Below are 55,346 nucleotides of genomic sequence, written 5' to 3'. Positions count from 1 at the left end.
CCAAGGTCACCGTCGGCGATGACGGCACGGCCGAGGGTGCGATCGTCGGACGCTCGTCCTTCATGCAGGCACGAGCCCAGGCGGTAACGCCCGTGGCGGGCGATCTCTCCGCCCGGACCGCCTACGCGGACAGCGAGCGGACCGCGGTGGTGTCCCCTCTCGCTCTGGGGGAGTGGATGCCCGCGTTCCTCGCACAACTCGCCGTACCCGGCGCACAGTTCGTACGGGCTGCCCGGGCCGACGGCTCACCCCTGCAGTACCTGTTCGATCCGGAGCGGGAGTCGTTCGCCGAGTTCATCACGGAGGGCGAGAGCTGGACTGTCCGCCAGGGTGGCCCCGTGGCGCTCTGGGACGATGTCGAGCACGCCCTCGTCGCCTGGCAGGACGCCGGCTCCCCGGATATCGATGCTGTTCGGCTCCGCGTGACCAAGGCGTCACACCTGTACTGGATCGACGGGATCCCGTCGCTGCGCTGGGAACACCAGCTCGCCTGAATCACGAAGTAGGACGTGGAATGACCAACCTCTTCTACCGCGATCCGGCACTCTACGACGCGGTCCAGTCCGACAGCACCGGCGCCAAAATGTGTCGGGCACTGATCGAGCGGCACCAGCCGGACGCCCGGACCCTGGTCGATTTCGGCTGCGGCACCGGCCGCGACCTGGAGATCCTTGCCGAGCGTTTCAGGTGCACCGGCGTGGACCTCCAGCCCGGCATGGTCGACTACGCCCGCCGAAGCCGACCCGGGCTGGATATCCGCAGCGGCGACATGCGCTCCGTACGACTCGGCAGACGCATGGACGTGGTGACCTGTCTCGGCAACAGCCTCGCCTACGTGCACGACAACGACGGCGTCGGGCAGGCCTTCGCCACGTTCGCCGCCCATGCCCGGCCGGGAGCGCTGCTCGTGCTGTGCACCCCCGTCGCCCCGATCACCCGGGCCGAGCCGGTCACCGCCACGGTCGACACCCCGGTGGGTTCCGCGACCGTCACCATCCAGTACACCTGGGACCTGCGGACCCAGATCAACACCATGCACCGGCACTGGGTGCTCTCCTCTGGCGATGAGGCCCGAGACGAGATCCGCAGGCGCGTCCTCTTCCCTCAGGAACTCGAACGCTACGCGGAGTGTGCCGGCTTCGAGGTCCTGGCAATGGGCGACGGCGCTGGGACAGAGCTCACCGGCCCCACTGCATACACGGTCGCCCGCTCCGTTCGGCGATAGCTGCACGCCGTCAACCGTCTCGCCCCGTCGGCACGCGGGGCGAGACGGCGTACACGGCATGGCTCTACCGCCCTGACCCGCGGGCGCAGCCGTCAAGCCTCGCCCGGCCCGTACAGAGCCGCGATCTCCTTCGATCCCGGCCAGCCGCTGAACGCCGGGGACTGGGGCCAGCCCTCCGGGACGTCCTGCCATTCCTCCTGGCGGCCGTACGGGAGGAGGTCGATCAGGGGGAAGGTGTGCGTGAGCTGTTCCGTGCCTCGGCCGTTCGTGTGCCAGGTGCGGTAGACCGTGTCGCCGTCGCGGAGGAAGACGTTGACCGCGTAGCCGTCCTCCGGAGGGGCGCCCACATCGGTGCCGAAGGGGCTGTTCGCCGTGGAGTACCACGTCATCTTGTTGCCTACGCGGTGCTTGTACGGGAGGGCCTCGTCGATCGGGCCCTGCGTCACGATCACGAAGCGGGCGTCGTAGTGGTCCAGGAACTCCAGCCGTGTGAACTGCGAGGTGAATCCCGTGCAGCCGGCGCACTGCCATTCCTTGCCGGGGAACCACATGTGGTTGTAGACGATCAGCTGCTTCTTGCCCTCGAAGACGTCCGCCAGCCGGACGGGGCCGTCCTCGCCCTCGAGGGTGTAGTCCGGCATCGCCACCATCGGCAGGCGGCGGCGCTGCGCGGCGATGGCGTCGAGCTCGCGGGTCGCGGCCTTCTCGCGTACCCGCAGGGCGTCGAGTTCGCGCTGCCAGGTGTCCGTGTCGACGACGGGCGGAAGTGCGTTGGCGCTCATGGTCCCTCACTGATCCGGTGGGCGGTTTTCCGGTACGAAGGGGTTGACCCGGCCCGGCAGCGAAAGTAATCGGCGAGACCCCGCGGAGATCCGGCACCGCAACCGGTTGCTACCGTGCGCCCCATGATCAAGGTGAAGCCGGCCGGCCGAATAGCCCGCATCGCGGGCGCCAACCGGTCGGAACGCGTGCTGATCCTGGCCAGCTTCGTGAACCGCGTCGGCAACGGCCTCTTCAACGCGGCGTCCGCGCTCTACTTCACCCTCGTCGTGGGTCTGCCCGCCGCACAGGTGGGCGCCGCCCTCACCATCGCCGGGCTGACCGGCCTCCTCGCCGGGATTCCCGGCGGGCATCTCGCCGACCGGCGCGGGCCCCGTACCGTCATGGTGCTGGCCCTGGGGGTGCAGGCCGCGGCGATGTCGGCGCTCGTGTTCGTCGACGGCTGGGCCGCCCTCACCGTCGTCGCCACCGTCGACCAGCTCGCCGCTGCCGCCGGGGGCGCGGCGTGGGGAGCCCTCGTCGTACGGGTCGGTACCGACCGCCCCGCGTTGTTCCGGTCCAGGCTGCGCACGTACGTCAATCTGGGCGTCATCCTCGGCACCGTGGGCTCCGGCTTCGCGGTGGCGGCGAACACCCGTACCGCCTACCTCGTCCTCATCCTGGGCAACGCCGCCAGCTTCGCCCTCTGCGCCCTCGTGCTGTTTCTGCTCCCGAACTACGCGCCGGTGGAATCAGCAGCAAGAAGCCGACGCTGGGCCGCCCTCACCGACCGCCCGTTCGTCGCCTTCGCCGCGCTGTACGGCGCGATGGGGCTGCACTATCCGACGGTGTCCCTGCTCCTGCCGATCTGGATCTCCCAGCACACGGACGCGCCACGCTGGACGGTCGCCGCGGTGTTCGCGCTCAACGCCGCGGCGTGCGTCCTCCTGCAGACCAGGATCGGCTCGCGCATCGAGACCCTGCGCGACGGTGGCCGGGCGTTCCGTACGGCGGGGCTGCTCTTCCTGGTCAGCTGCCCGATGATCGCCCTGACCGCGCACGCCCCGGTGTGGGTGGCAGCCGGGCTGATCATCGCGGCGATCTTCGTGCACAGCCTCGGGGAGATCTGGGAGTCCTCCGCCGGATTCGCCCTCGGCTTCGGCCTCGCGCCGGATCACGCCCAGGGGCAGTACCAGGGACTTCTCGGCCTCGGCTTCAGCGCAGGCCAGGCACTGGCCCCGGCGCTCCTCACCACGGTGGTGCTCGGTCTGGGCTCGGCGGGCTGGTTGGTGCTCGGCGCGTTCCTCGCCGCCGTGGGCGCCACCGGCCCCGCGATCGAGCGGTGGGGGGCGCGGACCCGGCCCGCGGTGGAGGCAGAGGCATGACTCAGACAGAATTCGGACGGAGATGTCGCCCTGATACGCTCCGCCGCCTGCCCCGACAGAAGGACCCGCGCGTGGAAATCTGGATCAACCCCGCCTGCTCGAAGTGCAGCTCCGCCCTCTCCCTCCTGGACGCGGAGGGCGCCGAGTACACCGTGCGCTACTACCTCGAGCAGCCCCCCACCGCCGACGAGCTGACCAAGGTCCTCGCCCGCCTGGGCCTCGAGCCCTGGGACATCACCCGCCTCGGTGAGCCCGACGCCACCGACCTGGGCATCGGCACCTGGCCCCGCGACGCCGGCCACCGCGACCGGTGGCTTGAGGCCCTCGCCGGCCACCCGGCCCTGATCCAGCGCCCGATCATCACCGCCGACGACGGCACGGCGGTCGTCGGCCGTACGCCCGAGGCCGTACGGTCCGTCCTGCCCTGACCCCGGCCTACGGCTCCCTGCCGCCCATGTCGAGGCGGAACGGCGGATACTCGTCGGTCATCAGCGACGCGTACGCGGCGACGCGCAGCGCCCAGCGCTGCATCCCCAGCACGAAGTCGAACATCTCCCGCGGGTAGCGGCCGGTGAACAGCAGCATCACCGCCGCGAAGAGCACCATCACCCCGGCCAGCCCGCCGAAGCCGACGCGATAGCCGCCCACGAAGATCGCGACGATCACGTAGTGCGGGATGGCCAGCAGCCACCACTTCACCAGGACCAGACCGCGCGAGAGCCGCTCGGGGTACGCGACGTCCAGCCGCGCCGGGTAGTCCGGCACCTCGGCCAGGCTGAACGGCGGATAGCGGTCGGTGCCCAGCGCGCTGTAGCCGTAGTACCCGACGCGCCAGCTCCAGCGCAGCACGCCCAGGCTGAAGTCGAACAGCGCGCGGGGATAGCGCTCGGTGAACAGGATCGCGAAGAACGCGACCACGCTCACCAGCAGGAACGCGATCCACAGGAGGGCCAGCACCACGTAGTGCGGGATCAGCAGGATCCATTTCACCAGCCACAGCCAGCGCGACAGCGCCGGATCCGGTTCGGCCGCCCGTACACGCACGGTACGCATGCCGGCGGGAGGATTCGCGCTGACATCGGTCATGGCACATCGGCTCCTTCGTACGAGGCCATGGAACGCGGGTACCTGGATACGCGCGCGGCCACTTCCCAAGTTCTCGCATCCGGCGAATGACCACCATGCGTGTGGCGCCGGAGGGATACCGCGTACTCACCCGTTCGGACGCACCTCGCTGTCCGTCGCCGCCGTGGGCGGCAACGATGGTTCGAGTCCCGGTGGCGAGTGGTGAGGGGTACAGCCGATGAATCATTCCGACCTCCTCCCCCCGGACCGGCTCGAGCCCTGTGGCGCCCTCGTGCTCTTCGGGATATCCGGGGATCTCGCCGCGAAGATGCTGCTCCCCGCGCTCTACCACCTCACCGAGGCGGGGAAGCTGACCGTTCCGGTCATCGGGGTGGCCGCCGTCGACTGGGACGACGACGCGCTGCGGGCGCACGCCCGGGAGGCGGTCGAGGAGGCCGGCATCCAGGTCGACGACACGATGTTCGAGCGGCTGGCGCAGCGGCTGAGCATCGTGGCCGGGGACATCACCGACGACGAGACCTTCGTACGGCTGCGGGAGGCGGTGCGCGGGCTGGGCTTCGTGACGCACTACCTGGCCGTGCCGCCGTCGCTGTTCACCACCGTCGCCGCGGCGCTCGCGAGGGCCGGGCTGCACCGGGAGTCCCGGCTGGTGGTGGAGAAGCCCTTCGGCCATGACCTGGCGTCCGCCCAGCGGCTGCAGGACGAGCTGGGCGAGTACTTCGACGACGACCATCTGCTGCGGGTCGACCACTTCCTGGGCAACAGCGCGGTGGAGAGCCTGATGGTCGCCCGGTTCGCCAACACCCTGCTGACGCCGGTCTGGCACCGCTCGTACGTGTCGAACGTGCAGATCTCCCTCGTCGAGGACTTCGACGTCGCCGACCGGGGCTCGTTCTACGACGCGGTGGGCTGTCTGCGCGACGTGGTCCAGAACCACATGCTGCAGGTCCTGGCCTATCTGGCCATGGACCCGCCCAACGCGATGACCGCGCAGGCCCAGGCCCTGGAGGAGTGGCGGGTGCTGCACGCGATCCGCCCGATGGATCCGGACGCCACGGTGCGCGGGCAGTATGCGGGCTACCGGCGGGTCGCGGGAGTCTCGCCGCAGTCCACCACGGAGACGTACTTCGCGACGCGGCTGTTCGTCGACAACTGGCGGTGGGCGGACGTCCCGTTCTACATACGCAGCGGCAAGGCCATGGCTGTCACGGCCACCGAGGTGATCGTGGAGCTGCGCCGGCCGCCGCTGGACCTGTTCGCCGGTACGGAGCTGCCGCCGAACCTGATCCGCTTCCGGATCGACGGCGACACGGGGATCAGGGCGGATCTGATGGTGCGCGAGCCGGACGCGGGCACGCGGCCGGTGCAGCTGCCGATGGGCGTGGACTACGAGGAGGTCATGGGGCGTCAGGAGCTGCCGTACGAGCGGGTGCTGGCCGGTGCCGTCGACGGGGACCCCGGGTACTTCGCCTCGTACCCGACGATCCTGGAGTGCTGGCGCATCGTGCAGCCGGTGCTGGACGCCACCGGGCCGCCGCTGCGCTACCAGCGCGGCAGCTGGGGTCCGGAGGCGGCCGACTGGCTGCCGGGGCTGACGGGCTGGCACGATCCGGGGCCGCGGCTGTTCGACGACGTCCGGCCGACGGGGCGAGTCAGGCCCGGCCTGTCCGTCGTTCGAACACCTGGGGACGTGCCACGCGCAGCGCCGTCGTCACCGCGCCCAGCAGAACCGCGTCCTCTCCGACCTCGCTCGGTGCCACCCGCGGCCTGAACGGCGTGAGCCGGTGCACCGTCTCGCTGACGGGCGCCAGCAGCAGATCGGCGTTGCGGCCGATGCCACCGCCGAGGACCACCAGGTCGGGGTCGAGGACGGCGGTGACGGAGGCCACCACGAGGGCCAGCCGCTCCCCCTCCTGCCGGACGGCGGCGGCGGCCGGGGCGCGGCCCGCCCGCGCGGCGGCGAAGACGCGTCTGGCGGTGAGGGGGCCGGCCATGCCCAGGGCGCGGGCGGCGGTGACGACGGCGTCCGCGGAGACGGCGCTCTCCAGGATGCCGCGGCGGGGTGCGGCGCCGGACGCCGGCGGGCCGTCCAGGGGGAGGAAGCCGATCTCGCCGGCGGCCCCGTGCGCGCCGCCGAAGAGTTCGCCGCCGGCGACCACGCCCATGCCCAGGCCGGTGCCGATGAGTACGTAGACGAAGAGCCGGCTGCCGGCGCCCGCGCCGAAGGCGTACTCGCCGAGGGCGGCGAGGTTGGCGTCGTTGTGCACGCTGAGGGTGACGTCGAGGCGTTCGCGCATCCGGGCGACGAGGCCGGGGCGGCCCCAGCCGGGGAGGTTGACGGCGTAGCGGACCCGGCCGGTGTGCGGGTCGAAGACGCCGGGGGTGCCGACGGCGGCGTGCACCACCTGGGCGGGGTGCAGGCCGGCGGCGGCGACGCTGCGGCCGGCGGCCTCGATCGCGGCGTCGGCCACCGAGGTGGCGGAGCGGCCGCGGTTGCGCTGGTCGGTCCGGGCGATCACGGTGCCGGAGAGGTCGGCGACGGCGGTGCGCAGGCGGACGCGGCCGATGTCGACGCCGAGGACGTAGCCGGCCGCGGGGTCGGGTTCGTAGAGCACGGCGACGCGTCCGCGGCCGGGGGTGTGGGTGCCCGCCTCGCGGACCAGGCCGGCCGTCTCGAGGGCGGCGAGCGCGGAGGAGACGGTGGGTTTGGACAGCCCGCTGTCGCGGGCCAGTTGGGCGCGGGAGGCGGGGCCGGCGCGGCGCAGGCGCTCCAGGAGGAGCCACTCGTTGTTGCTGCGTAATCGGCGTCGGCTCCACGGCTGCTCGTCCACGGGAGGGTCACGCGGCCATGTGGCAGGCCGCCGAGTGGGCGGGGGCGAGTTCCGTGAGCCGTGGGGTGACCTGCGCGCAGGCGTCGACGGCCAGGGGGCAGCGGGCGCGGAACCGGCAGCCCGGGGCCGGGTCGATCAGCTGCGGCGGGTCGGTACGGGCGGCCTCGGCGCCGACGTCGAGGGGGGCGCGGGGGTCGGGGACGGCGGAGAGGAGGAGGCGGGTGTACGGGTGTCTGGCGTCGGCCAGCACCTCCTCCGTGGGGCCGGACTCGACGACGTGGCCGCCGTACATCACCAGCAGACGGTCGGAGACGTAGCGGGCGCCGGCAATGTCGTGGGTGATGTAGAGGACGGAGACGCCCTCGGTCTCGCGCAGCCGCGTCATGACGTTGAGCAGGCCGATGCGGATGGAGACGTCCAGCATCGACACGGGTTCGTCGGCGAGGATCAGCTTCGGGCGGTACGCCAGCGCCTGGGCGAAGCCGACGCGCTGGCGCTGGCCGCCGGAGAGTTCGTACGGGAAGCGCTGCAGGACCTCGGCGGCGGGAGTGAGGCCGACGGCCTCGGTGACCCGCTCGGCCTCGGCGCGGCGGGCGGGGCCGTCGAGTTCGGGGCGGTGCAGCTTCAGGCCGCGCAGGATGCCGTGGGCGACGCGGTGGGCGGGGTTGAGGGAGCTGAAGGGGTCCTGGAAGACCATCGGTACGTCGCCGTGGTACGCCAGCTTCTCGCGGCGGCCGCGCAGCCGGGACAGGGGGCGGCCGCGGTAGTGGATCTCGCCGGCGGTGGGGCGGTGGACCTGGGCGAGGAGGCGGGCGAAGGTGGACTTGCCGCTGCCGCTCTCTCCGACCAGGGCGACGATCTCCCGCTCGCGGATCATCACGTCCACGTCGTCGACGGCGTGCAGCCGGGCCCTGCGCAGACCGGTGCCCATGCGGAAGTGACGGGTGAGGCCGACGGTCTGCAGCAGGGGAACATCGGTCACGAGGGCACCTCCACCTGGTCGGGGGCGTGCAGCACGCAGCGGGCATGGGCCCCGCCCGCCGGGTACAGGCCGGGTTCGCGGTCGTGGCAGTCGGGCCGTACCAGCGGGCAGCGCGGCGCGAACCGGCAGCCGGCGGGCGGACGGGCCAGGTCGGGCGGGCTGCCGGGGATGCCGCGCAGCTCCACGCGCGGCCCGCGGATCGAGGGGAACGCCTCGAGCAGGCCCTGGCTGTAGGGGTGGGCGGGGTGGTCGAACACGGTGCGGGTGGGGCCGGCCTCGACGACCCGGCCCGCGTACATCACCAGCAGCTGGTCGGAGAAGTGGCTGACCAGCGACATGTCGTGGGTGACAAAGACGATCGCGAAGCCGAGGAGCTCCTGCAGCTCCTTGATCTGCACCATCAGCGAACGCTGGGCGACCACGTCGAGGGCGGAGGTCGGCTCGTCCATGATGACGAGGTCCGGGGTGAACAGCAGCGCCATCGCGATCATGGCGCGCTGGCGCATGCCGCCGGACAACTGGTGCGGGTAGCTGCGCAGATGGACGGGGTCGATGCCGACGAGCTCGAGCACCTCACGGGAGCGGTCGCGTATCTCCCGCGCGCCGAGATCGGCGTGGGCGTCCATGGCATCCTTGAACTGGGCGCCGATCGTGGTCACCGGGTTGAGGGCGTTCATCGCGCTCTGCATGACGACGGAGAAGTCCCGCCAGCGCAGCACGTTGAGCTGCCGCTCGGTCATGGTGACGAGGTTCCGCCCCTTGAAGCGCACGCTGCCGCCGGTGACGGCCGCCGGGGGCTCGAGGAGTCCGGCGACGGCGAACAGCAGCGTCGACTTGCCGCACCCCGACTCGCCGACGACGGCGGTGAACCCGCCGCGGCGCACGGTCAGGTCGACGTGCTCCACGGCGGTCACGGGGCCGCGGTCGCCGTCGTAGGCGACGGACAGGTCCCGCACGTCGAGCAGCGGCTCAGCGCTCACGGCGCCTCCTTCGTACGGGGCGCAGCGCCGGGTTGCCGATCTCGTCGAAGGCGTAGTTGACCAGCGCGAAGGCCACCCCGAGCAGGGCCACGCACAGCCCGGGCGCGATGGCCCACAGCGGGGTGCCGGACTGCAGGGCCTCCTGGTTCTTCGCCCAGTACAGCATCGTGCCCCAGCTGGCCGAGGCGGGATCGCCCAGGCCCAGGAACTGCAGGCCGGCGGCCGTGAGGACCGAGTAGAGCGCGGCGCCCAGGAAGTTGGCGACGATCAGCGAGGTCATGTTGGGCAGGACCTCGAAGACCACGATGTACGAGCGCCGCTCGCCGCGCACCCGGGCGGACTGCAGGAAGTCCCGGTTGCGCAGCGCCAGGGCCTGCGCGCGCAGCTGGTTGGCGCCGTAGGACCAGCCGGTGAACACCAGCACGACGAGGATCACGCCGAGCGAGCCCTTGCCCGCGTACTTGGCCAGGATGATGACCAGCGGGAACGCGGGGATCACCAGGACGACGTTGGTGAGCATCGACAGGACGTCGTCCGCGATGCCGCCGAGATAGGCGGCCGTCACGCCGACCAGGACGGCGAGCACGGTGGCCAGCGCCCCGGCGACGACCGCGATGACCAGGGATTCGCGGGTTCCGTAAATCAGCTGGGAGTAGACGTCCTGGCCGAGCCCGGTGGTGCCGAGCAGATGCCCGGTGGACGGGGACAGTCCCGGCGGGAAGGCCAGCTCGTCCGGGTGGTCGACGGTGGTGAACACACCGGGGAAGGTCGCGATCACCGTGAAGACGAACAGGATCACGGCCCCGGCCATCGCCTTGCGGTTGTGACGCACCGCGCGCCACAGGCCGCCGGAGGCTTGCCGGGCCGCGGGTTCGGGGGTGTGGACGACAGTGGTGGCGGTCATCGCGGTCACCTGCCTCCCGCGTCGGCGGACCGGGCGCGCGGGTCGAGCCAGACCGTGGCGATGTCGACGATCAGCAGTGCGGCCAGCACGGCGACGGTGAACAGCATGAACAGGGCCTGCATCAGCGGGTAGTCCACGTTCTGCACCGAGTTGTAGAAGAGATAGCCGACGCCGTTGTAGCTGAAGACGAACTCGATGAGGACGGCGCCGGAGACCACGAAGCCCAGGGACATCGCGAAGCCGGTCAGGTTCGGCAGGACGGCGTTACGGGCCGCGTAGCCGTACATGACACGCCGGGGGGACAGTCCCTTGGCGCGGCCCATCCGCACGTAGTCCTCGGCCAGCGTGGTGATCATGTTGTTGCGCATGGTCAGGATCCAGCCGCCGATCAGGGTGATGAGCAGGGTCGCCGCGGGCAGCACCGCGTGCTGCAGCACGCTGCCCACAAAGCCCGGCGAGAAGCCGGGCACGATCGAGTTGTCGTAGTTGAAGGTGCCGGGGAGCACGCTGCCGGCGTTCATCGAGAAGGCGAAGATCAGCATCAGCGCCACCCAGAAGACCGGCAGCGCCGAGGTGACCACGAACACCGGCGGCAGCAGGGAGTCCAGCCATCCCCCGCGCCGCCAGCCGGCGACGGTGCCGATCATCGTGCCGAGCGCGAACGCCAGCACGGTGGTGATGCCGACCAGGCCCAGCGTCCACGGCAGGGCCTGGCCGATCAGCCCGGTCACGGGCTCGCCGAGCTGTCCCCCGATCGACCGGCCCCAGTCGCCGGTGAACATGTTGCCCAGGTACTCGACGTACTGCACGAACAGGTTCTGGTCCGGCTTGTACCCGAACGACGTCAGCATCTGCTCCAGCGCGTCGCGCGACACCCGCCCGCGGGTGCGGGCGGTGAGCGCGGCCACGGGGTCGCCGGGCATGAACCTCGGGACGAAGAAGTTCAGCGTCAGCGCCGCCCAGAGCGTCAGTACGAAGAAGCCGAGCCTGCGGAGCAGGAACCTCACTGGGCGGGCTTCCAGTAGAGGTTGGCCAGCACCTGCCCGGTGTCGGGGAAGGTGTAGGCCGACGGCTGCGCGTACGGGTTGTCCTCGGTGGGCCAGCCTCCGATGTCCTCGGTGTTGTACTGGAACCAGTCGACCGACTCGGTGACCGGGATGACGGGCACGTCGTCGATCATCACCTGGCCGACCTGCTTGACGATGTCGACCTGTCCGGCCTCGTCGGCGGTCGCGTAGTCGTTCAGCAGCTTGTCCACGGCAGGGTTCCGGTACCGGGAGTGGTTGCTGACCGCCGGCTTGCCGAGCGGCGCGGTGTTGGCGGAGTGCAGCATGGCGCGCAGTTCGTAGTACGGGGTGGGGCCGCCGCTGGGCTGGCTGTAGTACGCCAGGTCGTAGTCGCCGTTGTAGAGCTTGTCGAGGTAGGCCTGCTGGGCCAGGTTCTGCACGGTCAGCTCGATGCCCACGGGCGCCAGGTTCTGCTTGACCACCTTCAGGGCGGCGTCCCAGTCGGTGTAGCCGGTGACGGTGATGATCGTGAGCTTCAGCGGGTCGGAGGCGGAGTGGCCGAGGCCCTCGACGAGCTTCTTCGCCCGGTCCGGGTCGGGTTTGCCGAAGCCTGCCTTCGTGACGGCGGCGGCGTCGTAGTACTTCTCGAAGGTGGGGGTGACGATGCCGGACTGGTTCGCCGGCGGCTGCTGGCCGCCGACCGCGATCTCGGCGACCTTCGCGCGGTCGATGGCGTAGCTGATCGCCTGGCGTACCTCGAGCCTGCTGGTGTCCGCGTGCGAGGGGTCGAGGTTGGGGTAGATCGCCACGTTCTGCACGGGCGGCGACCAGGTGTGGTGGTCCGCGGACTTGTCGAGGTAGAACTTCTCGATCCCGGGGATGTACTGGCTGCCCCACTGGGCCTTGCCGCTGGCCAGGTCGAGGTTGGCGGGGGCGTTGTCGAGGTAGGCCGGGTACTGGACCTTCTCCAGATAGGGCTTGCCGGGCTGCCAGTAGTCGGTGTTGGCGGTGTACTGGATGTTGTTAGGACCGCACGGGTCGACCTTGAACGGGCCCGTGCCGACCGGGTCCTTGACGGACGTGGTGTCCGGCCTCGACGCCAGCTCACCCGTGGACCAGATGTGCTTGGGCACGATGGGCTGCAGATTGGCGAAGAAGTAGAAGTACGTCTGCGCGGCCTGCTTGAACCGCAGGGTCACCTTGTCGCCGGCGGCCGTGGCGCTCTGCAGTCCGGCCGAGGTCCACAGGGAGTACAGGTCGGTGGCCGGGACCCGCTTCATGATGTCGAAGGTGTACGCCACGTCCTCGGCGGTGAGCGGCTTGCCGTCGCTCCACTTCACGCCGTCGCGGACGGTGAAGACGATCTCGGTCTTGTCCGCGTTCCACCGGTAGCTCTTCGCGAGCATCGGCTTCTCGGCGGCGTTGCCGAGTACGTTCACGAAGACCAGGGGCTCGTAGACGAAGCCGATGGAGGTGTTGAAGACCGCCGGGTTGAACGGGTTGAAGTTGCACGTCCAGGTCTGGCCGGCGGTGTTCGCGATGGTGACACTGCCGCCCTTCTTCTTGGGCCCGCTGTCCGTCCGCCCGCTGCCGCTCTCCTTGGCATCGGGCCTGCGCTCCGTGTCGGAGCAGGCCGCGCCGCCCAGGAGCAGGGCCAGGGCGATGGCGAGGATACGGGTGCCGCGTCGTAGTGCTGGCCTCATTGCCGACAGTCCCTTCGCGAAAGCATTCGGGGGTCTGTGTCCGATGGGCATGCGCTGAGCCGGCAGTCCGCCCGGTCCCGCGGGCGGATCGATAAAGTTAGCTAACTATACGAGTGTTGGGCGGCCACGGTAAGAGGGCCGGAGACAGCCGCGTCACCGGTACGGGTGAGCGCGTTACGCCGCCCGGCGGGCAGCGATTGCGGCGGCCCCGCGTCCCGCCCAGGCTCGGGAATCGACACGGATGTCCCCGCGTGCGGTCGAGGGGCGAGCGCGACATGTCCAAGATGTGGCAGCGAATCGAGCACGGCCTGTGGCCCATCCTCCAGCAGGTGCTCGCTGTCGTCATCGCCTGGTGGCTGGCCCGCGTCCTGCTCGACGCGAAGGTGCCGATCTTCTCCCCCATCGCCGCGCTGGTCGCCCTCAACACACCGCGCGGCGCGCGCGGCGCCAACGCCGTACGCGTCGTGCTCGGCGTCATGGCCGGGGTGTTCATCGGGGACGTGGCATACCGCTATCTGGGCCACGGGGCGGTGTCCATCGCGCTGGCCGTGCTGTGCGCGATGCTCTTCGCGCTCGTGGTCGACGGGCAGCGCGTCACGATGGGCCAGTGCGGGGTGAGCGCGGTCATCGCCGTGGTCTGGGGGCAGCAGGCCGCCGGCGAACGGGTGCTGGAGGTCCTCATCGGCGGCGGTGTCGCGCTGGTCTTCAGCCAGCTGCTCTTCCCCGCCCATCCCCTGGCCACCCTGCGGCGGGCCGAGGCGACGATGCTCGAGGAGCTGGTGGACGTGCTCGCCACGACCGCCCGGGCCCTGCAGAGCGAGCGCGAGGAGCAGGAGGAGAAGCTCTGGGAGAGGCTGCGTCCCGGTTACGGGGTGATGGCCGATCTGGTGAAGGCCCGCGAGCAGGCGCTCACGCTGACCCGGACCGTTCCGGCGTGGTGGGGCCAGGAGGACCCCGTACGGCAGGAGGGGGCGTCGGCGATGCATCTGGACCTGCTGGTGAACAGCTGTATGACGCTCGCCCGGACCGCGATGAGCGTGGACCCGGAGCACCGCCCGGGGCTGGCCCCGGCCGTCAAGGAGCTCGCGCGGATCCTGCGGCTGCTGTCCAAGGCACCCGGGAACCGCGCCGTCCGGGCCCGCGCGGTCGAACGGGTGCTCCGGGTCGTGCGGATCGAGCAGCCCATCGGATCGGGGCCGCGGGCCGCCTTCCGGGAGAGCGTACGGATGGTGGGGCGCGACATCATGGTGTTCGCCGGCGCCTCCGACGAGACCGCCGACCGCTCCCTGCGCGAGCTCGACGTGGAGGTCCCCATCGTCACCCCGCCCCGGCTGCGCCGCCCGTACGGCACCGCCCGCCCCCGCCCCGGCCGCCGCCCGCCGCAGCGGCCGTAGGCTGGCCCCCACGCGACGGACGGGAGGCAGAGGTGACCGCGACGACGACCACGGCCGGGGTGCTGGCCGAGCTGGCCGCGCTCGAGGACCCCCGGGTGCGCGCCGTGAACGAGCGCCACGGCGACGACCACGGGGTGAACCTGGGCAGGCTCCGCGCCCTCGCCAAACGCCTGAAGACCCAGCACGACCTCGCCCGCGAGCTGTGGCGCACCGGCGACGGCGCGGCCCGGCTGCTGGCGGTCCTCGTCTGCCGGCCCAGGGCGTTCGACCGCGACGAGCTGGACGCCATGCTGCGCGAGGCCCGTACGCCCAAGGTCCACGACTGGCTCGTCGGCTACGTGGTCAAGAAGAGCCCCCACGCCGAGGAACTGCGCGTCGCCTGGTCCGCCGACCCCGATCCGGTGGTCGCGAGCGCCGGCTGGGCGCTGACCACCGACCGGGTGGCGAAGAAGCCGGAGGGCCTGGACCTCCCGGGGCTGCTGGACACCGTCGAGGCGGAGCTGAAGGACGCCCCGGAGCGGCTGCAGTGGGCGATGAACCACTGCCTGGCGCAGATCGGCATCGAACACCCCGGGCTGCGCGAGCGCGCCGTGGACATCGGTGAGCGGCTCGGGGTCCTGAAGGACTATCCGACGCCGCCGGGCTGCACCTCCCCGTACGCTCCGGTCTGGATCGCCGAGATCGTGCGGCGCCGGGCCGGCGTCCAGTCCGGCCGCTCGTAGGAGCTGGTGCGGTAACGGCCGCGGAACTCGGCCAGGAGTTCGTCGGTCACCTCCGCCCCGGCGCTCACGGCGGCGTGGACCTCGCGGAAGTAGTCTTCGTAGCCGGCCGGAGTGTAGAGACACAGGGCGCGTGCGGGGACGGGGCCCGCGTTGCGGAAGCCGTGCGGGGTACCGCGGGTGGCGGCGAGCAGATCCCCGGGGCCTGCCGTCGCCTCGTCGTCTCCCGTGTGGAGTGTCAGTTCGCCCTCGAGAACGTAGAAGTACTCGTCGTGTCCGTCGTGCACGTGCGGTCTGGCACCGATGACGCCGGGCTCGAGGCTGAACTCCTCGAAGGCGAAGTGGCCGCCCGTGTGCTCGGCGGTGAGCCGGAAGAAGTGTCTGACACCGGCGACGTCGATGAGTTCCCCGTCCTGAGGACGGCGCAGCAGCGGGCGGCCGGCGATGCGGTCCTGATCAGTCATGGACGCATTGTGGCGCAGCCCGTCATGCCGGCCACCCCCCGTCCGGGCGGCCGGCATGACGTACGGCGCGGTCCGTCAGTGCTCGCGGGCCGCCAGCGTGTCACGGACCGTGGTGTACGCGGGCTTCACGGCGAACACCTCGTCGAAGAGGTTGGCCGCGCCCTGACCGGTGAACACGCCGGGAATCCACGAGTACTTGTCGGTGTATCCCCAGACCGTGAACGAGGTGCAGCGCCGCACGTTCAGACAGGCCTGCACCAGCCGCCGGTAGTCGTCGGCCTGCCGGGTCAGCTTGGCGTCGTCGGCCGGCAGATCCATCCGCACGTCGACCTCGGTGAACGCGGTCTGCATGCCGAGCGCCGAGAAGCGCTCCAGGTTGTCCTGCACATCGCCGGGGAAACCGTACTGGATGTCCAGATGGCCCTGGATGCCCATGCCCTGCACCGGCACGCCCTGGGCGCGCAGCTCCTTGGCCAGCTCGTAGTAGGCCGTGGACTTCGCGTTGACGCCCTCGGTGTTGTAGTCGTTGAGGAACAGCTTGGCCCCGGGGTCGGCCGCGTGCGCCCAGCGGAACGCGTCGGCGATGTAGGAGGGGCCGAGCTGCTGCAGCCAGATCGAGTCGCGCAGCTGGGCGTTGTCGTCGAAGATCTCGTTGACGACGTCCCACTGGTAGATCTTGCCCTTGAAGTGCTTGACCGTGGTGGTGATGTGGTCGTGCAGGATACGGCGCAGCTCGGTGGCGTCGATGCTGCCGTCGGCGACACCCGCGGTGAGCCAGGCGGGGAGCTGGTTGTGCCAGACGAGGGTGTGGCCGCGGACCGCCTGCTTGTTGCGGTGGGCGAAGTCCACCAGGGCGTCGGCCTGCGTGAAGTCGTTGACCCCCTGCTGGGGCTCGACGGCCTCCCACTTCATCACGTTCTCCGCGGTGACGGAGCTGAACTCGCGGGCGGCGATGGTGCGGTACTGCTCGTCGTCGGCCAGCGCGTTCATGTCGACCGCGGTGCCGATGCGCAGGTCCTGGCGGTCGGCGAGGGCGCGCAGCGGCGTGTCGCCGCGGTCGTGCGCGGGCTGGGCGGACACCGTCGAGGCGGTGCCGAGCAGAAGCATGGCCGCGAGGGCGGCCGCCGTGGCGGGGCCGAGCGGTCTGGGCGTCATGAGGTGACTCCTTGCGTTCGTACTGCGGGTGGGTGTGCTTGGTGTGGGGGGACTGGCGCGGGCCGGCCGGTCGGGTGGCCGGCCCGCGCGGTCTGGGGGCGGCTCAGCGCAGGCGGTGGCTCTCGCGCGGCCCGAGGTAGGTGTCGGGCAGGCCGCCGTTGTCGATCAGCAGCCGCTGCACCACGACGGTCGGGTCGACCATCCAGAACTTCAGCCGGTGCGTGCCCGCGGCCAGGGTGTGCCGGGTGGCGGTGCGGCTGACGTTGTCGGAGGTGTTACGGGCCCACTGGTTGTTCATGCCGCCGTCGTCGGAGCCGCTGACGGCGATGATGTCCACGGTCTGCGGGGCGTCGTCGTCGAAGGACACGGCGTAGCGCAGCCCGGTCCCGGCCAGGGCGGGGTTACGGGGCGACAGATACGTCCAGAGGGTGACCTCTCCCCCGGCGAGCAGGCTGACCTCGTACTCCAGGTGCGGGGAGTCGCCGCCGGGGGTCTGCGTCGGGGCGGTGACCGGGACGGGGGTGAGGCCGGCGCCGTCGCGGCCGACGCCGTCGATCCGCTGCCACCGGATGCCGGGACCGCCGACGGCGCGTACGGCGTGCTCGGCGTCGACGGCGATGTAGCCGCCGGCCTCGACGAAGCCCTTCAGGCCGGCCACGTCCGGGTTCTCGGCGGTGGCCGTGACGGTGACGGTGGTCCCGTCGGAGGCGTGCACCACGAGGTCGGCCTCGGTGGTGCCGCGGGGGGCCCTGTTCCAGTCGACGCTCACCGTGAGGCGGGTCTGGCGGGTGACGGTGCCGCGGGGGGTGTCGACGCGCAGCCAGCGGGCGGTGGACTCGACGCGGTAGTCGAGGGAGGCGGTGCCGCGGTTGAAGAGCTCGAGGTGCGGCGCCGGGGCGGTCCCGTGGCGGCTGATCACCGGGAGCCGGGCGGGGGCGGTGGCGTGGGGCCACCAGTCGGCCGTGCCGGAGAGGGCGACGCCCAGCTCGGCGGCGTCGGGGACGTCGATGCGGCGGACGGCGGGGAAGATCTCGTCGGGGAGGGCCACGTTGTTGAGCTCGGGCTGCTGCCAGGGGGCGTTGGGGCCGTAGCGGGCGACGTCGCCGTAGCCGATGTGGGGCTGGGTCTGGAAGCCCTCCCACTTGCCGTCGGCGACGCGGAGGTTGAAGCGCTCGTTCAGCGCGAAGTCCCGCTGGAGGCCGGCCTCGGCGCGGGCGGCGCGTTCGTTCGTGGCGGAGCGGCCCTGGGCGGCGTAGCGCAGGTTGGTGAACTCGGCCTCGCGCAGGGTGTAGACGTTCGCGGTGGCGGCCACCGGGTAGCCGACGAGCTCGAACCAGGTGTCCTGGGCCGCCCCCGGCAGCCGCGAGCCGATCGCCTCGGCGCGTTCGGCGAGGTCCTGCCAGCGCCGGGTGACGCCCTCGAGTTCGCCGTGGTGGTCGAGGGAGAACGGGGTGGCCCGGTCGTCGTAGACGATCGCCGACGGGTCGGTGGCGGGGTTCTTCGCCGGGTCGAGGGTGATGCGCCGGTTGAGCAGCTCGGGCTTGCGCAGGGACTGCAGCCGGGCGTACTCCTCGAGGACGGCGGCGATGGCCGAGGCCTGGGACTCGCCGAAGGCGTGGGCGGCGAAGCGGCGCAGCCAGTCCGGCAGCGCGGTCAGGTCCCAGCGGTCGGGGTTCCAGGCGTAGTCGAGGAAGAACTGGGTGGGGACCTCGTTGCCCTTGAGGTCGCCTACGTTGGTGACCCACAGCGTGTGGTTGCCGTAGGCGATCGCCTGGCGCAGCTGGTCCCAGAGGTTGGGCAGGGAGGTGGTGTCGACCCACTTGTAGTTGCGGCCGGCGCCGACGTAGTCGAAGTGGTAGTACAGACCGTAACCGCCGGAGCGGGCCGGCTCCGCCGGGTCGGGGTGCTTGCGGATGTTGCCCCAGTTGTCGTCGCACAGTACGACGGTGACGTCCTCGGGGGCGCGCAGGCCGCGCGCCCAGTAGCGCTGGACCTCCTTGTAGAGGGTCCAGACCTGGGGGATCTCGGTGAGCGGGCGGCCGGTCTCCTCGGCGAGGATGGTGCGCTGGGCGGCGATGATCTCCTGCATCAGCTCGATGCCGTCGCCGTCGGGCAGACTCACGTCGCCGTTGCCGCGCATACCGAGGGTGACGACGCCCTCGAAGCCCTGCTGGACCATGCGCCGGATGCCGTCGCGCCAGTACGCCTTGATCGCGTCGGCGTTGCGGCGGAAGGACCACTCGCCGGTGCCGCCGTAGGGGTCGCTGCCGGGGGTGACGACGGTGCCGGCGCTGTCGCGGACGGCGGCCTTCGCGTGGCGGTTCCACTCCTCGATGCCGCGCATCATCGGCGCCTCGTGTGAGGTGCCCATGACGATGCCGTACTCGGTGGCGCGGGCGTGGTTCTCCGGGTCGTCCTCGGCGAAGGCGCGGCCCCAGACGGCGGGCCACAGGTAGTTGGCCTTCAGCCGCAGCATGACCTCGAAGATCTTCGCCCAGAAGTCGGCGTTGAAGCCGCCCTCGAAGCCGGGGGCCTTGCCGGGGCCGAAGAAACGCGGCGCCCAGGTACCCAGGGCCGGGTTCTCGTCGTTGATGAAGATCCCGCGGTACTTCACGGCGGGACTGCCCTGGGTGTGCCGGCCCGGGCGGACGTACAGGGCGTCGCGGTGGACCGGGATGATGTCGTCCCACCAGTACCAGGGCGAGACGCCGATGCCGTAGCTGACGTCGTACGTGCCGAAGATCGCGCCGCGCTGGTCGGAGCCGGCGATGACCAGGGCGCGGTCCACGCCGGGCAGGGGGTGGTCGACGACCGTCTGCAGCGAGGTCTCCCAGCGGCCGGCCACCCCGGTGACGTCGAGCTTTCCGCTGGTCACCAGGCGGTCGATCAGCGGGCTGCGGCCGAGGGTGCCGATCAGGACGAGCTCCCGGCCGGCCCCGGCGACGTCGCCGTCGCGGCTGCGGCGCAGCACGGGGTGGGCGCCGGTGACGCGCCCGATGTCGTCGCACAGGTCCCCGGCGGCGCGCACCACGCCGGGATGGTCGGCGGCGTCGACCACGACGGGGACGGCCCGGCCGCCGCGGGCGACGGTGAACGTGCCCTTGCCGGGGGTGAACGAGATGTACGCGCCGGAGTCGGTGACCTGCAGCCCGTCGCCGCCGGACGCGGGGGCGGCGGCAACGGCCTCGCCGACGATTCCCGGCACACTTCCGAAAGTTGTCAGCGCGAGGGCGCTCGCACCGAGGCCGACACCGGCTCCGAGCACCGACCTTCGATCCGGATCAAATGCATCTATATCGGCCATATCCGCTCCATTCGCATCACGTCTGCTGCCCAAGTCGCGTCCGCGTGACAGAGCTTGGAGGATGTGCGGGACCGAAACAATGGACCTGCACGACCGAAAATATTTCGGTCGTGCAGGTCCAGGGGAAGCGCGGCGCCGTGAGGCGCGTCACAAACGGGGGAATACGGGCAGTGCGGCTATTCGGCCGGGACCTCCGCCAGACCGCCGGCCACGGCGCCCTCCGCGGCGGCCGGGTCGCCGGCGGCCGGGGCGGTGCTCTTGCGGACGATCAGGGTGGTGGTCAGCTCGAGCCGGGTTGCCGGGGACTCCCCCGACCGCAGGCGCAGCAGCATCTGCACGGCCTCCTCGGCCATCTCCCGCAGCGGCTGGTGCACGGTCGTCAGCGCCGGGCTCGACCAGCGGGCGACGAGCACGTCGTCGTACCCCACCAGCGACAGGTCGTGCGGCACCCGCAGCCCGCGGACCCGGGCCGCCTCGAGCACGCCGAGGGCCTGCAGATCGCTCCCGGCGAAGATCGCGGTGGGCGGATCGGGCAGGTCGAGCATCGCCATCGCGTGCTCGTACCCGCCGCCCACGTGGAAGTCCCCGAACCGCACGAGCTCGGGATCGGACCCCAGCCCCGCCATGTTCATCGCCGAGCGGTAGCCGTCCAGCCGGGCCAGCGAGCACAGCATGTCCTCGGGCCCGGTGATGATGCCGATCCGCCGGTGCCCCAGCTCGACCAGATGCCGGGTCGCCGCGAGACCGCCGGTCCAGTTCGCCGAGCCCACGGACGGCACGTCCGGATCCGGGTCGCCGGCCGGGTCGATGATGACGAACGGGATGGAACGCGCCCGCAGTTGCTGCTTGACCGCGTCGGGCAGGGCGGAGAAGACCAGCACCACGCCGATCGGCTGGCGCTGCAGCACCCCCTCGATCCACTCGGGGCCCGGCGAGTGCCGGGTGCCGCTCTCGGTGAGCACCACGCTCGCCTGGTTGGCCTTGGCGATCTTCTCGACGCCCCGTATCAGCTCCAGCGCCCAGACGCTCTCCAGCTCGTGGAAGACGATCTCGATCAGCGGCGCCTCGCGGCCGGAGCGCGCGGTCCGGCGGTAGGCGTGGGCCTCCAGCAGCCGCTCCACCTTGATACGGGTGGGAGCCGCGACGTCCTGGCGGCCATTGAGCACTTTCGAAACTGTCGATATGGAGACGCCGGCCTTCTCGGCGACCTGCGCCAGAGTAATTCGCCCGCTCTCCTCGTCATCTCGCATGGTGGGGAGCATAGGGCACGCCCTTTCCGGACGACAGGGTCACACTTTAGTAACTCAAGATCCGAGGGTTGACCTGCACGGCACCGCCACTCTAGCGTCCCGTCACGTGAAGTTTCGATAACCGGATCGAAACATTTTCGAGAGGCGAGACGATGAAGCAACGGGCACGGCTTCTGCGGACTGCCGCCGCTGGTCTGACGCTGGGGATGGCGCTCACCCTGACCGCGTGCGGCAGTGACGACTCCAAGGACTCGGGCAGCGGATCGGGCGAGATCCACATCCTGGTCTACGGCGACGCCACCAACAAGGTGGAGAAGCGTCTCGTCGACACCTTCAACAAGACGTCGAAGGTCAAGGCGGTCCTGGACACCATTCCTGGTGCGGACTACCAGGCCAAGCTGCAGACGATCATCAGCGGCAAGCAGGCCCCGGACGTGTTCTTCAACTGGGGCGGCGGCAGCATCAAGCCCTACGTCGACGCCGGACTGCTGATGCCGCTCGACGACTTCATAGCCAAGGACCCCGGCCTGCAGTCCAACTTCCTGCCGTCGGTGTTCAACACCGCCAAGGTCGACGGCAAGGCGTACGGCGTGCCCATGCGCGGCACCCAGCCCGTCCTGCTCTTCAACAACAAGAAGGTCCTCGCGGACGCCGGTATCGAGGTCCCCAAGACCTGGGACGAGCTGCTCGCCGCGGTCAAGACCCTCAAGGCCAAGGGCGTCAAGAACCCGATCGCGCTGGGCGGCGCGGACAAGTGGCCGACCCAGATGTGGTACCAGTACGCCTACGACCGCGTCGCGGGCCCCGAGCTCTTCGCAAAGGCGCTGGGCGGTGACAAGGCCGCCTGGGAGAGCGAGGACTCCAAGAAGGCCCTCGGCATGCTCAAGGAGCTCATCGACGCCGGCGCCTTCGGCAGCAACTACGACTCGGTGAAGTTCACCGACGGCGGCTCCCCCGCCCTGCTCGCCACCGGCAAGGCCGCGTTCGAGCTCATGGGTTCGTGGGAGTACTCGACGCTGCAGGACGCCCACCCCGACTTCGCCAAGTCGGACCTGGGCTACAGCGCCTTCCCGGCCGTCGACGGCGGCAAGGGTGACGCGGCCAACGTGGCCGGCAACACCAACAACTTCTACTCGGTGCTGAAGTCCACCAAGCACCCCGAGGCCGTCGGCGAGTTCCTGAAGCTCATGTACTCGGACGCGTTCGTCAAGGACCAGATGTCCATCGGCAACCTGCCGACCACCACGAACACCGAGCAGTTCCTGGACACCGCCGCCAGCCCCGAGTACGCGAAGTTCCAGTTCGACCTGGTCAAGAACGCGCCCTCGTTCCAGCTCTCCTGGGACCAGGCGTTCCCGCCGGCCGCGACCACCTCGCTGCACTCGGCCATCCAGCAGTTCTTCAACGGACAGATGGATGCCGACGGCTTCATCAAGTCCATGCAGAGCCTGCCCGCGGCCTGACCCCTCTGATCCCTGGATCACTCATATGACCACCACCGCCACAGCACCCGCCGTGGACAAGGTGAACAGCGACGGCTCCCGCCGGCCCACGCGCCGGCGGGGGTCGGGGGTGGGCCGCCCGGGCTTCGTCTGGGCGGCCCCCGCCGCGCTCTTCTTCGCCCTGTTCGCCATCGTGCCGCTCCTCATGGTCGCCGTCCTCTCCTTCACCAGCTGGAACGGCCTGGGCTCCCCCGAGTTCTCCGGCCTGGACAACTGGAAGAAGCTGCTCGACGACCCCGTCATGATCGAGAGCCTCTGGCTGACTCTGCTCCTGACCGTCCTCGGCGTCGTCGTGCAGACCCCGATCAGCATCCTCCTCGGCGTCTGGGCAGCGGGAAAGCAGCGCAACCGGGCGATCCTCTCGGCCGTCTACTTCGTTCCGCTGCTGCTGTCCATCACGGCCGTCTCCGTCCTGTGGCGCGCCGTGCTCGACCCCAACTTCGGTGTCCCCTCGCAGGCCGCGTGGCTCTTCGGGGACGGCAACCTGCTCGGTGAGCAGTCCACCGCGGTCGGCGTCCTGGTATTCGTCGCCACCTGGCAGTTCACCCCGCTGCACACGCTCATCTACCAGGGCGCGGCACGAGCCGTACCGCCGGTCCTCTACCAGGCCGCGCAGATCGACGGCGCGGGCACCGTCCGGCAGTTCTTCCACATCACCCTGCCGCAGCTGCGCAACAGCATCATCACCTCGATGATCCTCATGGTGGTCGGCGGGCTCACGACGTTCGACACCGTGCTGATCCTCACCGCCGGCGGACCGGGCACCGACACCACCAACAGCGCGTACTACATGTACCAGAAGGCCTTCAAGAGCTTCGACTTCGGCGCCGGCTCCGCGATCGCCCTGCTGCTCGTCGTGGTGGCCACGCTGGTGTCGCTGGTCATGGTGAAGCTGTCGGGCTACGACAAGATGCGCAGCACCATGGAGGGTCTGTGATGAAGGGCCGCCCCAATTACCTCGCGGGATTCGGCTCGCTGATCTGGCTGTTCGTCGTCGGTCTGCCGCTGTACGTGATGCTCATCGCCACCGTGCAGAGCCAGCAGGACTACGCGGCCAACGGCCCGCTCGCCTTCCCCAAGCACTTCACGTTCGACAACTACCTCGACGACCTCAACGACGGTTTCGGGCAGTACTTCCTCAACACCATCATCGTCACGGTGTGCGTGGTCGGCATCGTCGTCCTGCTCGTCCCGCCGCTGTCGTACGCGATCGTCCGCAGCACCGGCCGGACCACCGGCAGCGTCTTCCGGCTGTTCCTGCTGGGCCTGGCGATCCCCTCCCAGGCCGTGATCGTCCCGATGTTCTACCTGATCAACGAGGCCGGTCTCTACGACAACCTCATCGGCGTCATCCTGCCGACGGCGGCCTTCGCGATGCCGGTCTGCGCACTGATCCTCTCCGGGGTCATGCGCGACATCACCCCGGACCTGTACGAGGCGATGACCGTGGACGGCGCCTCCACCTGGCGGGTGTTCTTCCAGCTGGTGCTGCCGCTGTCCAAGTCCGGGCTGTCGACGATCGTGGTCTTCTCCTCCCTCCAGGCCTGGAACGGCTTCCTGTTCCCCCTGGTCCTGACCCAGTCCACGGAGACCAAGGTCATCACCATGGGGCTCTACGACTTCCAGACCGAACACGGCATCAACATGCCCGGCATCCTCTCCGCCGTGGTCCTGTCCATGCTCCCCGTCCTGCTCGTCTACCTGTTCGCCCGCCGTGCCCTGGTCCAGGGGCTGATGGGGGTCGGAGGAAAGTGACCGACAACGTGGCCGCACAGCCCCACACCGAGTCCGCCGCGGCGCCCTGGCGCGACACCACGCTCGGCGCGGGCGACAGAGCCGACGCGCTGATCCGCGAGATGACCCTGCACGAGAAGATCGCCCAGCTCTTCGGCATCTGGGTGGGCGCCTCGGACTCGGGCGAGCCCGTCGCCCCGCACCAGCACGACATGGAGGAGCCGGTCGCCCTCGACGACCTGCTGCCCGAGGGCCTGGGCCAGCTCACCCGCCCCTTCGGCACCCGGCCCGTCGACCCGGCGCTCGGCGCCGTGTCCCTGATGCGCACCCAGCGCACCGTCGCCGACGCCAACCGCTTCGGCATACCCGCGCTGGCCCACGAGGAGTGCCTCGCCGGCTTCGCCGCCTGGGGCGCCACCGCCTACCCCGTCCCGCTGTCCTGGGGCGCCACCTTCGACCCCGCGATCGTCCACGAGATGGCCTCCGCCATCGGCCGGGACATGCGCTCGGTCGGCGTCCACCAGGGCCTCGCGCCCGTCCTGGACGTCGTACGCGACGCGCGCTGGGGACGCGTCGAGGAGACCATCGGCGAGGACCCGTATCTGGTCGGCACCATCGCCACCGCGTACGTACGGGGCCTGCAGTCCGCCGGGATCATCGCCACCCTCAAGCACTTCGCCGGCTACTCCGCCTCCCGCGCGGGCCGCAACCTCGCCCCCGTCGGCATGGGCGCGAGGGAGCTGGCGGACGTCATCCTGCCGCCGTTCGAGATGGCGCTGCGCGAGTCCGGCGTCGGATCGGTGATGGCCGCGTACAACGACATCGACGGTGTGCCGGCCAGCGCCGACGACCGGCTGCTGACCGGACTGCTCCGCGACACCTGGGGCTTCGCCGGGACGGTGGTGTCCGACTACTTCGGGATCGCCTTCCTGAAGAACCTCCACGGCGTGGCGGGCACGCTCGGTGAGGCCGCGGGGGCCGCACTGGCCGCGGGCATCGACGTGGAACTCCCCACCGTCAACGCCTTCGGAACCCATCTGCGCGAGGAGATCGCCGCAGGCCGGGTGCCCGAGGACCTCGTCGACCGCGCGCTGCGCCGGGTGCTCGTACAGAAGGCCGAACTCGGTCTGCTCGACCCCGACTGGAGCCCGGTGCCGTCCGCCCTGGCCGGCGCCGACACCACCGCGGACCCCGCGTCCCTGCGCGGCACGATCGACCTCGACCACGCGGACAACCGGGCCCTGGCCCGGCGGATCGCCGAGCGGGCCGTGGTGCTCCTGCACAACGACGGCACCCTGCCCCTCGACCCCGCCACGCCCCGCACGATCGCCCTGATCGGCCCCAACGCCGAGGTCCCCACCGCGGTCCTGGGCTGCTACGCGTTCCCCGTGCACGTCGGCGGGCAGCACCCCGACGTACCGCTGGGCGTGGAGCTGCCGACGCTGCGCCAGGCGCTCGAGGCGGAGTTCCCCGACTGCAAGATCGAGGTGGCCGCCGGGGCGAGCGTCGACGGCACGGACACCGGCGGCTTCGCCGAGGCCCTCGAGCTGGCCCGCCGCGCCGACGTCGTCGTCACCGCGCTCGGCGACCGGGCGGGACTCTTCGGCCGCGGCACCTCCGGCGAGGGCTGCGACGCGCAGTCCCTCGACCTGCCCGGCGTCCAGGGCCGGCTGCTCGACGCGCTGCTGGACACCGGCGTCCCCGTCGTGGTGACGCTGCTGGCCGGGCGGCCGTACGTGCTGGGGCGGGCGGTCACCGAGTCCGCCGCCGTCGTGCAGTCGTTCTTCCCCGGCGAGGAGGGCACCGGCGCCATCGCCTCGGTGCTCAGCGGGCGCACCGCCCCGTCCGGCCGGCTGCCCGTCAGCGTGCCGCGCAATCCGGGCGCCCAGCCGTCCACGTATCTCGCGGCGCCGCTCGAGCACGTCAGCGAGGTGTCCAACATCGACCCGACGCCCGCGTTCGGCTTCGGGCACGGGCTGACGTACACCACGTTCGCGTGGAGCGACCTGGCCGGCGACGGCGCGTCGGCGGCCACGGACGGCGAGTTCCGGCTCGGGTGCACCGTGCGCAACACCGGTGACCGCGCCGGCACCGAGGTCGTGCAGCTGTACGTGCACGATCCCGTCGCGTCGGTCGTGCAGCCCGTGCAGCGGCTGATCGGCTACGTCCGGGTGGACCTCGCCGCCGGCGCCTCGGCGCGGGTGAACGTGTCCGTCCCGGCCGACCTGGTCGCCTTCACCGGGCGCGACGGCCGGCGCGTGGTGGAGCCGGGCGAGCTCGAGCTGCGGCTGGCCGCCTCCAGCACCGACGCCCGGCTGACGGCGCGGGTCGCCCTCACCGGGCCGGTCCGCGAGGTCGGCCACGGGCGGCGGATGCACGCGGAGTTCACGGTCGAGGCGTAACGATTCCTCGGAGGCCGGGGCCCGTCCACTCACCGGGTGGACGGGCCCCTTCCGTACCAACTCCCCACGTTTCGCGACGCGTTGGGAACCGGCCCACCGATCCCGCGTACGAACGGGTCATTTCCGCCTTGTTACCCCCGGTGCCCCTCCCGCAACTCCGAGGTAGGGTGTCCCCCCGTCCCCACCCCACCCCCGCATCCCGAGGACTCCCCGTGACCACACTCCCCGCCGAAATAGGCGTCGGCAGCCTCCAGGACCGGACCGTCATAGACGTCCGCACGCCCGGCGAGTACGCCGCCGGCCACATACCCGGCTCGCACAACGTCCCCCTCGACCGGATCACCGCCGCGCTGCCCGCCCTGCGCGAGGCGGCCGGCAAGGGTGAGCTCGCCGTGGTGTGCGCCACCGGCAGCCGGTCGCAGAACGCCGCGGCCAAGCTCGCCCAGGCGGGGATCTCCGCCCCGTCCGTGACGGGCGGCACCGCCGCGTGGAGCGGTGAACTGGAGCGCAGCGAGGGCCCGGCGGTCCGCTCCGTGTGGCCCATGGACCGGCAGGTGCGGCTGACGGCCGGCTCCCTCGTCCTGGTCGGGCTGCTGCTGAACCTCGCCGTCCCCTACGCCTGGCTGCTGTCCGCCGCGATCGGCGCCGGCCTGGTGTTCTCGGCCGTGACGAACACCTGCGGCATGGCGGCGATGCTCGGCAGGCTCCCGTACAACCGGCCGCGCGGCGGGGACGAGGAGCTGGAGCGGACGCTGGAGCTGCTGCGGGCGAGCTGAGCCCCGGTGCGACTTCTCTCACATGTCGACGGTAGGAACGCCTTGCCTGGCCCCGAAAGGGACAAGTCGTTCCATACCATGAGGTAGCGTCGGTAGTGACAGGAAGGCTGGTGACTATGGACGTGGCAGCCGGACACCGGGCGGACGGTGACATCGCGGGACGCGGCGATCTGGACACCCTGCTGCACCGCTTCTACGGCGCGGCGTTCGCGGATCCGCTGATCGGACCGTTCTTCACCGAGATCGCGGGCACCGATCTCGACGAGCACATGCCCCACATCCTCGACTTCTGGGACCGCGCCCTGTTCCGCACCCCGATCGCGAACCCGCGCGACCCCCTCGCCGTACACGTCCGCCTGCACCGGCACACCCAGCTGACCGCCGAACACTTCGGCCGCTGGGTCCAGCTCTGGCACGCCTCCGTCGACGGCCGCCACCGCGGCCCCGTCGCCGAACGCGCCAAGAAGCAGGGCGAACGCGTCGCCCTGGCGATGCTCCGCCGCCTCTCCGGCCCCGAAGCCTCCACCGACGGCACGGGCCCCGGCTTCGTCCCCCTCGCCGCCCTGCGGCTGCGCACCGCGGCCTGACCGCGAGCCGGGACTCCCCCGCGCGCACGCCGTGGCTGCGCTACGCTCTCGGGCGCTCCGTCCGGTCCGGACGGAGGCGGTGAGGGGTATGGGGGAGGACGCTCGATGGGAGCGGGACGCAGGACGGCGCGGATACTGGCGGCGCTGGTGATCTGTACGGTGACGGGGGCCGCCGGAGCGTGCGCGGACGGAGGCGGGGGCGGCGGGGACGGTTCGTTCGAGCTGCAGGACAAGTGGGACGGCATGCTCACCAACGCGGTCCGGGCCAAGCCGGCCGCCTGCACGGTCGGCGTCGGCGCCGGGTGCGAGGCTCACGCGGCGGCGATCGACGCGGTCGCCGGGAAGGTACTCGCGGACGTGCGGGCCCGCCCGGACAAGGACCGCTACCAGGCGGCGATCGACGCCGCCACCACCATCACCGGGCAGTACGACGACTACTTCGGGCGCATGTGCGCCACCGTCCCCGAGGTGACCTTCACCCCCGAGGAGACCCAGAAGTTCATCGACTGCACCAACCTCTACACCTCGATCGTCACCGGTGTGAACGACCTGAGGTTCGGCCTGCGGCCCTCGGACGAGTCCGACGCGTGACGACACCCGGCCGCTGAGCCGCGTCGGACCGCTCAGAACTCCTCGTGGTGGTCGGGGTCCCCGCCCGTCCTGCGGGGCTCCCGGGCGGAGACGACGGCCATCTCGTCGTCGGAGAGCTCGAAGCCGAAGACGTCCAGATTGGCGCGCCGGCGGGCCGGGTCCGAGGACTTGGGGATCGGGACCGCGCCGAGCTGGACGTGCCAGCGCAGCACCACCTGGGCGGGAGTGACCCCGTGCGCCTCGGCGACGGCGGCGAGTTCCTGGTCGGCGAGCAGTTCGGTGCCGCGGCCCAGGGGGCTCCAGCTCTCCGTCACGATGCCCTTGGCGGCGTGCAGCGCGCGCAGCTCGTCCTGGGGGAGGTACGGGTGGAGCTCGATCTGGTTGACGGCGGGCAGGACGCCCGTCTCCTTCTCGATCCGGTCGAGGTGGGCGGCGGTGAAGTTGGAGACGCCGATCGACCGGACGACGCCCTCCTCCTTCAGCTTGATCATCGCGCGCCAGGAGTCGACGTACTTGTCCACGCGGGGCAGCGGCCAGTGGATCAGATAGAGGTCGACGTATTCCAGGCCCAGCCGGGTGCGGGACTCCTCGAACGAGGCGAGGGTCTCCTCGTAACCCTGGTGGCGGCCGGGGAGCTTGGTGGTGACGACGATGTCCTCGCGCGCGACGCCGCCGCGGGCGATGCCGCGGCCGGTGCCGGCCTCGTTGCGGTAGTTGAGCGCGGTGTCGATGAGCCGGTAGCCGGCGGACAGCGCGTCGGCCACCGCCTCCTGGGCCTCGTCGTCCCCCATGGGCCACGTGCCCAGGCCGATCGCCGGGATACGGGTGCCGTCGCCTGCGGTGAGCGTGGGGGCCAGGGACACGGAGCTTCCTTACGTCGGTGGAACGCACCACGCTACCGGAGTGACGGGACGCGAACCCGGCACCCCGGCAGTGGGTGTCGCCGTCAGGCCGGCAGGTCCACGAGCCCCGCCAGCGCCTGCCGGTGGGCGCCGGGGGAACCCAGCGCCAGCTGGGCGGACTTCGCGCGCTTGAGGTACAGGTGGACGGGATGTTCCCAGGTCATGCCGATCCCCCCGTGCAGCTGCAGCGCCTCCTCGGCGGCCCGGACCGCCGTCTGCCCGGCGCAGGACTGGGCCACGGCCACCGCGACGTCCGTGTCGGCGGCGCCGGTGGCGAGGCAGTCGGCGGCGTAACGCGCGGCGGCCCGGGCGGACACGATCTGCAGCCACAGCTGCGCCAGCCGGTGCTTGAGGGCCTGGAAGCCACCGACCCGGCGCGCGAACTGACGCCGTTCCTTGAGGTAGCCCACGGTCTCCGTCAGACACCACTCCGCCACCCCCAGCTGCTCCGACGCCAGCAGTCCCGCCCCCGCCCGCAGCGCCCGCACCACCGCCGCGTCCGTGGCGGCCGTCAGCCGCACGCCGGGAGCCCCGTCGAGCCTCACGCGGGCCAGCGGGCGGGTGAGGTCCAGGGACGTCATCGCCTCCACCGCCGCGGCGTCCCGCCCGACGGCGTACAGGCCGTCGTCCGCCGGCACCAGGAACACGTCCGCCCGCGTCCCGTCCGCCACGGACGTGACGACGCCGGTCAGCCGCCCCCCGGCCGCCGTCACGGTCCGGGCGGCGCCCCCGTACGGCGAGGCGGAGAACGGCACCGCGAGCACCGCCGTCCGCGTACCCGCCGCCAGCGCGGGCAGCAGCCCCGCGGCGGCCTCGGGCTCACACGCCAGCAGCGCCTCCGTGGCGATCACCGCGGAGGTCAGGAACGGCACCGGGGCGACCGTACGCCCCAGCTCCTCAAGCACCACGGCGGCCTCCCGGTGGGTGGCCCCCGCGCCGCCGGACTTCTCCGGGACCAGCAGCCCGGCCAGCCCCATCTCCGTGCCGAGCGAGGTCCACAGCCGGGGGTCGTACGGACCCTGAGGGGACTCGGCCGCGGCGGTCAGCCGGACCGGGTCCGCCCGGTCGGCGAGCAGCGAGCGGACCGCGGCGCGCAGGTCCTCCTCGTCGCGGGAGTACAGCAGGTCGGCCGTGAACTCGCTCATCGGGGCAGGTCCTTCCAGGCGGCGTCCTTGTCGGTGCGCGGCTCCGAGGGCAGCCCCAGCACACGTTCGGCGATGATGTTGAGCAGGATCTCCGAGGTGCCGCCCTCGATGGAGTTGCCCTTGGCCCGCAGATAGCGGTAGCCCGCCTCCCGGCCGAGGAAGTCGACCCGCTCGGGCCGCACCTGGGTCCAGTCGTCGTACGCCAGGCCCTCCTCCCCCATCAGCTCCAGGCCCAGCCCCGAGATCTCCTGCGCGAGGCGGGCGAAGCCCAGCTTCATCGCCGAGCCCTCCGGCCCCGGCTGGCCGGCGACGAGCTGCTGGCGCAGCCGGGCGCCGGACAGCCGCAGCGCCTCCGCCTCGGCCCACAGCGCCAGCAGCCGCTGGTGGAGTTCGGGGGTGCGCAGCTCGGGGCGTTCGCGCCAGACGGCGGAGACGAGTCCGATGTGGCCGCCCTCGCGGGGGACGTCGCCGCCGCCGATGGCGACGCGCTCGTTGTTGAGGGTGGTCTGCGCGACCCGCCAGCCGTCGCCCAGGTCACCGAGGCGGTGGGCGTCGGGGATGCGGACGCCGGTGAGGAACACCTCGTTGAACTCGGCCTCGCCGGTGATCTGCCGCAGCGGCCGCACCTCGACGCCCTCGGCACGCATGTCGCACAGGAAGTACGTGATGCCCCGGTGCTTGGGCACGTCCGGGTCGGTGCGCGCGATGAGGATGGCGAAGTCCGCGTTGTGCGCGCTGGACGTCCACACCTTCTGCCCCGTCACCCGCCAGTCGCCGGCCTCGTCGCGGACCGCCCGGGTGGCCAGGCCCGCCAGGTCGGAGCCGGCGCCGGGCTCGGAGAACAGCTGGCACCAGATCTCCTCGCCGCACCACAGGGGCCTCAGGAAGCGCCGCTTCTGCTCCTCGGTGCCGTAGCGCAGGATGGTCGGCGCGGCCATGCCCAGGCCGATGCCGTTGGTCTCGGGCCCGTTGCCGCCGGGCGCGCCGGCCGCGTCCATCTCCGCGTCGACCACGGGCTGCAGCGCCCGGGAGGCGCCCAGTCCGCCCAGGCCCTCGGGGTAGTGGACCCAGGCCAGGCCCGCGTCGAAGCGGGCGCGGTGGAAGGCCAGGGGGTCGGTGGTGGCCGGCGGATGCGCGGCGAGGAACTCGTGGGTGCGGCGCCGGATCCCGGCGGCGTCGGATGTCTGCGAAGCCATGGAGGTGTCCCGTCAGTTGGGTACGACGACGACGCGGCCGGTGGTGGTGCCGTCCGCGACGCGCTGCACGGCGTCCGCGGCCCCTTCGAGGGGGACGCGTTCGGACACCAGCGGCCGCACGGCGCCCGAGGCGGCCAGCCGGGTCAGCTCGGCGTGGCAGTCGGCGACGGCACGCGGGTCCCGGGCGTTGTACAGGCCCCAGTGCAGTCCGACGATGGAGTAGTTCTTCACCAGCGCGTGGTTCAGCGCGGGCGCGGGGATGTCGCCGCTGGCGAAGCCGACGACCACGATGCGGCCCTCGAAGGCCACGGTCTTGGCGGACTGCTGGTACGCGGCCCCGCCCACCGGGTCGTAGACGACGTCCGCGCCGCGGCCCCCGGTGGCCTCCTTGACGGCGGCGATCACGTCCTGGGTCGTACGGTCGATCACGACGTCGCAGCCCAGCGCGGCGGCCACCGCGGCCTTCTCCGCGCCGCCGACCACACCGATGACGCGGGCGCCGACGGCCTTGCCCAGCTGAACGGCGGCGCTGCCGACCCCGCCGGCGGCTGCGTGCACCAGCAGTGTCTCCCCGGAGCGCAGGTGGGCCCGGCGGTGCAGGCCGAACCATCCCGTCTGGTAGCCGATGTGCAGGGCGGCGCACTCCGCGTCGTCCAGCGCGCCGGGCGCGGGCCGGACGGACCCCGCGTCGGCGAGCGCGAGGCCGGCGAACGCGCCGGACGGCAGCACCGGCTGGGCGAGCACCCGGGCGCCGATCTCCCCGTCCGCGCCCTCGCCGAGGGCGGTGATCTCGCCGCACAGCTCCACGCCCGGGGTGAAGGGCAGCGGCGGTCGGACCTGGTACTGGCCGCGGCACAGCAGGGCGTCGGGGAAGTTCACGTTCGCCGCGCGGACCCGGACCAGGACCTGACCCGGACCGGGGACGGGGTCGGCGACCTCCGCCGGCCGCATGACCTCACGCGGCTCGCCGTTCTCGTGAACCTGCCATGCCTTCATGTCCGGACAGCTCCTCGGCGTCGTCGACTGATGGGCGCGGGCACATACTAAGCGGTCGGTTTCCCGGAGGGAAGGGGCCACGACGGCCGCGCCCGGGCCGGATCGGATCCACCACCCGGGTGATTTATCAGTTCATCGTGGTTTTGCTCCCTTCGGCGCGCGTGTCGCGGTGGGAATGTGGAATTCCTTTCCGAGAGCTTCGTCCATTCGGGAGTGTGCAGTGGTTCTTTCTGTCTCCGGTGTACTGCTGTTGGGCATCATCGTGTTCCTGTTCTTCCGCAAGGACGGGCTGAAACCGGCGCACGCCATCGTCTGCGTGCTGTTCGGCTTCTATCTCGCCGGTTCCGCCGTCGCCCCCAGCATCACGGCCGGCGGCAACGGACTCGCAAGCCTCCTCAGCGGGATCAACCTCTAGCCGGAGCCCCGGTCCCGGGAAAGGAACGCCGATGGCCCGACGCGAACTGCCCCGGCTGCTGTCGGCGGGTACGGCGGCCCTCAGCCGCGGCCGCGAGGCCGCGCAGCACGCGGCCGGATCCGCGCACGACCTGCTGCGCCCCTTCCGCGCGGTGACCCGCGGCCTGACCCGCATCGCCGGCGCCGGCCGCGCCCGCTGGAGCAGCACCCCGCAGGACAGACGCACACCCCTGGCCTTCTTCGCCGTGGCCGCTGGCTTCCTGGTCTACCTGGCGCCGTACGGAATCGTCGCCACCGCCGTGGCGATCCTGGGCACCGCCTGGTGGCTGGGCCGCGAACCCGCCCCGGCCACTGCGGGCGACGGCGACGCGGACGTACCGGAGGACAACCGTCCCGCGCTGCTCTACGCGGCCCTGGTGCCGCATTTCTCCGTACCGGAGGACCCGGAACCGCTGTATTCCCACGGCGGCAGCCACGAGGACGTACTCACCGACTACGAACGCGACGAAGAAGGCCGGCTGGCCTGCCTCACCCTGCGCTATCCCGCGTATTTCGCCGACGGCGAGCCGGAGGCGCGGGCGAAGGTCGAGCGGCTGCTGGAGGCCAAGGCCGGCCGGGGCCGGGAATTCCTCTTCGACTGGGACGAGGAGGAGAACCGGCTGTCGGTACGGGCCCTGCCCCCGCTGCCCGCCGACATCACGGCGCAGCGGTTCGTCACCGCGCCCGGGGAGCGGGTGCTGGGGTTCACCGACGAACGCGGCGTCACCCGGACCATGCCGGTCACGGTGGACGGCGAGCAGCGGGACGTACCGCCCGTCCTGTGGCGGACGGGACCGAACACCACGCTCCCGCACCTGCTGGCCGTCGGCCATCCCGGCAGCGGGACGAGCAGTCTGCTGCGGTCGCTGGCCCTGCAGTCCGCACCGCAGGCGCAGGTCGCGATCGTCGACTCGGCGGGCACCGGCGAGTACGCGTTCCTGCGCGGCCGCAGCGGGATCCTGGCCGTGGAGAGCCGCATCACCGGGGCGGTCGGGGTGCTGGAGTGGGTGGTGCGCGAGACGCAGCGGCGCCTGGCCCTGGGCGGGCAGGCCCATCAGCCGCTGTGGCTCGTCGTGGACCGGCCGACCGTGCTCAGCCAGATCGCCGCACTGGACGGCCGGCCGGACCCGCAGCAGCTGCTGCGGCTGCCGCTGCAGCACGGGCGGGCCGCGGTGGTGACGGTCGTGGTCGCCGAGCACTTCGACACGGCGGCCGCGCTGGACGACGCGGTGACCGGCCACACCCGGGCCCGCGTCATGCTGGGCGCGGCGAACGCCGAGCAGGTACGGGCGGTGCTGGGCGCCCCGCCGAACACCACCCCGCCGGCCGACGCGCCGCCGGGACGCGGCTACGCGCGGCTGGGGACCGGCCCCGTGCACCGGATCCAGGTGCCGGCGACGCCCAACCCGGACCGGGAGGACACCGCGGCCGAGGCCCGGGAGGCGGTGCTGGGGCTGCTGCCGCCGCCCGCGGAACCCGCCGCGCCCACCACACCCGCCGCGCCGGCCGGCTGAACGGGGTCGCGCAGGGCGACCGGATCGTCACCCGTTTGCAGTAGCACGCCATGCGCGCGGCGTAGCCGGACTTGACGATGGTGGGTGCCGATGCACCGAGTTTTCGGAGAGTCCCGTGATCCTGTCAGTCTCCGGTGTCGTTCTCCTGGGCATCATCGTGTTCCTGTTCTTCCGCAAAGACGGCCTGAAGTTCAGCCACGCGCTCATCTGCGGGCTCTTCGGCTTCTATCTCGCGGGCACGGCGATCGCGCCGAGCATCCGCGCGGGCGGTGAGTCGCTCGCGCAGCTCCTCGGCGGTATCGCCCTCTAGCCGGCCCGGCCGCGTACTACCGCCCGGGCCGCGAGCCGGACGTGAGCAGCACGCCGACGGTGGCGAGGGTCAGCACGACCCAGCCGAACCACAGCCAGCCGTTGCTGCCCAGCGCCACCGTGTACGCGGTCACCAGCACGAGTCCGCCCATGGCACACGCCGACAAGGTCTTCGCCGAACCCGGCATCGCCGGCCTCCTCACCCCGCCCCGGGGGGTGTGCCGCCGGGGACACAGTAGTGACCTCCATAGTCACCCCGGCGGTGGGTGCGGCGCTACTGCCCGCGCGCCTGCAGCGACGCCAGGTAGGCGTTGTACGCCTCGAGTTCCTCGTCCCCGTTGCGGTCGGCGGCGCGGTCGGAGCGGCGGGCCCGGCGCTGCTCGGACGTGTACCACTGGTAGAGCAGGGCGACGAGGACCAGGACCGAGGGGATCTCGCTGAACGCCCAGGCGATGCCGCCGGCCGACTGCTGGTCGCCCAGGGGGTCGATGCCCAGGGACGCCGGCGGGTGCAGATAGGTCTCCACCAGGGGCTCGCTCGCCATCATCAGCGCGATGCCGAAGAAGGCGTGGAAGGGCATCCCGGCGAAGAGGATCAGCATCCGCATCACATGCCCGTGGCGGTGCGGTCCGGGGTCGGCGCCCATGATCGGCCAGAAGAACACCAGGCCGACGGCGAGGAAGTGCACCATCATCACCAGATGCCCGGCCTGCGAACCCATCAGGAAGTCAAACAGCGGCGTGAAGTACAGCGCGTACAGGCTCGCGATGAACATCGGGATCGTGAAGCCCGGGTGGGTGATCACCTTCAGATAGGTGCTGTGCAGCAGCCGCACCAGCAGCGCCCGGGGGCTGACGCGCGAACCGCGGCGGCCGGTGGGCAGCGCGCGCAGCATCAGGGTGACCGGGGCGCCGAGGAGCAGCAGGATCGGCGACAGCATGCTGATCACCATGTGCTGCACCATGTGCACGCTGAACATGAACATGCCGTAGTCGTTGAGCGCGGTGCACATCACGGCCACCAGGGTCAGCACCCCGAGGGTGAAGACGGCGGTCCGTGCGACCGGCCAGCTGTCGCCGCGCCGGTGCAGCCGGATCACCCCCCAGCCGTACAGGGCGAGCGCCAGGATCGAGCCGATGAGGAAGAAGGGCTCGCCCGTGAACTCCAGCCCGCGGCCGATGGTGAACGGCGGAAGCGTGTCCGTGCCGTGCCCGCCGTGGTGATCCATGTCCTGCTCCTGTCGCGTGGTGCTGCGACAAGCCTAGAGCCGCCCTCCCGCGGCGATGGCGCGGGGGGCGGCTGTGGGCGTGGCTCAGGCGGGCACTGCGACGGGCGTCACAGCACGCACTCCGCCTCCGTGTAGCGGTCCTGCGGCACGGTCTTGAGGTGGTCGACGGCCTCGGTGAGCGGGATGAGGGTGATCTCCGTGCCGCGCAGGGCGGTCATCATGCCGAAGTCTCCGCGGTGCACGGCCTCCACGGCGTGCCAGCCGAAGCGGGTGGCCAGGACCCTGTCGTACGCGGTGGGGGTGCCGCCGCGCTGCACGTGGCCGAGGATCACCGGGCGGGCCTCCTTGCCCAGGCGTCCCTCGAGCTCCACGGCGAGCTGGCGGGCGATGCCGGCGAACCGCTCGTGGCCGTACATGTCCTTGCCGCCGGTGTCGAACGCCATGCTGCCCTCACGGGGCTTGGCGCCCTCGGCGGCGACGACGATGGCGAACTTCTTCCCGGCGGCGAACCGCTCGCCGATGAGCTTCGCCAGCTCCTCGATGTCGAAGGGGCGCTCGGGGACGACGATCGCGTGGGCCCCCGCCGCCATCCCGGAGTGCAGGGCGATCCACCCGGTGTGGCGGCCCATCACCTCGACGATCAGCATCCGCTGGTGGGACTCGGCGGTGGTCTTCAGCCGGTCCAGGGCCTCGGTCGCGACGCCGACGGCGGTGTCGAAGCCGAAGGTGACGTCGGTGCCCGATATGTCGTTGTCGATGGTCTTGGGTACGCCCACGATCGGCAGCCCGGCGTCGGAGAGCATCCGGGCGGCCTTCAGGGTGCCCTCGCCGCCGATCGGGATGACCGCGTCCAGCCCCAGCTCGGCGAGATGGCTGCGGGCGCGCTCGACACCGTCACGCAGATGCGCCGGCTGGACCCGGGAGGAGCCCAGGATGGTGCCGCCGCGGGCCAGGATGCCGCTCACCGCGTCGAGGTCGAGCTTGCGGTAGTCGCACTCCAGCAGGCCCTTCCAGCCGTCGTGGAATCCGATCACCTCGTCGCCGTGGTCGGCCGTGGCGCGGTGGACGACCGAACGGATGACGGCGTTGAGGCCGGGGCAGTCGCCTCCGGAGGTGAGAACACCTATGCGCATGGCAGTGCAGACCTTTACAGCAGGGTGGTCATGGAGGACCGGACCCCATTGTCCGGCTGAAACAGCGGCGTCAGCTTAGCGACCTTCGCTGGCGCCGTGCTTAAGCCGCCCGCCCGTTGGGACGGGCCGCCGCACGCCCGCTCAGGCGGGCTGCGCGGTGGCGGCGATGCGCTCGGCGCGCAGCGCCTCGTACCAGTGGTCGTCCAGCGGGGGCAGGGCGCCGGAGTCCATCGCCAGCCGGATGAGGAGGTCGGCGATCTGGGGGTTGCGGGCCAGCACCGGGCCGTGCATGTACGTACCGAAGACGCTGTCGTTCCACGCGCCCTCGGTGCCGTCGCCGGTGCCGTTGCCGTTGCCGGCCCGGACCGTGGCGAACGGGCGGGCGCCGGGGCCGAGATGGGTGACGCCCTGGTGGTTCTCGAAGCCCGTGAGCTGGGGCAGGCCCAGCTGCGGGTCGACGTCCGCCAGGACGTCGCCGACGCAGCGCTGTCCCTCGCCGCGGGTGGAGATCACGTCGAGCAGGCCGAGGCCCTGCTCGCGGTTGCCGAGGTCGTTGACGAACTCGTGGCCGAGGATCTGGTAGCCGGCGCAGACGGAGAACAGGGTGGCGCCGTTGGCGACGGCCCGGTTCAGCCCGCCGTCACGGCGCAGCCGCTCGGCGGCCAGCCGCTGCGGGCGGTCCTCGCCGCCGCCGATCAGATAGATGTCACCGGACGTCGGCACGGGCTGGTCGGAGCGCACGTCGTAGCGCTCGACGTTCAGGCCCCGGCGGCGGGCGCGGTGCTCGACGATGAGGGCGTTGCCCTGGTCGCCGTAGGTGCTCAGCAGGTCCGGGTAGACCCAGATGAGGCGCAGGCTGTTGTCGTTCATGCTTCGCTCTCGCACTTCGGTCGCTGGATCCTGTTCAGTTGCCCACTCGGCGGCGGAGGTCCTGGAACGCGGTGTAGTTGGCGATGACCTCGATCCGTCCGGCGGGGGCCGCCGCAACGGCCTCGTCGAGGTTCTCGCAGACCCGGAAGCTCTGCCCGGCGACCTCCAGCCGGACGGCCAGGTCGAGCTTGCGGTCGCCGACCACGAACAGCGGGTGACCGGTGAGGCGGGTGTAGTCGACGTCCCACAGCCAGGAGGTGTCGGTGCCGTCGGCGCCGCGGGCGTTGACGGACAGCACGACGGGCGCGGGCGCCGGGTCGATCAGGGAGAACGTCTCCAGCCAGCCGGCCGGGTTCTTCGCCAGCAGCAGCCGCAGATCACGGTTGTCGAAGGAGACCACGTCGTAGCGGCCGGCCACCGCGGTGACGTCCCACATGCGCTCCAGCCCGATCTGCGGGGCGACGCCGAAGGCGGCGGCGACCGCGGCGGACATGGTGGCGTTGGACTTGTTGGCCCGGCCCGGCAGCTGCAGCCTGATGGGCCAGGCGGCGCCGTGCGGGTCGAGGACGTAGTCGCCCGAGAGCGCCCACTGCGGGGTGGGGCGGCGGAAGCCGCAGTCGCCGCAGCCCCAGTCGTCGTCGCGGCGCTGGAGCACACCGCCGCAGGACGGGCAGGACCAGGCGTCGTCCTTCCACTCCTGGCCGGCGGCCACCCACACCACGTTGGCGGAGGAGCTGGCGGCCCAGGCGATCAGCGGGTCGTCGCAGTTGGCGACGATCAGCGCCTTGGAGCCGGCCAGGCCCTCGCGCCACTTCTCGGCGAGCATCCGGGTCTCCGCGGCGCGGTCGAGCTGGTCGCGGGAGAGGTTCAGCAGGGCGATCGCCTTGGGGTCCACGTCGCGGGCGACGCCGGCGAGGTACTTCTCGTCGACCTCGATCACGCCGTAGCGGGCGTCGGAGCCGCCGGCCAGGGCGGAGGTGATGCCGGCCGGCATGTTCGCCCCGAGGGCGTTGGAGACGACCGGGCCGGCCGCGCGCAGCGCCTCGGCGATCAGCCGGGTCGTGGTCGTCTTGCCGTTCGTGGCGGACACCAGGACGACGTCGAGGTGGGCGGCGACACGGGCGAGGAGATCGGGGTCGAGCTTCAGGGCGACGCGTCCGCCGATCACCGAGCCGCTGCCGCGGCCCGCCGCACGCGAGACCGCCGCGGCGGCCTTGCCCGCGGTGACGGCCAGTTTGGCCCGCGGCGACAGCGGTTCTGTGTTGCCTGCCATCGTGGTGGTTCCTCCTCGGTTCCGTACGCCGCTGCCAGCCTATCCACTCCCCGGCCGTACGCTCGAATCCGGCGCCCCGCCGCCAGGGGTTTCGGTCCTGGTCGGGGCCGGGTCCGGGGCGATCTAGGGTGTGGCCCATGAGTGAGCGCAGGATCCCCGGGGCGGGCGGACGGGTGCGGGACGTCCGCAGGTTCGGGTCGGCGGTGATGCACCGGCCGGCCGCGGCGGTCACCGAGTTCGGGGAGCCGGTCGAGCGGCTGGTGGAGGACATGTTCGCCACCATGTACGCGGCGCGGGGCGTGGGGCTCGCGGCCTGCCAGATCGGCGTCGGGCTGCGGGTGTTCGTCTACGACTGCCCGGACGACGAGGACGTACGGCATCTGGGACACGTGGTGAACCCGCGCCTGGTGTCCACCGGCGGCGTGCGGCTGCGCGGGCCGGAGGGGTGTCTGTCGCTGCCGGGACGCGAGGCGGCGACCGAGCGGTGGGACGAGGCCGTGGTGGAGGGCGTGGACGCCGCCGGGGAGCCGGTGCGGGTGGCGGGGACGGGGTGGTTCGCGCGGTGTCTGCAGCACGAGTGCGACCATCTGGACGGCACGGTGTTCAGCGACCGGCTCGGGCCGGTGCGGCGCCGGCGAGTGCTCCGGTAGACCGGTCCCGCGTCAGAACCCGGGCCCGCCGGCCCGGTCGGCGGCCGCCGCGAGCCGGCCCCAGAGCAGGTCCGCGAGGCTCCGTACGACCTCGGCGCGCGGGCACGGCCGCTCGCCCAGCCACCAGTCGCCCGCGGCGTGCATCATGCCGACGATGCCGTGGCCCCAGGCGCGGGCCCGCAGCGCGCCGCCCGGGCCCAGGTCGACCCGCTCCGAGATGACCTCGGCGAGCTCCTCCCCCAGCCGGCGCAGCAGCGGCGCCGAGTGCCGGGCGACCTCGAAGGCCTCGGACGTGGGCGCGGTGTCGGGGGGATGCATCAGGAAGCGGTACACCTGCGGGCGGGCCTCGATCGCCGCGAGATAGGTGTCGACGGTGGCCTCGACCCGTTCGCGGCGGTCTCCCGCGGGAGCGTCCAGGGCGGCGCGCAGGGAGTCGAGCAGGGCGTCGGTGTGGCGCCGGGCGAGGGCCGCGTACAGGCCGCCCTTGTCCCCGAAGTGGCGGTAGAGGATCGGCTTGGTGATGCCCGCCTCGGCCGCGATCGCGTTCATCGACGCGCCGGGACCGTCCCGGAGCACGACCCGGTCGGCAGCCTCCAGCAGCTGGCTCCGGCGCCGGTCCACGGCCTGCCGCCGGTCGCCCTGCCGACTGGTGTCCATGAGCTCCTCTTCTTCCCCGGGTGCCGTCGCGTTCCGCAACGTAACACTCCCCGTACGCACGGTGCCCGGCGTCCGCGATGTGACCACCCGCGTCCACGGAGTTGACATATCTTACCAGCGGGTAACAGACTGGTGTTACCGCCAGTAACAGACGCCCGCGGAGGGGCCATGCCAGACATCACGTTCGAGCTCAACGAGGACCAGCAGCAGGTCCGGGACTGGATCCACGGCTTCGCCGTGGACGTCATGCGTCCCGCGGCCGCCGAGTGGGACGAGCGCGAGGAAACCCCCTGGCCGGTGATCCAGGAGGCCGCGAAGATCGGTCTGTACTCCCTCGACTTCTACGCCCAGCAGTACTTCGACCCCACGGGTCTGGGCATCGCGATGACGATGGAGGAGCTCTTCTGGGGCGACGCCGGCATCGGCCTGTCCATCGTCGGTACGGGTCTGGCCGCCGTCGGCGTCCTCGCCAACGGCACCGAGGAGCAGGTCGGCACCTGGATCCCGCAGATGTACGGCGACGCCTCGGACGTGAAGGTCGCCGCGTTCTGCTCCTCCGAGCCGGACGCCGGCTCCGACGTCTCCGCGATGCGCACCCGCGCGGTGTACGACGAGGCCAAGGACGAGTGGGTGCTGAACGGCACCAAGACCTGGGCGACCAACGGCGGCATCGCCAACGTCCACGTGGTCGTCGCCGTCGTGGACCCGGAGCTCGGTTCCAAGGGCCACGCCTCGTTCATCGTCCCGCCGGCCACCCCGGGCCTGAGCCAGGGCCAGAAGTTCAAGAAGCACGGCATCCGCGCCTCGCACACCGCCGAGGTCGTCCTCGAGGACGTGCGGATCCCGGGCCACTGTCTGCTGGGCGGCAAGGACAAGCTCGACGAACGCCTCGCCCGCGCCCGCGAGCGGGCGAAGACCGGCGGCGAGCGCGTCAAGAACGCCGCGATGGCCACGTTCGAGGCGTCCCGCCCGGCGGTCGGCGCCCAGGCCGTCGGCATCGCGCGGGCCGCGTACGAGGTCGCGCTCGACTACGCCAGGACCCGCGTCCAGTTCGGCCGGCCCATCATCGACAACCAGGGCATCGCCTTCCAACTCGCCGACATGCGCACCCGTATCGACGCCGCCCGGCTGCTGGTGTGGCGCGCGTCGTGGATGGCGGTGGCGGGCAAGCCGTTCGCGTCCGCCGAGGGCTCGATGTCCAAGCTCTTCGCCGGGGAGACGGCCAAGTCGGTCACCGCGCAGGCGATGCAGATCCTGGGCGGCAACGGCTTCACCCGCGAGTACCCCGTGGAGCGCATGCACCGCGACGCGGCGATCTACACCATCTTCGAGGGCACGAGCGAGATCCAGCGTCTGGTGATCGCGCGCACCCTGTCGGGGATGCCGATCCGCTGAGCCGTGGCGCCCCTCTCCCGCCGGCCCACTGGCGGTGCGGCCCGGGAGAGGGGGCCCGCGGGGCGGCTTCGTATCCGCCCTGCCGGGACAGTTGCACCCGGCGTCGCTGTGCCTAGACTGTGGTCCCACGCGAGAGCCGCTGGCCCGCTCAGCGGCGCCTGAGCCGATCCGGTGCCGTGGGGGGCCCTGTGTTCTATTACGTGTGCAAGTACGTGCTGCTGGGGCCTTTCCTGAGGCTGGCGTTCCGTCCCCGTATCGAGGGACTCGAGAACATCCCGCAGGACGGCCCGGCGATCGTCGCGGGCAACCACCTGTCGTTCTCCGACCACTTCCTGATGCCCGCGATGCTGAAGCGGCGCATCACCTTCCTCGCCAAGGCCGAGTACTTCACCGGCCCCGGCATCAAGGGCCGCCTGGTCGCGGCGTTCTTCCGCAGCATCGGCCAGATCCCCGTCGACCGCACCGGACGCAAGGCGGCCCAGGCCGCCATCGACGAGGGCGTCGGCGTGCTGCGCAAGGGCGAACTCCTGGGGATCTACCCGGAGGGCACGCGCTCGCACGACGGCCGGCTCTACAAGGGGCGCGTCGGCGTCGCCGCGATGGCGCTGAAGGCGCGTGTGAAGGTCATCCCCTGCGCGATGGTCGGCACCTTCGAACTGCAGCCCCCCGGGCGGAAGATCCCGCGGCTGGGACGGGTGACGATCCGCTTCGGCGAGCCGCTGGACTTCACCCGGTTCGAGGGGATGGAGAACGAAAAGGCCGTGCTCCGCGCCGTCACCGATGAGATCATCTACGAGATTCTCCGGCTGTCCGGCCAGGAGTACGTGGACCGCTACGCCACGGAGGTGCGGGCGGAACTGGAGGCCGAGCGCAAGGCGGCCTGAGCATACGGGGGCGACCATGAGCGCGCGGCTGAAGAGCCTGGCACGGCAGAACGGCGAGATCGTCGAACGGGGCGGCTACCGGGCGCCTTCCGGCCGGTGGGTGGACCTGGGCGCACGGGTGAGCGCGGCGGCCGACGGGACACGGCTGTACGGGCCGGAGGCCGTGCGGGCGCCGGACAGCGCGGGTGGGGCCACCGCCTTCGAGGTCACGTCCGAGGACAGCCTCGCGGCCGCGCGCCGGCTCGTCGCCGGCGGGGCCGGGCGGACCGGGGTGCTGAACTTCGCCTCCGCGCGCAACGCGGGCGGCGGCTATGTGGGCGGCGCCAAGGCCCAGGAGGAGGATCTGTGCCGGGCGTCCGCCCTGTACGAGTGCCTGCTCACCGCCCCGGAGTACTACAGCGCTCACCGGGCGGACCCGAGCCCCTTCTACAGCGACCGCGTGATCCACTCCCCCGGTGTGCCCGTCTTCCGCGACCGGCGGGGTGAGCTGCTCGAGGAGCCGTACGAGGTCGACTTCCTCACCTCGCCCGCCCCCAACACCGGCGTGATCGCCCAGCGGTCGCCGGAGCGCCGCGGCGAGGTGCCGGCGGCGCTGGCCCGGCGGGCGGAGCGGGTGCTGGAGGTCGCCGCGGTGGGGGGCTGCGAGGCGCTCGTCCTCGGGGCGTGGGGGTGCGGGGTGTTCCGCAATGATCCTGCGGAAGTCGCGGAGGCCTTCGGGGTGTTGCTGACCGGCGGGGGACGTTTCGCGGACCGCTTCGGGCGGGTGGTGTTCGCGGTGTGGGAGCGCGGATCGGCGACGCCGGTGCGTGACGTCTTCGAGCGGCGGATCATGTCCGCCGGGTGACGCCCGGGTCAGCCGGCCGGCGCGTCCCAGTCGACGCGGTGCCGGAAGACCCACGCCATCTTCTCCGGCTTGGAGAACGACGCGAACACCTTGATCGCCCAGGCGTTGACCACCCGCATCACGGGCCCGGCGGCCTTGGCGCTGTTCTTGCGGTTGGTCGCGGCGATGACCTTCTCCACCCGCGGCCGGCGCAGCCGCTCGTACGCCTCGAACGCCCGCGGATACGGCAGGTCGCGCAGACAGCGGGCGAGTTCCAGGGCGCTCTCCACAGCCAGGGTGGCGCCCATGCCGGAGCTGGAGGAGGGGGCGTGCACCGAGTCGCCGGTGAGGACCATGCGCCCCTTGCTCCAGGTCTCGACCCTGGGCATGTTCTCCATCGGGCCCACGACGATCAGGTCCTCGGGCGGCGTCCGGCCGATCAGGTCGGCGGCCGGGGTGAGGTCGTCGGCGTACAGCGGGGCCAGGCGCTCGAGCCAGTCCTCGGCCGCGGTCTCCCTTACCTCCGCGAGGGTGACGGGGCGCGGGTGGGGGAGGTTGACGAACCAGACGGCGGTGTCGTCGTCGAAGACCTGGTAGCCGAAGAAACCCCGTTTGCCGAACGGCATGTTCATCCTGCCGTCGGTGGAGGGCAGCCCGGGGGCGATGACGAGGGCGCCGAAGCTGATCAGCCCGGCGTAGCGGGGGCCGGGGGCGGCCGGGTCGATCAGGGTGCGGACCACGGAGCGGATGCCGTCGGCGCCGACGAGGAGGTCGCCGTCGGCGGCGGTGCCGTCCTCGAAGCGGGCGGTCACCGAGTCGCCGGTGTCCTCGGCGCCGGTCAGGCGCTTGCCGTACCGGACGTCGATACCGCGGGCGGCGGCCTCGTCCAGCAGCACCCGGTAGATCTCGTGGCGGAACATGAACTGCATGGGCGCCACGCCCGGCGGGTTGCCGAACTCGCCCAGCCTGCGGCCCCGCCAGTCCTGCAGGACGATCCCCTCCATGGGCTTGCCCAGCGCCCGGACCGCGTCCCCGGCGCCGATCACGTCCAGGGCGTCCATGCCGTTGGGGGCGACGCTCAGCCCGCCGCCCTTGCCGTCGGCGGTGCCCGGGTGGGCCTCGTACACGGTGGACTCGATGCCGGCCTTCTGCAACGCCATCGCGGCCACCGGGCCGGCGATGCCGCCCCCCGCGATCAGCACCCGACGGACACGGTCGTTCATGGCGGACTGCCTGACTCTCGGTCGTTCCGGACGCCCGGTACGGGATCGTCCCGGGCGGGGGCGCAGCAAACCCGTCCATCATGCCGGTATCCCGGCCGCGGGGCAGGCCCCCCGCGGCCGGGATACCCACTCCTGACCCGATGATGACCACCGCTTTGCCCTCAGCCGCCGGACGCCGCCTGCCGCGCGTCCCACTGGCGGCGCGCCAGTTCGAACCGCTCCCCCGGTGACAGACGGGGGTGGTCGGCCGCGGCCGAGTAGGGCTCCGTCTTGAACAGCAGGCTCTGCAGGGTGGTCGCGTGCTCCCCGAACATCTGGCGGCCCAGCCAGAACGGCGAGAGGTCGTCGAAGGCGTACGCGCCCTTCCTGCCCTCGATCTCGCCGTGGCCGATCCGCTTTCCGTCGTACGGCAGGACGCCCGATCCGTACACCGGATGCCAGGCGGCCGCGTCCTTCGGGCCGATCGAGTCGCGGACCAGCAGTCCGACGTAGGTGTGGCCGGGCGTGAGCCAGGACTTGCAGGGGACGTCCCACAGTTCGGTACGGAAGCTCTTGGGTGTCCTGGGTGCGCCCGCGCGTGAGTAGATCATCTGCTCGACGACGAGCCGGCCGCTGCGGTGCTGCTTCGCGCCCCGCTGGTCCTCGATGCGGAACACCGCGACGTGGTCGCCGAAGGACACCCAGTCCTGCGCGTCCTCCGCCGAGAAGTCCGGATAGGCGGGGTCGTACGTCGCGTCCCGTCCGTCACAGCCCTCGTAGCCCGCGGTCCGCGCCCGCGTCCCGGCCCCCGCGCTCTCGTCCCCGCACGACACGGCACCCACCCCGGCCGTCAGCGCCAGCGCGCACGCCGCCGTCAGGAACTTTCTCCACCCCATCGCGAACTCCCCACCTCTGCCGCCACGTCTCACGCCCCTGTGACGTGGGCCGGGGTGATCGGGTTCAACCCGGCGGGTTACGTTGGCACCATGAGCGATCTCGCCGGTGTCCTGGCCGACGCAGCGCGGGGTGTGTTCCCGCCGCCCGACGGGACCGTACGGGTGCTGCCGCCGCCCTCCGCCCGGGACACGGGGGTGATCGCGCTGACGGCGTGCTCGTTCGTCTTCGCGGACGTGAGCGAGGAATGGGTGCGCGAGCGGCTGCCCGCCGGCGATCTGTCCGCCCCGCTCAACCCGCCGTTCCTGCGGGCCCTGGAGGAGCGGCTGGGGCGCAGGGTGAACAACGTCGACATGCTGACGGTCGCCGGCCCCCTCGCCGGTCCGCCCCCGTTGGCGCTCGACGAGTCGACGGACCGGGATCAGTCGCGGGTGCGGCGGGCGCTGCACCACCGCGACGACGTGCGCGTATGGCAGGCGCAGGGCGGGATGGTGCTGCTGGGGCGGGGGGTCGCCGGGCGGTGGGAGATGGCCCTCGAGGTGGACGAGGCGGCGCGCGGTACGGGCCTGGGGCGGCGGCTGGCCGTCGCGGCGCGGCATCTCGTACCGGCCGGGGAGCCCTTGTGGGCGCAGGTCGCGCCGGGCAACGCGGCGAGCGTACGGGCGCTCCTCGCGGCGGGGTACCGGCCGGTGGGCGCGGAGGCGCTGCTCACGGCGTGAGCCCGGCCCGTACCGTCAGGGCACGGGCGCCTGCCACGGCAGGCAGATCCAGATCGTCTTGCCGCCCCGCGCCGTCGGCGCGACGGACAGCCGTCCGCCCGCATCGGCGAGCAGGGCGCGGATGATGGCCAGCCCCCGCCCGTTGTCCTGCTGCACGGCCGCCGGCAGCCGGCGCGGCCAGCGGGGGTGGTCGTCGGTCACCCCGACGCGCAACTGCTCGTCGCGGTCGAGGACCAGGTCCACCGTGAACGTCGGGGACCGGCCCAGGGTGTGCTGGACGGCGTTCGTCGCCAGCTCCGAGACGATCAGCCGGATCGTCTCGGAGGCGTCCGTGCCCTCCGGCAGCCCCCACTCCCCCAGGGTCCGCGCGACATGGCGGCGGGCCGCTGTCACCGAAGCCGGTTCGCTCGGCAGAGTGATCGCTGCGTCTCTTCGGTCTGCCATGACGGCGCCGTCCCTTTCCCACCCGGAGCGGACTTCGACACCCGTGAAGTCGAGGACGATCCCGGGCGGTTACCTCGCGACAGAGTGCCACCGATGCTCCACCTTGCGTGGTGGATCCACCAACATATGCATATATCTGTCGCCCGAAGCGGTGAACTCTGCTACGACCGACCGGTTGTGCACGGCACACTGTCGCAATGCCCACCCGAACGACGGCGGACGGGACTTAAGTGATGCGGCAGGGTCCGGCGGTGCGCCGCCGCAAACTCGGCGCGGAATTACGCAGACAGCGCGATCTGGCGGGACTCACCAGTGGCGAGGCGGCGCTGCGCGCGGGGTGGCACCAGTCGAAGGTGAGCCGGCTGGAGACCGGCCGCAGCGCGGCCAAGGCCGACGACGTACGGCGCCTCCTCGACGTCTACGGCTGCGCCGACAGCGGGCTGCGGGACGTGCTGGTGGCGCTGACCGGCCGGGAGGACACCGGCCGGGGCGCCTGGTGGAGCGCGTACCGGGAGCTGCTGCCGCCCGCGTACCGGGACTTCATCTCGCTGGAGGCCGAGGCCACGCACGTACGGACGCTGGAGACGATGGTCGTCCCCGGGCTGCTGCAGACCCGCGACTACGCGTGGGCGGTCACCCGGGCGGCGATGGCGGCGGCGAGCGACGAGGAGGTGTCCGCGCTGGTCGAGGTGCGGATCGCCCGGCAGGCGCTGCTGCGGGCGGAGCAGGCGCCGGTGCTGCACGCGGTGCTCGACGAGTCGGTGTTGCGGCGGCAGGTCGGCGGGCCGGAGGTGATGGCCGGGCAGCTGCGCCGGCTGCGGGAACTCGGGCGGTTGGGGAACGTCCGGTTACAGGTGCTGCCGTTCTCGGTCGGCGTGCATGTGGGAGTCACCGGGCCTTTCGTTTTGTTCTCATTTCCGCACGGTTCGGACCTTGACGTGGTGATTCTCGACCACATGACGAGTAGCCTCTATCTGGAACGGAAAGAAGATCTGAGGGTGTACGGCGAGGCTTTCGCAGCCCTTCAGGCGCGCGCCCTTCCGCACGAGCAGTCGCTGGCATTCATCGCCCGTATCAGCGCACGTGAGGAGGCACGAAAATGAGCGCGATGCCGCGATTTCTTCCTTCCTGTGAGGCGTACCCCGGACTGTCCTGGACACGCAGCACCTACAGCACCGGCGCGAACAACTGCGTGGAGGTCAGCCCCCTTCCCCCCGGCGGACTCGCCGTCCGCGACTCGAAACAGCCGGACGGACCCGCCCTGGTGTTCACCCCGCACGCGTGGGCGGACTTCCTGGGGGCCGTGAGGAACGGAGAGTTCTAGCGTTCAGGCGCGCGGGGCGGTCGCCGCGAGCGTCCTGAGCGCGAAGTCGATGTCCTGCCGCTCGAGATCCGCCCGCGCGGTCAGCCGTACGCGGGAGATCCCGTCGGGCACGGACGGCGGCCGGAAGCAGCCGACGCTCACTCCGGCCGACCTGCAGTCCGCGGCCCAGCTCAGTGCCTGCTCCGGCAACGGGGCGGGCACCGAGATCACGGCGGCGTCCGGCCGGATCGCCCGCAGACCGGACGCCGTCAGGCCCTCGTGCAGCGTGCGGGCCACCTCCCGCACCCGCGCCGCCCGCTGCGGCTCCCGGCGCAGCAGGCGCAGGGCGGCGAGCGCGGCGCCGGCGGCGGCCGGGGCGAGGCCGGTGTCGAAGATGAACGTACGGGCCGTGTTCACCAGATGCTCGATGACCGCGGCCGGCCCCAGCACCGCGCCGCCCTGGCTGCCCAGGGACTTCGACAGGGTGACCGTCGCGACCACCCCCCGCCCCCCGGCGACGCCCTGCGCGGCGGGCGTACCGCTGCCGCCGGGACCCAGGACGCCCAGCCCGTGGGCGTCGTCGACCAGCAGGGCCGCCCCGTGCCCGGCGGCGACCCCCGCCAGCGCGGCGAGCGGCGCGGCGTCCCCGTCGACGGAGAACACCGCGTCCGTGACGACCAGCGCCCGCCCGCCGTGGGCGTCCAGCGCCTTGTCCACGGCCTCGGGGTCGGCGTGCGGGGTGACCGCCGTCTGTGCCCGGGAGAGCCGGCAGCCGTCGATGAGGGAGGCGTGGTTGCCGGCGTCCGACACCACCAGGGTGTCGTGGCCGGTGAGCGCGGTGACGGCGGCGATGTTGGCCGCGTACCCGGAGGAGAAGACGAGCGCCGCCTCGAAGCCGCAGAAGGCGGCGAGCTCCGCCTCGAGTTCGGCATGCAGCCCGGTCGTGCCCGTCACGAGGCGCGAGCCCGTCGCGCCGGCCCCCCAGCGGCGGGCCGCCGTCACCGCGCCCTCGATCACCTCGGGGTGGCGGGACAGCCCCAGGTAGTCGTTGCTCGCCAGGTCGAGGCGGGTGTCGTCGGCCGGCCGCGGGCGCAGCCGGCGCACCAGTCCGGCCCGCTCGCGCGCGGCGGCCGCGCCGGTGATCCAGTCGAAGGGGTCGCGGGGCATGGCACGTCCTCATGCAGGGCTTAAGGCTGTCACGGCACGCTACTGGTGCGCGCCGTCGGGCGGGGTGTGGCAAGACACACAGTCTGCGGGGCGCGTCTTGTGCGGTGGCTTATTGGCTGGGGCGAGCGCGGTACGAAAGGATCGGCGGCATGGATCTGCTCTCTACGCTGGTGGACAAGGGGCTGCGCCGCGAGCGGCCGACGCGCGACGAGGCGCTGGCCGTACTCGCGACGACCGACGACGAGCTGCTCGACGTCGTGGCGGCGGCCGGCCGGGTGCGCCGGCACTGGTTCGGCCGCCGGGTGAAGCTGAACTACCTGGTGAACCTCAAGTCCGGCTTGTGTCCGGAGGACTGCTCGTACTGCTCGCAGCGCCTGGGCTCCGAGGCCGGGATCCTCAAGTACACCTGGATCAAGCCCGACGAGGCGGCGAAGGCGGCCGGGGCCGGGGTGGCGGGCGGCGCCAAGCGGGTGTGCCTGGTCGCCAGCGGCCGCGGTCCCACGGACCGGGACGTGGAGCGGGTCGCGGGCACCATCGCGGCGATCAAGGAGCAGAACGAGGGCGTCGAGGTCTGCGCCTGCCTCGGTCTGCTCTCCGACGGGCAGGCCGACCGGCTGCGCGACGCCGGGGCCGACGCGTACAACCACAATCTCAACACCAGCGAGTCGACGTACGCGGACATCTGCACGACGCACGACTACAGCGACCGCGTGGACACCGTGCACCGGGCGCGGGCCGCCGGGCTGTCGGCGTGCTCGGGGCTGATCGCGGGCATGGGCGAGAGCGACGCGGACCTGGTCGACGTGGTGTTCGGGCTGCGCGACCTCGACCCGGACTCGGTGCCGGTGAACTTCCTGATCCCCTTCGAGGGGACGCCGCTGGCGCAGGAGTGGAACCTGACGCCCCAGCGCTGTCTGCGGATCCTGGCGATGGTGCGGTTCGTGTGCCCGGACGTCGAGGTACGCCTGGCCGGCGGGCGGGAGGTGCAGCTGCGGTCGATGCAGCCGCTCGCCCTGCATCTGGCCAACTCGATCTTCCTCGGGGACTATCTGACCAGCGAGGGGCAGGCCGGGCAGGCGGACCTGGACATGATCGCGGACGCCGGGTTCGAGGTGGAGGGCGCGGGGACGACGACGCTGCCCGCGCACCGGGCCGAGGACGGCGCCGGCTGCGGCGGGGGTGCGTGCGGTCCCTCCTCCACGGACGAGCCCGAGCCCGCCGGGGCGGCCCGCCCCGGGCTGGTCTCGGTGCGCCGCCGGGGCGCCGGGACGGATCTGCCGCCGAATGCCTGAGCCGCTCGCGCCCGAGACGCTGCTCGCCCTGGACCGCGAGCACGTCTGGCATCCGTACGGGCCGATGCCCGGCCGGCAGGACCCGCTCGTCGTGGAGTCGGCCGCGGGCGTACGCCTCGCCCTCGCGCGGCCGGTCGAGGGGGTACGCGAGCTGGTCGACGGGATGTCGTCGTGGTGGTCGGCCATCCACGGCTACAACCACCCGGTGCTCAACCGGGCCGCCCACGACCAGCTCGAGCGGATGAGCCACGTGATGTTCGGCGGGCTCACCCACGAGCCCGCCGTCCGGCTCGCCGCCCGGCTGGTGGAGATCACGCCCGAGCCGCTGCGGCACGTGTTCCTCGCCGACTCCGGGTCGGTGTCGGTCGAGGTCGCCGTCAAGATGTGCCTGCAGTACTGGCGTTCCGCCGGCAGGCCGGAGAAACGGCGGCTGCTCACCTGGCGCGGCGGCTACCACGGCGACACCTGGCACCCGATGTCCGTCTGCGACCCCGACGGCGGCATGCACGAGCTGTGGAGCGGGGCGCTGCCCCGGCAGGTCTTCGCCCCGGCGCCGCCCGGCGGGTTCGGGGACGAGCCCGACGCGGCGTACGTGCGGGAGCTGCGTGCCCTGGTGGCGCGGCACGCGGCGGAGGCGGCCGCGGTGATCGTGGAGCCGGTGGTGCAGGGGGCGGGCGGGATGCGCTTCCACTCCCCCGGCTATCTGCGGGTGCTGCGGGAGGCGTGCGACGAGCACGGGGTGCTGCTGGTGTTCGACGAGATCGCCACCGGGTTCGGGCGTACGGGCGCGCTGTTCGCCGCGGACCACGCCGGGGTGTCGCCCGATGTGATGTGCGTGGGGAAGGCGCTGACCGGGGGCTATCTGACGATGGCGGCGACGCTGTGCACGCCGGAGGTGGCCGGGGGGATCTCCCGGGGCGAGGTGCCGGTGCTGGCACACGGGCCGACGTTCATGGGGAATCCGCTCGCGGCGGCGGTCGCCACGGCGTCGATCGACCTGGTGACGGGGCAGGACTGGGCGTTTCATGTGAAACGTCTCGAAACGGGCCTCGCCGACGGGCTGGCGGCGGCCGCCGGGCTGCCCGGGGTCACGGACGTGCGGGTGCTGGGCGGGATCGGTGTGGTGCAGCTGGACCACCCGGTGGACATGGCGGCGGCCACCCGGGCAGCCGTCCGGGCCGGGGTGTGGCTGCGGCCGTTCCGGGATCTCGTCTACACGATGCCGCCGTATGTCACCGGGGACGACGATCTGGCGCGGATCTGCGACGCCGTGTGCGCGGCCGCGGCCGCGGGATGAGGGGTGGGTTCATGAGCGTGATGGTGGTCACGGGGACGGGAACCGGGGTCGGCAAGACCATGACGACGGCGGCGCTGGCGGCCGTCGCGGTGGCCGGCGGCTGGTCGGTGGCGGTGCTCAAGCCCGCCCAGACGGGCGTGGGTCCGGACGAGCCGGGCGATGTGCACGAGGTGGTACGGCTGGCCGGTGATCTGGTCACGGGGGCGGAACTCGCGCGGTTCCCCGAGCCGTTGGCGCCGGCCACGGCGGCCCGGCGGGCGGGAGCCGCCCCGGTGCGGCCGACCGAGGTCGCGGAGGCTGCGGCGAAGCTGTCCGCGGCGCACGACCTGGTGCTCGTGGAGGGGGCGGGCGGGCTGCTGGTGCGGTTCGACGACGAGGGCGGGACGCTCGCGGACGTCGCGGCGCTGCTGCGGTGCCCGGTGCTGGTGGTGGCGCGGGCGGGGCTGGGCACGCTGAACGACGCGGCACTGACGGCGGAGGTGCTGCGCGGGCGCGAGGTGCCGTGCGCGGGGGTGCTGGTGGGTGAGTGGCCGCACCGCCCGGGGCCGGCCGAGGTGTGCAATCTGGACGACCTGCCGGTCGCGGCGGGCGCGCCCCTGCTGGGGGTCCTGCCGCAGGGCGTGGGAGGGCTGGCGCCGGAGGAATTCCGGGCGGCGGCAGGCCGGTGGCTCGGGCCGGAGCTGGGGGGTGTGTGGGACGCGCGGGCGTTCCGTGCGGCGCAGGGGGCGTGACACGGCCGGCGGACCGGGGCCGCCGGGTCCCTCCCCGGAGGTCATCCCCCAGGAGTACGGGGCCCCTTGGAGTTGGCACGTGCGAGGGATGCGGCGGTGTTCGCCGGGCGCCTAGGCTCGAATCGAGGCGGGAGTCGGGGCGGATCGAGCGCAGGGAGGCGCCGTGTCCACAGCAGCGACGGAGCGGGGCGACGGTCTCGCGGACGGGGTGGGGGTCGCGGCGCGGGCCGCCGCGCTGACCAAGGCGTACGGGGCGGGTGAGACGAGCGTGACGGCGCTCGACGCGGTGGACGTGGCCATCGCACGGGGGCGGTTCACGGCGGTGATGGGGCCGTCCGGGTCGGGGAAGTCGACGCTCATGCACTGTCTGGCCGGGCTGGACACGGTGTCCGCGGGTCAGGTGTGGCTGGGCGGGACGGAGATCACGGGGCTGAGCGAGCGGGAGCTGACCCGGCTGCGCCGCGACCGCGTGGGGTTCATGTTCCAGTCGTTCAACCTGCTGCCCACGCTCAACGCGCTGGAGAACATCACGCTGCCGATGAGCATCGCCGGCCGCAGACCCGACCAGGAGTGGCTGGACCGGGTCGTCGACGCCCTCGGGCTGCGCGACCGGCTCAGGCACCGTCCGGCGCAGCTCTCGGGGGGCCAGCAGCAGCGGGTGGCCTGCGCCCGCGCGCTGGTCTCGCGCCCGGAGCTGATCTTCGCCGACGAGCCGACGGGCAACCTCGACTCGCGCTCGGGCCAGGAGGTGCTGGGCATGCTCCGCGACGCGGTCGACCGGCTCGGGCAGACCGTGGTGATGGTCACGCACGATCCGGGCGCGGCGGCCGTGGCGGACCTGGTGCTGTTCCTGGCCGACGGACGGATCGTCGACCGGATGCCGCAGCCGACGGCCGAGGCGGTGCTCGAGCGGATGAAGCGGTTCGACGGGCTGCGGAAGAACTGAGGGAGCCCGCGTGCTGAGAGCGACACTGCGCAGCTTCCTCGCGCACCGGGGCCGGATGCTGCTGTCCGCGCTGGCGGTGCTGCTGTCGGTGGCCTTCGTGGCCGGCAGCCTGATCTTCTCGGACACGGTGAGCCGGACCTTCGACCGGCTCTTCGAGTCCAGCGCCGCCGACGTATCGGTCGAGCCCCGGCAGGAGTTCACGGAGGCGCAGGGGATCTACGGCGGCCTGATCCCCGTCGTGCCCGCGGCGCTGCGCGCGGACGTGGCCGGTGTCCCGGGGGTGGCCGCCGCCCATCTCGACGTCGAGGTGCGGAACATCACCCTGGTCGACCGGCGGGGCGAGGCGGTCGGTCCGACGACGGGCCCGCCGACCATGGCCGTCAACTGGCAGCGGACCGGCCACAGCGTGGTCGAGCTCGCCGGCGGACGCGAGCCGCGCGGCCCGGGTGAGATCCTCCTCGACCGGGACACCGCCGACCGCAAGGACGTGGCGATCGGCGACACGCTGCGGGTGATCGCCGCGCCGGGTTCGTTCGAGGCGCGGGTCGTCGGGTTCGCCGCGTTCACCACGACCAACCCCGGCGCCACGCTGATCTTCATGGAGACCCCGGCGGCGCAGGAGAAGCTGATCGGCCGCCCGGACGCGGTCACGTCGGTCTCCCTGGACGCCGCGCCCGGGGTCTCCGACGACGAGCTCAAGCAGCGGGTGGCGGCGGCCGTCGGCCCCCGGTTCTCGGTGAAGACGGCGGACGAGCAGGCCAAGACGGCGACGGAGGAGCTCGGCGGGTTCCTGGACATCATCAAGTACGTGATGGTGGGCTTCGCCGGGATCGCCGTCCTCGTCGGCATCTTCCTGATCGTCAACACCTTCTCCATGCTGATCGCCCAGCGCACGCGCGAGCTGGGGCTGCTGCGGGCGCTCGGCGCGGACCGCCGCCAGGTGCAGCGCTCGGTGCTCACGGAGGCGCTGCTGCTCGGGCTGACCGGCTCCACGCTGGGGCTGGTGGCCGGGGTGGGCCTGGCGGCGGGGCTGATCAGGCTGATGGGGCTGCTCGGCATGAACCTCGACGCTGCGGAGATGGTCGTCGGCTGGACCACCCCGCTGGCCGCCTACGTGGTGGGGCTGGGCGTGACGTTCCTCGCCGCCTGTCTGCCGGCCCGGCGGGCGGCGCGGGTGTCGCCG

Annotated in this window: 55 protein-coding genes (2 of these 55 cut by a window edge); 29 read left to right on the top strand and 26 right to left on the bottom strand. The window is 72.1% G+C overall.

Going from position 1 to position 55,346, the window contains the following annotated elements:
* Positions 1-494: the 3' end of an ATP-grasp peptide maturase system methyltransferase gene (gene tgmC / locus SRB5_RS04245; protein ID WP_153450072.1), read on the top strand. 670 nt of this gene lie to the left of the window's left edge; the window shows 494 of its 1,164 coding nt (coding positions 671-1,164); its start codon lies off the left edge, out of view; it ends in the stop codon at positions 492-494.
* A gap of 20 nt (positions 495-514) precedes the next feature.
* Positions 515-1,225 (top strand): class I SAM-dependent methyltransferase, encoded by a 711-nt coding sequence (locus SRB5_RS04240; RefSeq protein WP_153450071.1) that lies wholly within the window; start codon positions 515-517, stop codon positions 1,223-1,225.
* A 92-nt stretch (positions 1,226-1,317) separates the two neighbouring features.
* On the opposite strand, the gene SRB5_RS04235 is transcribed toward SRB5_RS04240, so the two are convergent.
* Entirely contained in the window at positions 1,318-2,007 is a 690-nt protein-coding gene (locus SRB5_RS04235; RefSeq protein WP_153450070.1) for a DUF899 domain-containing protein, read from the bottom strand.
* Between the two features lie 123 nt (positions 2,008-2,130).
* Between SRB5_RS04235 and SRB5_RS04230 the strand changes: the two genes are divergently transcribed.
* Positions 2,131-3,369, top strand: a complete 1,239-nt coding sequence (locus SRB5_RS04230) for an MFS transporter (RefSeq protein WP_153450069.1) — start codon at positions 2,131-2,133, stop codon at positions 3,367-3,369.
* 71 nt (positions 3,370-3,440) lie between these two features.
* The gene (locus SRB5_RS04225; protein WP_323377017.1) at positions 3,441-3,797 is read left to right on the top strand and encodes an arsenate reductase family protein; all 357 of its coding nucleotides are present in this window, start codon (positions 3,441-3,443) and stop codon (positions 3,795-3,797) included.
* A 7-nt stretch (positions 3,798-3,804) separates the two neighbouring features.
* Here the strand turns inward: SRB5_RS04225 and SRB5_RS04220 are convergent, their stop codons facing one another.
* A complete protein-coding gene (locus SRB5_RS04220; protein ID WP_153450067.1) occupies positions 3,805-4,455 on the bottom strand; it encodes a DUF4389 domain-containing protein in 651 nt (216 codons plus the stop codon).
* Between the two features lie 217 nt (positions 4,456-4,672).
* Here SRB5_RS04220 and zwf point away from each other — a divergent pair, with 217 nt between their 5' ends.
* Complete coding sequence (zwf, locus tag SRB5_RS04215) at positions 4,673-6,226, top strand: glucose-6-phosphate dehydrogenase (protein WP_228389774.1); 1,554 nt, start codon at positions 4,673-4,675, stop codon at positions 6,224-6,226.
* Here the strand turns inward: zwf and SRB5_RS04210 are convergent.
* The 6 genes from SRB5_RS04210 to SRB5_RS04185 are packed head-to-tail and all read right to left on the bottom strand — an operon-like array spanning position 6,108 to position 12,862.
* A complete protein-coding gene (locus tag SRB5_RS04210) occupies positions 6,108-7,286 on the bottom strand; it encodes an ROK family transcriptional regulator (protein ID WP_323377016.1) in 1,179 nt (392 codons plus the stop codon). The genes zwf and SRB5_RS04210 overlap by 119 nt on opposite strands.
* Before the next feature lie 7 nt (positions 7,287-7,293).
* Entirely contained in the window at positions 7,294-8,268 is a 975-nt protein-coding gene (locus SRB5_RS04205; protein WP_323377015.1) for an ABC transporter ATP-binding protein, read from the bottom strand.
* Positions 8,265-9,248: an ABC transporter ATP-binding protein gene (locus tag SRB5_RS04200; protein WP_323377014.1), complete on the bottom strand. Its 984-nt coding sequence runs from the start codon at positions 9,246-9,248 to the stop codon at positions 8,265-8,267. Before SRB5_RS04200 ends, SRB5_RS04205 begins: the two co-directional genes overlap by 4 nt.
* Complete coding sequence (locus SRB5_RS04195) at positions 9,238-10,152, bottom strand: ABC transporter permease (protein ID WP_153450066.1); 915 nt, start codon at positions 10,150-10,152, stop codon at positions 9,238-9,240. Before SRB5_RS04195 ends, SRB5_RS04200 begins: the two co-directional genes overlap by 11 nt.
* 5 nt (positions 10,153-10,157) lie before the next feature.
* Complete coding sequence (locus SRB5_RS04190; RefSeq protein WP_323377012.1) at positions 10,158-11,159, bottom strand: ABC transporter permease; 1,002 nt, start codon at positions 11,157-11,159, stop codon at positions 10,158-10,160.
* Positions 11,156-12,862 (bottom strand): ABC transporter substrate-binding protein, encoded by a 1,707-nt coding sequence (locus SRB5_RS04185; RefSeq protein ID WP_153450065.1) that lies wholly within the window; start codon positions 12,860-12,862, stop codon positions 11,156-11,158. Before SRB5_RS04185 ends, SRB5_RS04190 begins: the two co-directional genes overlap by 4 nt.
* Positions 12,863-13,137: 275 nt before the next feature.
* On the opposite strand from SRB5_RS04185, the gene SRB5_RS04180 reads away from it, so the two are divergent.
* Complete coding sequence (locus tag SRB5_RS04180) at positions 13,138-14,256, top strand: FUSC family protein (RefSeq protein WP_153450064.1); 1,119 nt, start codon at positions 13,138-13,140, stop codon at positions 14,254-14,256.
* Between the two features lie 32 nt (positions 14,257-14,288).
* A complete protein-coding gene (locus SRB5_RS04175) occupies positions 14,289-14,978 on the top strand; it encodes a DNA alkylation repair protein (RefSeq protein ID WP_323377010.1) in 690 nt (229 codons plus the stop codon).
* Here the strand turns inward: SRB5_RS04175 and SRB5_RS04170 are convergent.
* The 4 genes from SRB5_RS04170 to SRB5_RS04155 all read right to left on the bottom strand — a co-directional run bounded on the left by SRB5_RS04170 (position 14,882) and on the right by SRB5_RS04155 (position 21,160).
* The gene (locus SRB5_RS04170; protein ID WP_194292821.1) at positions 14,882-15,439 is read right to left on the bottom strand and encodes a cupin domain-containing protein; all 558 of its coding nucleotides are present in this window, start codon (positions 15,437-15,439) and stop codon (positions 14,882-14,884) included. The two genes, SRB5_RS04175 and SRB5_RS04170, sit on opposite strands and share 97 nt — an antisense overlap.
* A gap of 75 nt (positions 15,440-15,514) precedes the next feature.
* Entirely contained in the window at positions 15,515-16,594 is a 1,080-nt protein-coding gene (locus SRB5_RS04165) for an endo-1,4-beta-xylanase (protein ID WP_153450062.1), read from the bottom strand.
* Positions 16,595-16,697: 103 nt separating this feature from the next.
* Positions 16,698-19,898, bottom strand: a complete 3,201-nt coding sequence (locus SRB5_RS04160; protein ID WP_153450061.1) for a glycosyl hydrolase 115 family protein — start codon at positions 19,896-19,898, stop codon at positions 16,698-16,700.
* Positions 19,899-20,074: 176 nt separating this feature from the next.
* The gene (locus SRB5_RS04155) at positions 20,075-21,160 is read right to left on the bottom strand and encodes a LacI family DNA-binding transcriptional regulator (protein WP_153450060.1); all 1,086 of its coding nucleotides are present in this window, start codon (positions 21,158-21,160) and stop codon (positions 20,075-20,077) included.
* A 140-nt stretch (positions 21,161-21,300) separates the two neighbouring features.
* Between SRB5_RS04155 and SRB5_RS04150 the strand changes: the two genes are divergently transcribed.
* From SRB5_RS04150 to SRB5_RS04120, 7 genes are all read left to right on the top strand, one after another.
* The gene (locus SRB5_RS04150; RefSeq protein ID WP_153450059.1) at positions 21,301-22,611 is read left to right on the top strand and encodes an ABC transporter substrate-binding protein; all 1,311 of its coding nucleotides are present in this window, start codon (positions 21,301-21,303) and stop codon (positions 22,609-22,611) included.
* A gap of 25 nt (positions 22,612-22,636) precedes the next feature.
* Positions 22,637-23,587 (top strand): carbohydrate ABC transporter permease, encoded by a 951-nt coding sequence (locus SRB5_RS04145; protein ID WP_153450058.1) that lies wholly within the window; start codon positions 22,637-22,639, stop codon positions 23,585-23,587.
* Positions 23,587-24,405: a carbohydrate ABC transporter permease gene (locus tag SRB5_RS04140; RefSeq protein WP_153450057.1), complete on the top strand. Its 819-nt coding sequence runs from the start codon at positions 23,587-23,589 to the stop codon at positions 24,403-24,405. The genes SRB5_RS04145 and SRB5_RS04140 overlap by 1 nt, the downstream gene beginning before the upstream one ends.
* Positions 24,402-26,786: a beta-xylosidase/alpha-l-arabinosidase gene (locus SRB5_RS04135; protein ID WP_456114906.1), complete on the top strand. Its 2,385-nt coding sequence runs from the start codon at positions 24,402-24,404 to the stop codon at positions 26,784-26,786. The genes SRB5_RS04140 and SRB5_RS04135 overlap by 4 nt, the downstream gene beginning before the upstream one ends.
* Positions 26,787-26,998: 212 nt before the next feature.
* Positions 26,999-27,562: a rhodanese-like domain-containing protein gene (locus SRB5_RS04130; protein ID WP_323377008.1), complete on the top strand. Its 564-nt coding sequence runs from the start codon at positions 26,999-27,001 to the stop codon at positions 27,560-27,562.
* Positions 27,563-27,678: 116 nt separating this feature from the next.
* Positions 27,679-28,149 (top strand): group III truncated hemoglobin, encoded by a 471-nt coding sequence (locus tag SRB5_RS04125; protein ID WP_153450055.1) that lies wholly within the window; start codon positions 27,679-27,681, stop codon positions 28,147-28,149.
* A gap of 105 nt (positions 28,150-28,254) precedes the next feature.
* A complete protein-coding gene (locus SRB5_RS04120; protein WP_153450054.1) occupies positions 28,255-28,740 on the top strand; it encodes a hypothetical protein in 486 nt (161 codons plus the stop codon).
* A 32-nt stretch (positions 28,741-28,772) separates the two neighbouring features.
* On the opposite strand, the gene SRB5_RS04115 is transcribed toward SRB5_RS04120, so the two are convergent.
* From SRB5_RS04115 to SRB5_RS04100, 4 genes are all read right to left on the bottom strand, one after another.
* Positions 28,773-29,603 (bottom strand): aldo/keto reductase, encoded by an 831-nt coding sequence (locus tag SRB5_RS04115; protein ID WP_323377006.1) that lies wholly within the window; start codon positions 29,601-29,603, stop codon positions 28,773-28,775.
* An 83-nt stretch (positions 29,604-29,686) separates the two neighbouring features.
* Entirely contained in the window at positions 29,687-30,787 is a 1,101-nt protein-coding gene (locus SRB5_RS04110) for an acyl-CoA dehydrogenase family protein (RefSeq protein ID WP_153450053.1), read from the bottom strand.
* Positions 30,784-31,983: an acyl-CoA dehydrogenase family protein gene (locus tag SRB5_RS04105; protein WP_153450052.1), complete on the bottom strand. Its 1,200-nt coding sequence runs from the start codon at positions 31,981-31,983 to the stop codon at positions 30,784-30,786. The genes SRB5_RS04110 and SRB5_RS04105 overlap by 4 nt, the downstream gene beginning before the upstream one ends.
* Positions 31,984-31,995: 12 nt before the next feature.
* The gene (locus SRB5_RS04100) at positions 31,996-32,979 is read right to left on the bottom strand and encodes an NADPH:quinone oxidoreductase family protein (RefSeq protein ID WP_153450051.1); all 984 of its coding nucleotides are present in this window, start codon (positions 32,977-32,979) and stop codon (positions 31,996-31,998) included.
* 220 nt (positions 32,980-33,199) lie between these two features.
* On the opposite strand from SRB5_RS04100, the gene SRB5_RS04095 reads away from it, so the two are divergent.
* From SRB5_RS04095 to SRB5_RS04085, 3 genes are all read left to right on the top strand, one after another.
* Positions 33,200-33,394, top strand: coding sequence for a hypothetical protein (locus SRB5_RS04095; protein WP_323377004.1), 195 nt, complete (start codon positions 33,200-33,202; stop codon positions 33,392-33,394).
* A 31-nt stretch (positions 33,395-33,425) separates the two neighbouring features.
* A complete protein-coding gene (locus tag SRB5_RS04090) occupies positions 33,426-34,946 on the top strand; it encodes a hypothetical protein (protein WP_153450050.1) in 1,521 nt (506 codons plus the stop codon).
* 115 nt (positions 34,947-35,061) lie between these two features.
* On the top strand, positions 35,062-35,256 hold the full coding sequence (locus tag SRB5_RS04085; RefSeq protein WP_323377002.1) for a hypothetical protein: 195 nt from the start codon (positions 35,062-35,064) through the stop codon (positions 35,254-35,256).
* Between the two features lie 16 nt (positions 35,257-35,272).
* Here SRB5_RS04085 and SRB5_RS35800 read toward each other — a convergent pair whose 3' ends face one another.
* The 5 genes from SRB5_RS35800 to SRB5_RS04065 form a co-directional block, all read right to left on the bottom strand.
* A complete protein-coding gene (locus SRB5_RS35800) occupies positions 35,273-35,443 on the bottom strand; it encodes a hypothetical protein (RefSeq protein WP_194292820.1) in 171 nt (56 codons plus the stop codon).
* Positions 35,444-35,529: 86 nt separating this feature from the next.
* Entirely contained in the window at positions 35,530-36,483 is a 954-nt protein-coding gene (locus SRB5_RS04080; protein ID WP_153450049.1) for a cytochrome c oxidase assembly protein, read from the bottom strand.
* Between the two features lie 107 nt (positions 36,484-36,590).
* Entirely contained in the window at positions 36,591-37,616 is a 1,026-nt protein-coding gene (locus tag SRB5_RS04075) for a 6-phosphofructokinase (RefSeq protein ID WP_153450048.1), read from the bottom strand.
* 141 nt (positions 37,617-37,757) lie between these two features.
* Positions 37,758-38,486, bottom strand: a complete 729-nt coding sequence (locus SRB5_RS04070; protein ID WP_153450047.1) for a type 1 glutamine amidotransferase — start codon at positions 38,484-38,486, stop codon at positions 37,758-37,760.
* 34 nt (positions 38,487-38,520) lie between these two features.
* Positions 38,521-39,759, bottom strand: a complete 1,239-nt coding sequence (locus SRB5_RS04065; protein ID WP_153450046.1) for a Mur ligase family protein — start codon at positions 39,757-39,759, stop codon at positions 38,521-38,523.
* A gap of 137 nt (positions 39,760-39,896) precedes the next feature.
* Between SRB5_RS04065 and def the strand changes: the two genes are divergently transcribed.
* Positions 39,897-40,409 (top strand): peptide deformylase, encoded by a 513-nt coding sequence (gene def, locus SRB5_RS04060; protein ID WP_153450045.1) that lies wholly within the window; start codon positions 39,897-39,899, stop codon positions 40,407-40,409.
* A 12-nt stretch (positions 40,410-40,421) separates the two neighbouring features.
* Here the strand turns inward: def and SRB5_RS04055 are convergent, their stop codons facing one another.
* Complete coding sequence (locus tag SRB5_RS04055; RefSeq protein WP_153450044.1) at positions 40,422-41,066, bottom strand: TetR family transcriptional regulator; 645 nt, start codon at positions 41,064-41,066, stop codon at positions 40,422-40,424.
* A 168-nt stretch (positions 41,067-41,234) separates the two neighbouring features.
* On the opposite strand from SRB5_RS04055, the gene SRB5_RS04050 reads away from it, so the two are divergent.
* From SRB5_RS04050 to SRB5_RS04040, 3 genes are all read left to right on the top strand, one after another.
* Positions 41,235-42,461: an acyl-CoA dehydrogenase family protein gene (locus tag SRB5_RS04050; protein ID WP_153450043.1), complete on the top strand. Its 1,227-nt coding sequence runs from the start codon at positions 41,235-41,237 to the stop codon at positions 42,459-42,461.
* Positions 42,462-42,649: 188 nt separating this feature from the next.
* Positions 42,650-43,345 (top strand): lysophospholipid acyltransferase family protein, encoded by a 696-nt coding sequence (locus tag SRB5_RS04045; RefSeq protein WP_323377000.1) that lies wholly within the window; start codon positions 42,650-42,652, stop codon positions 43,343-43,345.
* A 16-nt stretch (positions 43,346-43,361) separates the two neighbouring features.
* Positions 43,362-44,189, top strand: a complete 828-nt coding sequence (locus SRB5_RS04040) for a TIGR02452 family protein (protein ID WP_153450042.1) — start codon at positions 43,362-43,364, stop codon at positions 44,187-44,189.
* An 8-nt stretch (positions 44,190-44,197) separates the two neighbouring features.
* Here the strand turns inward: SRB5_RS04040 and SRB5_RS04035 are convergent, their stop codons facing one another.
* Together SRB5_RS04035 and SRB5_RS04030 are read right to left on the bottom strand one after the other, a co-directional pair.
* Positions 44,198-45,391 carry an FAD-dependent oxidoreductase gene (locus tag SRB5_RS04035; RefSeq protein ID WP_153450041.1) on the bottom strand — a complete coding sequence of 398 codons (1,194 nt, stop codon included), beginning with the start codon at positions 45,389-45,391 and terminating at the stop codon, positions 44,198-44,200.
* A gap of 161 nt (positions 45,392-45,552) precedes the next feature.
* A complete protein-coding gene (locus SRB5_RS04030) occupies positions 45,553-46,266 on the bottom strand; it encodes a hypothetical protein (protein ID WP_153450040.1) in 714 nt (237 codons plus the stop codon).
* A gap of 90 nt (positions 46,267-46,356) precedes the next feature.
* Between SRB5_RS04030 and SRB5_RS04025 the strand changes: the two genes are divergently transcribed.
* Positions 46,357-46,983, top strand: coding sequence for a GNAT family N-acetyltransferase (locus SRB5_RS04025; protein WP_153450039.1), 627 nt, complete (start codon positions 46,357-46,359; stop codon positions 46,981-46,983).
* Between the two features lie 15 nt (positions 46,984-46,998).
* Here the strand turns inward: SRB5_RS04025 and SRB5_RS04020 are convergent, their stop codons facing one another.
* Positions 46,999-47,427: an ATP-binding protein gene (locus tag SRB5_RS04020; protein ID WP_153450038.1), complete on the bottom strand. Its 429-nt coding sequence runs from the start codon at positions 47,425-47,427 to the stop codon at positions 46,999-47,001.
* Between the two features lie 233 nt (positions 47,428-47,660).
* Here SRB5_RS04020 and SRB5_RS04015 point away from each other — a divergent pair, with 233 nt between their 5' ends.
* Positions 47,661-48,530 carry a helix-turn-helix domain-containing protein gene (locus SRB5_RS04015; RefSeq protein ID WP_153450037.1) on the top strand — a complete coding sequence of 290 codons (870 nt, stop codon included), beginning with the start codon at positions 47,661-47,663 and terminating at the stop codon, positions 48,528-48,530.
* The gene (locus SRB5_RS04010; RefSeq protein ID WP_153450036.1) at positions 48,527-48,751 is read left to right on the top strand and encodes a DUF397 domain-containing protein; all 225 of its coding nucleotides are present in this window, start codon (positions 48,527-48,529) and stop codon (positions 48,749-48,751) included. The genes SRB5_RS04015 and SRB5_RS04010 overlap by 4 nt, the downstream gene beginning before the upstream one ends.
* Positions 48,752-48,754: 3 nt before the next feature.
* Here the strand turns inward: SRB5_RS04010 and SRB5_RS04005 are convergent, their stop codons facing one another.
* A complete protein-coding gene (locus SRB5_RS04005) occupies positions 48,755-49,897 on the bottom strand; it encodes an 8-amino-7-oxononanoate synthase (protein WP_153450035.1) in 1,143 nt (380 codons plus the stop codon).
* Positions 49,898-50,046: 149 nt separating this feature from the next.
* Here SRB5_RS04005 and bioB point away from each other — a divergent pair, with 149 nt between their 5' ends.
* From bioB to SRB5_RS03980, 5 genes are all read left to right on the top strand, one after another.
* Positions 50,047-51,189 carry a biotin synthase BioB gene (gene bioB, locus SRB5_RS04000; protein WP_153450034.1) on the top strand — a complete coding sequence of 381 codons (1,143 nt, stop codon included), beginning with the start codon at positions 50,047-50,049 and terminating at the stop codon, positions 51,187-51,189.
* On the top strand, positions 51,182-52,486 hold the full coding sequence (locus tag SRB5_RS03995) for an adenosylmethionine--8-amino-7-oxononanoate transaminase (RefSeq protein WP_153450033.1): 1,305 nt from the start codon (positions 51,182-51,184) through the stop codon (positions 52,484-52,486). Before bioB ends, SRB5_RS03995 begins: the two co-directional genes overlap by 8 nt.
* A gap of 11 nt (positions 52,487-52,497) precedes the next feature.
* Positions 52,498-53,217: a dethiobiotin synthase gene (bioD, locus tag SRB5_RS03990; RefSeq protein ID WP_153450032.1), complete on the top strand. Its 720-nt coding sequence runs from the start codon at positions 52,498-52,500 to the stop codon at positions 53,215-53,217.
* Between the two features lie 163 nt (positions 53,218-53,380).
* On the top strand, positions 53,381-54,163 hold the full coding sequence (locus SRB5_RS03985) for an ABC transporter ATP-binding protein (RefSeq protein WP_323376998.1): 783 nt from the start codon (positions 53,381-53,383) through the stop codon (positions 54,161-54,163).
* A gap of 10 nt (positions 54,164-54,173) precedes the next feature.
* Positions 54,174-55,346, top strand: partial view of an ABC transporter permease gene (locus SRB5_RS03980; protein WP_323376996.1) — the beginning only. It continues 1,395 nt past the right edge of the window; only the first 1,173 of its 2,568 coding nucleotides appear in the window; the start codon lies at positions 54,174-54,176; its stop codon lies beyond the right edge, outside the window.

The sequence above is a fragment of the Streptomyces smaragdinus genome (assembly GCF_009604385.1).
GTDB lineage: Bacteria > Actinomycetota > Actinomycetes > Streptomycetales > Streptomycetaceae > Streptomyces > Streptomyces smaragdinus.
The sequence above is the reverse complement of the archived record's forward strand: the minus strand, read 5'-3'. Positions and strand labels throughout refer to the sequence as shown.

Bases quoted from the DNA above. Each gene is read 5' to 3' on its own strand.
- SRB5_RS04240 (WP_153450071.1), top strand. From the start codon at position 515: ATGACCAACCTCTTCTACCGCGATCCGGCACTCTACGACGCGGTCCAG.
- SRB5_RS04235 (WP_153450070.1), bottom strand. From the start codon at position 2,007: ATGAGCGCCAACGCACTTCCGCCCGTCGTCGACACGGACACCTGGCAG.
- SRB5_RS04230 (WP_153450069.1), top strand. From the start codon at position 2,131: ATGATCAAGGTGAAGCCGGCCGGCCGAATAGCCCGCATCGCGGGCGCC.
- SRB5_RS04220 (WP_153450067.1), bottom strand. From the start codon at position 4,455: ATGACCGATGTCAGCGCGAATCCTCCCGCCGGCATGCGTACCGTGCGT.
- zwf (WP_228389774.1), top strand. From the start codon at position 4,673: ATGAATCATTCCGACCTCCTCCCCCCGGACCGGCTCGAGCCCTGTGGC.
- SRB5_RS04195 (WP_153450066.1), bottom strand. From the start codon at position 10,152: ATGACCGCCACCACTGTCGTCCACACCCCCGAACCCGCGGCCCGGCAA.
- SRB5_RS04185 (WP_153450065.1), bottom strand. From the start codon at position 12,862: ATGAGGCCAGCACTACGACGCGGCACCCGTATCCTCGCCATCGCCCTG.
- SRB5_RS04180 (WP_153450064.1), top strand. From the start codon at position 13,138: ATGTCCAAGATGTGGCAGCGAATCGAGCACGGCCTGTGGCCCATCCTC.
- SRB5_RS04170 (WP_194292821.1), bottom strand. From the start codon at position 15,439: ATGACTGATCAGGACCGCATCGCCGGCCGCCCGCTGCTGCGCCGTCCT.
- SRB5_RS04165 (WP_153450062.1), bottom strand. From the start codon at position 16,594: ATGACGCCCAGACCGCTCGGCCCCGCCACGGCGGCCGCCCTCGCGGCC.
- SRB5_RS04160 (WP_153450061.1), bottom strand. From the start codon at position 19,898: ATGGCCGATATAGATGCATTTGATCCGGATCGAAGGTCGGTGCTCGGA.
- SRB5_RS04155 (WP_153450060.1), bottom strand. From the start codon at position 21,160: ATGCTCCCCACCATGCGAGATGACGAGGAGAGCGGGCGAATTACTCTG.
- SRB5_RS04150 (WP_153450059.1), top strand. From the start codon at position 21,301: ATGAAGCAACGGGCACGGCTTCTGCGGACTGCCGCCGCTGGTCTGACG.
- SRB5_RS04145 (WP_153450058.1), top strand. From the start codon at position 22,637: ATGACCACCACCGCCACAGCACCCGCCGTGGACAAGGTGAACAGCGAC.
- SRB5_RS04140 (WP_153450057.1), top strand. From the start codon at position 23,587: ATGAAGGGCCGCCCCAATTACCTCGCGGGATTCGGCTCGCTGATCTGG.
- SRB5_RS04125 (WP_153450055.1), top strand. From the start codon at position 27,679: ATGGACGTGGCAGCCGGACACCGGGCGGACGGTGACATCGCGGGACGC.
- SRB5_RS04120 (WP_153450054.1), top strand. From the start codon at position 28,255: ATGGGAGCGGGACGCAGGACGGCGCGGATACTGGCGGCGCTGGTGATC.
- SRB5_RS04110 (WP_153450053.1), bottom strand. From the start codon at position 30,787: ATGAGCGAGTTCACGGCCGACCTGCTGTACTCCCGCGACGAGGAGGAC.
- SRB5_RS04105 (WP_153450052.1), bottom strand. From the start codon at position 31,983: ATGGCTTCGCAGACATCCGACGCCGCCGGGATCCGGCGCCGCACCCAC.
- SRB5_RS04100 (WP_153450051.1), bottom strand. From the start codon at position 32,979: ATGAAGGCATGGCAGGTTCACGAGAACGGCGAGCCGCGTGAGGTCATG.
- SRB5_RS04090 (WP_153450050.1), top strand. From the start codon at position 33,426: ATGGCCCGACGCGAACTGCCCCGGCTGCTGTCGGCGGGTACGGCGGCC.
- SRB5_RS35800 (WP_194292820.1), bottom strand. From the start codon at position 35,443: ATGCCGGGTTCGGCGAAGACCTTGTCGGCGTGTGCCATGGGCGGACTC.
- SRB5_RS04080 (WP_153450049.1), bottom strand. From the start codon at position 36,483: ATGGATCACCACGGCGGGCACGGCACGGACACGCTTCCGCCGTTCACC.
- SRB5_RS04075 (WP_153450048.1), bottom strand. From the start codon at position 37,616: ATGCGCATAGGTGTTCTCACCTCCGGAGGCGACTGCCCCGGCCTCAAC.
- SRB5_RS04070 (WP_153450047.1), bottom strand. From the start codon at position 38,486: ATGAACGACAACAGCCTGCGCCTCATCTGGGTCTACCCGGACCTGCTG.
- SRB5_RS04065 (WP_153450046.1), bottom strand. From the start codon at position 39,759: ATGGCAGGCAACACAGAACCGCTGTCGCCGCGGGCCAAACTGGCCGTC.
- def (WP_153450045.1), top strand. From the start codon at position 39,897: ATGAGTGAGCGCAGGATCCCCGGGGCGGGCGGACGGGTGCGGGACGTC.
- SRB5_RS04055 (WP_153450044.1), bottom strand. From the start codon at position 41,066: ATGGACACCAGTCGGCAGGGCGACCGGCGGCAGGCCGTGGACCGGCGC.
- SRB5_RS04050 (WP_153450043.1), top strand. From the start codon at position 41,235: ATGCCAGACATCACGTTCGAGCTCAACGAGGACCAGCAGCAGGTCCGG.
- SRB5_RS04040 (WP_153450042.1), top strand. From the start codon at position 43,362: ATGAGCGCGCGGCTGAAGAGCCTGGCACGGCAGAACGGCGAGATCGTC.
- SRB5_RS04035 (WP_153450041.1), bottom strand. From the start codon at position 45,391: ATGAACGACCGTGTCCGTCGGGTGCTGATCGCGGGGGGCGGCATCGCC.
- SRB5_RS04030 (WP_153450040.1), bottom strand. From the start codon at position 46,266: ATGGGGTGGAGAAAGTTCCTGACGGCGGCGTGCGCGCTGGCGCTGACG.
- SRB5_RS04025 (WP_153450039.1), top strand. From the start codon at position 46,357: ATGAGCGATCTCGCCGGTGTCCTGGCCGACGCAGCGCGGGGTGTGTTC.
- SRB5_RS04020 (WP_153450038.1), bottom strand. From the start codon at position 47,427: ATGGCAGACCGAAGAGACGCAGCGATCACTCTGCCGAGCGAACCGGCT.
- SRB5_RS04015 (WP_153450037.1), top strand. From the start codon at position 47,661: ATGCGGCAGGGTCCGGCGGTGCGCCGCCGCAAACTCGGCGCGGAATTA.
- SRB5_RS04010 (WP_153450036.1), top strand. From the start codon at position 48,527: ATGAGCGCGATGCCGCGATTTCTTCCTTCCTGTGAGGCGTACCCCGGA.
- SRB5_RS04005 (WP_153450035.1), bottom strand. From the start codon at position 49,897: ATGCCCCGCGACCCCTTCGACTGGATCACCGGCGCGGCCGCCGCGCGC.
- bioB (WP_153450034.1), top strand. From the start codon at position 50,047: ATGGATCTGCTCTCTACGCTGGTGGACAAGGGGCTGCGCCGCGAGCGG.
- SRB5_RS03995 (WP_153450033.1), top strand. From the start codon at position 51,182: ATGCCTGAGCCGCTCGCGCCCGAGACGCTGCTCGCCCTGGACCGCGAG.
- bioD (WP_153450032.1), top strand. From the start codon at position 52,498: ATGAGCGTGATGGTGGTCACGGGGACGGGAACCGGGGTCGGCAAGACC.